Genomic DNA, 48,016 nt, shown 5'->3' with positions numbered 1-48,016 from the left:
CGACACGCCGATCGCGGTGATCAGCGGGGCGAGACGCGGCGCGCGGCGCAGCGGCCGGTACGCGACCCGCTCGATCGTGTAGCCCACGCACGCGCAGACGACCGCGGCGATGCCAAGGCCGATCGTCAGCGTCGCGACGTTGCCGAGTCCGGGAAAGTGGTTCTGCAGCACGGTGATCGCCGACAGGGCGACCATCGCGCCGATCATCAGCACGTCGCCGTGCGCGAAGTTGATGATGCCGAGAATGCCGTACACCATCGTGTAACCCAACGCGATGATGGCGTACACACTGCCGAGCACCAGCCCGTTCAGAATTTGTTGGACAAAAATGTCCATGTCACTCCCAAGAGTTGATTACTATTGGATCGGCATGCGAGAACGCCGATTACTCGTCGTTCTCGCTCGAAGTATCACTGCGTCGGACTGAGGTTATCGCCCGACACTTTGTACACGGTCACCGGCGCATCAATCCATTCACCGTTCTTGTCGAACGCGACCTTTCCGACCAGCGTCGAGAACTGGATTTGCTTGAGCATCGGAACGAACTTTTCGGGGTCCGTCGAATTCGCCGCCTTCATCGCCTGCGCGACCACCATCGTGGCCGAATAGAATGCCGGCGAGTAAACATCGTTCTTCACACCGAATTGCTTTTCATACCGCGCCGCGAATTCCGGACCACCGGGCAACGTCGCGAGCGGTGCGCCGCCTTCGGCGCAATACCCCCGCCCATTCAGCGTTCCGGCAGCCAGCTTCGGCATATCGACCGAGCAGATCCCGTCCCCGCCTAGCACCGGAACCGCAAGACCCAACTGCTTGGACTGTCGCCCGATGGCGGCTGCCTGCGCGTAGTACCCGCCGTAGAAGATCGCGTCCGGACGTTGAGCCTTGATGTGCGTCAGAATCGCGTTGAAGTCCGTTGCCTTGTCGTTGGAATATTCCCTGGCGACGACGTCGATACCGTTCTTCTTCGCCGTCGCGGCAAACACGTCAGCTACGCCTGATCCGTATGCCGTGCGATCGTCGATCACCGCCACGCGTTTTGCATGCAATACCTTTGCCGCATATTCGGCCATGCGTGCGCCCATCACATTGTCATTGGCCGCGAGCCGGAAGACATACGGAAAGCTCTGCTGCGTGATCGCAGGATTTGAAGCGGCGCCGGTAATCATCGGAACACGCGCATTGTTGTAGATGCGGGACGCTGGAATGGTCACGCCGGAGTTGTAGTGGCCGATGACCGCCTTCACACCCGAATCGACGAGCTTCTGAGCGACAGAGACGCCCGTTTTGGGATCTGCAGCATCGTCCTCGGACAGCATTTCGAACTTGATGGATTGACCGTCGACGACGATCGGCGTCCGATTCAGCTCTTCAATCGCCAGCCGCACGCCTCGCTCATCGTCCTTGCCGAAATTCGATTGGCCGCCCGTCAACGGGCCCGCGACACCGATCCTGACAGTCTGATCCGCATGCGCGGCAGAAATCAATGCGGGGCTGATTCCCCCGAGCAACAGGGTGGCGATGGTGAGTTTGTGACAGTACTTCATGTGAAACCTCCGTGGCGTGGGCAAATTGGGTAGTCGACATGGTTGCAGCGTCAGGAGCGCGGGCACGAGATGGCCGATTGCGCTTGACGTGGGATAGTCAGTCCCGCCAGTGCGGTTGTGCAGATTCCAGAAGCCGCTTGAGCGAGCGAAAATGAAGTCGTGCATATTCATCTCGATCACGGTCGAATTCACGAGAAGTCCGACGAGCCAGTTCGTCGCTCACGCGCTTAAGCGGACGCCCGCTCGACATCGCGAGGATTTGGATCTGGGCGGCTCGTTCGAGGTAGTAGAGATCGTCGAGTGCCGCGGCAATCGAAGGGCCCGTGACTATCACGCCGTGGTGCTCGAGCATCAGGACACGCCTGGAAGACAACGCGGCGGCAATCCGGTCTCCTTCCTGTTCGCTGAGTGCAAGTCCTCCGTATTCCGAATGATCACGGTCGTAGGCAATGCGATCGAAAAAGCGAAGGCTGTTCTGATGGCACATTTCGAGGCGAAAGCCGTCGAGCGTCGTCAGTGCCGTGGCATAAGGCATGTGCGTATGAAGTACGCATGCGGCATCAGGCGAGGCGCGATGAACTCGGGAATGGATGTTAAGCGCGGTTTTCTCGACTCGTCCGACTCCGTCGATTACCGAGCCGGCGGAATCGACGAGCAGCAAATCAGCCGGTCGGATCTCTTCGAAGCTGAGTCCGAACGGATTGATCAGATACGTTTCCCGACTGCCCGGGAGCAAGAGACTGAAATGGTTGCATGTGCCCTCGTGGAAGCCGAGGCGCGCGGCGATGCGAAATGCCGCGGCCAGATCGTCGCGAGCATTCGCGAGCTCATCGGTCTTCGATCCAGGAAAAAAATCGGTGGCGTGTGCCATGGGGTCGTCCAGTGCAAGTATGCGTATGCGATTCCCCTTCAATGTAGTGAATCAAACCTGCACGGATACATGTACACTTTAAAATGAGGGTGACTAACTGTATTGGGTTCGTCGCCTGTACGGTTATATGGGCCGGTATTTTTGATGTGATAGGTGCGGCGATGAAACCGATACTGACGCTCGATCCCCAGGGGGAATCGTCCCTGGTTCAACAGATCGTGGCCGGGCTGACGGCAACGGTGAACGAAAGAACCTGGCGGTCCGGGGCCAAGGTTCCGAGCATCCGCGTATTCGCCGAAGCACATGGCGTGTCGACATTTACGGTCGTCGAAGCATACGATCGCCTGGTGGCGCAAGGCGTCTTGATGGCACGGCGTGGATCCGGCTTTTATGTCGCGGATCGAAGCCGTAGCGAGATACCTCCGACCATCGAGAAACTCAACGAGGAATTCACGAATGGATGGTCGCTGCGTAACGTTCTGGAGGGAACGGAAGGCACGATTCACGCAGGCTCGGGATGGATTCCAGAGGCATGGTTCGACGCGGACGGCCTTGGGCGGGCGCTAAGACAGGTAGCGGCGCAGCCGCGATCGCTATTGGGGTACGGGCACGCAAAGGGGTATGAGCCGTTGCGTGAGCAAATCGTGCGGCAACTTGCGGAACACGAGATCGAGGCAAGTTCCACGGGCATCGTCACTACGCTGGGCGCAAACCAGGCGCTGGACCTCGCCATTCGTCACCTTACGCGCGAGGGCGATACCGTGCTGGTAGACGAGCCCTGCTACAGCGATCTGCTCGTTGCATTGCGATTGCGCAGGATCAAGGCAGTCGGGATTCCGATGACACCCACCGGTCCGGACGTCGTTTCGATGGAGCAGGCGTTCGAGACTCATCGCCCCAAAGTGTTCTTCACCAATACGCGGTTGCATAATCCGACCGGTGCGAGCTACAGCTCGGCATCGGCATTCAAGGTCCTGAAGCTTGCCGAGCGCTACGACTGCATCATCGTCGAGGACGACGTCTCTGCCGGTCTGGTGTCCGGAAATTCAGTCGCGCTCGCGTCCATGGATCAATTGAAACGAGTGGTCTATGTCGGCAGCTTTTCAAAGACCATCGGTGCCGGCCTGCGCGTGGGATTCGTGGCCGCGGAGCCCGCGCTTCTCGAGGGTTTGCTTTACCAGAAGCTGGTGTCCGGAATGTCGACGCCGACGATCACGGAGCAACTGGCACATGCAGTGCTGTCCGAAGGACACTTCAGGAAGCAGGCCGAGCAATTGCGCGATCGTCTCGCTACCGCGCAGGAACGGACCTGTCGCCGGCTTGAATCGATCGGTTTTGAAGTGTTCTGCGAACCTCGATCCGGAATGTTCGTATGGGCACGTCCCGCGGGAATCAATTGCGATTCGGCCGAACTCGCTGTACGTGCTGTCGACCACAAGATTCTTCTGGCGCCAGGCAATCTTTTCTACGCCACCAATCCAACCAGTAGTTGGCTGCGATTCAATGTTGCGCACTGCAACTTCGATCGTCTTTATGCGTTTCTGGCGCATGCCATTGCACACTGACCCGGTCTCGTCACCAAGCCGCCAGGGAATCGGCGTCGCGCAACGAACCGGTGATCTCTCGAACCCGCTCGAGTCGGTACGCGCATGAGCTAGCGTCCACGCCGTGCGCGGATTTAACTGTGCAGGCAACAAGGCCTCTACAGTTATCTAGCGATCCACCGCAGTGTGCATGTATCTGTTCAGCTCGATTGCATAAATTGACGGACAACACGTCGCCCATGATTTCGATGCGGCGGTAACTCCGATCAATTTTCAGCATGAAAAAGATACGAAATTACAAAGCACTCCTCTCGAATGGCGTCGTTTCGTCACGGCGGATCGTACTCGATATCGCGGACCGGACACTCGACAGGCTCGACAGCTACCAGCGCATTCGAAGCATCATGCGCATGGAAGGTAGCGTACTGCATATCGGAACGCGCTCGTGGGATCTTTCGCGCAAGCGAAACGTCTATCTGGTCGGCGCCGGCAAGGCTTGCAACCACATGGCAATGGCAGTCGACCATGTATTGGGTGACCACTTGACGCACGGTATTGCCATCGTGAAAATCCGGGAAGAATCGGACCGTTTCAACAAGACCGAGGTGTTCGTCGGCGGCCATCCCCTCCCGAACGAAGAAGGCCATCGGGCATCGAAGCAAATCATCGAACTCGTCGATCAGGCCGGACCAGACGACTTGTTCATCGCGGTGATCAGCGGCGGAAGTTCGGCGCTCATGTCCTGTCCGATCGAAGGCATCAGCCTGCAGGACGAGATCGATACCACGGACGTGCTGCTTAAATCCGGTGCAGGCATTTACGAGATCAATGCCGTGCGCCGGCACATCTCGGCCTTGAACGGCGGGATGTTGGCGCAGCGCATCCAGCGCACGGGTGCCGAACTGATCGGCTTCGGCATCAGCGACGCGGTCGGATCGCCTGCCACGGGCGACATTTCAGTGCCCTACGCAGCCTACAAAAGCACGCCGATCGGTCCCGACATGACGACCCTGGACGACGCTCGCGCCACGATCATCAATCGCAACGTGGCCGATCGCCTGCCCAAGAGCGTTGTCGACTATCTGATGAACGCAGGCCCCGACGCGGAGACCCCGAAGGCCTTTCCGGACAATACCTACTTCCTGCTCAACACGCTGCCCGACTCCTGCATTTACGCCAAGGCAGTCTGCGAGGAGATGGGTATCCCCGCAATGATCGTGTCGTCGTTCCTTGAAGGAGAAAGTCGCGACGCCGGCACCTTCTTCGCGTCGATGGCGCGCGAAATCCAGACGTACGGCAACCCGATCAAGCCCCCTTGCGTGCTTCTCAGCTCCGGTGAGGTGACGACGCTTATCGACGATAACAGCGTGATCAAGGGGCACGGCGGGCCTGGCCAGGAAATGGCCGCAAGTTTCGCTATCGCGGCGGCCAAAACCACGGGTGCCTGCCTGCTGTCGATCGACAGCGAAGGCACGGACGGCACGGCGACGGTGGCGGGAGGCATGACGGACTCGACCAGCTTCACCGCGGCTGCCGTAAAGGGAGTCAACCTCTATCAGGCACTGCGCGAGCACAGCTGCTTCGAAGCACTCGAGTCGATCGACTCCGCCGTTTTCACCGGCAACACCGGTACCAACCTGTGTGACTTGAACATCCTTTATGTTCCTGAACCGAACGGGAGCAAGTGACATGGAAGACAAGATCACATCCGTTCGGGCACTTCAGATCATCGATTGCAAGTGCCGGCCCGCAGTCGAAGTCGAGGTGCGCACCGAAAGCGGTGCGGTTGGTCGAGGTGCGGCACCCACCGGCACTTCCGTCGGGATGCACGAATCGTTCGTCCTGCGGGACGGCGATCCAGCGACCTACGACGGGCTCAGTGTTCATAACGCCGTCGACAACGCGGTCAATGTAATTGGTCCGGCGCTGATCGGCATGAACGTGTTTGATCAGCGAGCGATCGACGAAAATATGATCGCGCTCGATGGCACACCCAATAAGTCCCGCCTCGGCGGAAACACGATTTACTCGGTATCCATCGCGGCATTCCGCACGGCGGCGAATGCCCGATCGATTCCGCTGTACGCTCACATCGCCGGCCGCGACATCAGGACCGTGCCGGTCCCATGCTTCAACGTGATCAACGGCGGACGATACGATGGGCTCACCCAGCCGTTCAACGAGTTCCTGATCGTGCCGTACGGCACTGACAGTGTCGACTTCGCCATCGAAATGGCGGTGGCCGTGTTTCAGAAGCTTGGCCATGTACTGACCGAATATCTGGGCCACAAACCTCAAGTCGCCAGTTCCTATGGCTACGTCGCCCCTTCGGATGACCCGGAAGTCGTGTTGACGCTGATGCAAAAGGCCATCGATGCCTGTGGCTATACAGGCCGGATCGCGTTTGCGCTCGATTGCGCGTCAAGCGAGATGTACGACAAGGAAACCCGCACGTATCTGCTGAAAGGCAAACGGGTGTCCACCTCCGAACTCATTGCCTATGCCCGCTTCCTGACCGAGAAATTCAATTTGGTCTTCATCGAGGATTTGCTCGATGAAAACGACTGGGAAGGTTACAGCACGGCGGTTCGAGAAATTCGACGATCGATCATTCTGGGCGACGATCTCACGGTCACCAGTCTCCCGTTACTTGAGCGGGCTTTCGAGACTCGTGCCGTGGACGGGTTCGTGTTGAAGCCGAACCAGGTCGGAACGATCACGGAGGCGATGGACGCCTATCGATTTGCGCTGCAACACGGAATGATCGCGGTGCCCTCGGGCCGCTCCGGTGGTGTCGTGGATGACGTCGTGATGGATTTTTCGGTCGGCCTCGAAGTTCCGCTCCAGAAGAATGGCGCCCCCCGTTCCGGCGAGCGGATCGAAAAGCTCAACTTTCTGTTGCGGGCAAATGCGCGAAGCCCGGGTTGCCGCCTCTACGACATTTCACCACTTCTCCGATTCTGACCACTGAGTCGGGATCGACGCTTGACACCCAACATCTTCCTTTTTCGACGAGGTCTGCACCATGTATCCCAAAATCGACTTTCTGTACCTTTCCGAGCCGGACATGATCGCAGCTGGCGTGCTGGATGCCGCGCGCTGCGTGTCCGTATGCGAAGAGACATTCGGACTCCTCGGCAGAGGCGACTATCTGATGGGTGGCGCCAATCACAATAACCACGGAATGAACATCGTCTTCCCGAAAGAGACGAAGTTCCCGAACATGCCGGTTGCCGGTCCGGACCGCCGCTTTGCTGCAATGCCCGGTTATCTGGGCGGTCGCTTCGACGTGTGCGGCAACAAATGGTACGGATCGAATCACGCCAATGCCGAGAAAGGCCTGCCGCGCTCGATCTTGACCATGATGCTCAATGACAAGGACACAGGCGCGCCGCTGGCGCTGATGTCGGCGAACTTGTTGAGCGCGGCCCGAACCGGAGCCGTGCCGGGAGTGGCGGCAAAGTATCTAGCCAACCAAGATGCGAGAAGTATGTCTGTTATCGGTTGCGGCCCGATCAACAAGGCGTGCTTCACCGCGATCATGACCCAGCTCGGCTCGATCCAGCACGTCGTCTGTTTCGACGTCTTCCTCGACAAGGCGAACGAGTTCGCCGGTTGGGTTCAGCAAACGTACGGGATTTCCGCCACCGGTACCGATGAGGCCGAGAAAGGCTTCCGTGATGCAGATGTCATCACCGTGGCAGCGTCGCGTCTGAAGCCGCTTTATTTCAAGGACGAATGGATCAAGGAGGGCGCGACCATTCTCGTCTCGGGCCCGTTCAATACCGACGAGTCGTTCCTGACCGGCGCCAGGATCGTATACGACCATACCCCGCTGCAGGAAGCCTATGTCGAGGACGCAATCGCATCGGGCAATAAGGAAAGCTACTACAGCAGCGTCATTGGCGGCCCGTTCTTCCGTCTGATCGATGCAGGCAAGCTGCCCGCCCTGCCTGACTCGACCAGCCTCGGTCATGTCGTGAATGGCGACAAGCCGGGCCGGGAGAGCACGAAGGAGCGTGTCATCTTCATAGCATGCGGGATGGCGGTTTTCGACATCAGCTGGGGGACGGAGCTCTATAACAACGCGCGGGAAAGGAAGATCGGCACGCCCCTCAATTTGTGGGAAAAGCCGGCTCTCTGATCGGGTCGCCGTGAATCGCGCTCCCGGCAATTGAGCCGCCTGGATCCCCCTGGAAAGTGCCGAGCGCCAGTGTCGGGGCTTTCCTGAGCCTTCGGCCATAGGCCGAAGGCTCATGCCGGGCGAATGCTGGCGAGCGTCGAGGTTTGGGACCGCTTGCACCAAGTACTCTTGGCAAAGCTGCGTGCAGCGGACCGCCTCGATTGGTCACGTTGATCTGAGTAACCGTGTTGAATGACAAGCTGTGAGAGGTTGATTTTGAGCATTCAGGTGTTAGCCACCCCTCGTCATTTACATCGCTCGCGACGCACTTTTTCCACTTCGACGCAATGATAAGTTTGCGCACTTCATTGAATTTCAGAATAAAAACCTCAGGACCAGCGTGAATTCGCGAATACGACGAAAATTCCACATTGATATGAATTTTTATTCAAAGACAACTTATTGAGACTGCGGACATCTTTTTTGAGAGACAACAAACAACAAATACCCGCGCACCACCCTCCCCCCTCCCCCGTACCGGCAACCACCAGGCAAACTGTACCGGTACTGTACAGAAAACCGTCGCTACACTGACTCCATCCCAGTCCCGAACACGAATGGAGAATCCGCGATGGACTTCCTCACCCTCAGCGCATTGCCCGCCGGCATGCTGTTCGCGCTCGTCACGTCGATCACGCCCGGCCCGAACAACACGATGCTGCTCGCGTCCGGCGTCAATTTCGGTTTCCGCCGCACGATGCCGCACCTGTTCGGCATCAGCATCGGCGTCGCGATCCTGATGCTGTGCGTCGGCTTCGGTCTCGGCGAAGCATTCCGCCGCGTGCCGGTCCTGTACACGATCCTCGAAGTCGCGAGCGTCGCGTACCTGCTGTACCTCGCCTGGCGCATCGGCACGTCCGGCGAAGTGAAGGCGCAAGGCGCCAAGCCGCGGCCGATGACGTTCCTCGAAGCCGCCGCGTTCCAGTGGGTCAATCCGAAGGCGTGGATGATGGTGCTGACCGCCGCGACGACGATCCGCCTGTCCGCCGACTACGGGATGAACGCCGCGTGGATGGCCGTCGTGTTCATCCTGATCGGCTTTCCGTGCATCAGCCTGTGGGCCGCGTTCGGCCAGGGCCTGCGCCGCTTCCTGTCGAACCGCCGCGCACTGCGCATCTTCAACGTGACGATGGCCGTGCTGCTGATCCTGTCGCTGTATCCGCTCGCCGCGCATCTGCTGCCGCAGTAAGCGCTCACGAGCACAGCCGTTGAGCTTCACGCCGTGCAGGCGTACCCTTTTGGTACGGGCGCGCGCAATCGCTTCGGCGGTTGCGCCGCATCTGCATGGAGGTGGCCGATGAAGCCAATGCTGAAGACCGGCGAGCACATCGAGGGCATGCACTGGGTCGCCGAGTACCACCCGCTCACGCACGAGATTCGCGTGCTGCGCGAGAACATCGAGGTGGGTACGTACTGCGCGCCGCCCACGCTGTTCGGCGACGAGGAAGCGCTGGGCGCCGCGAACCTTGCCGATCATCGCAGCCAGGAGGCCGCGCTGCGCGCGTATCTGCGCAACTTCGTCAAGGAACACGACGCGGAGGAGTAGTGGCGCGGCGGCCGGAATAGCGACGGGCCGCCGAAGCAGCTCGGTCTGTCGTTGTGCGTGTGAGCCGTCTTGCGCCTCACCGCAGCGTCCCGAACACACGCAGGGCCGGCGCATCGCCCCGGCCCCGAATCCGCTCAATGCCCGAGCGACTCGATCTTGCCGGACGGCTGCGCGACGCCGTGCGGCCGCGCCGCCTGCTTGATCAGCAACGCGAGGCACGCGAGCAAGCCCGCGACCGCGATCGTCGCGAACACGCCCGCGAACGAGAAGTGCCGGCGCGTCAGTTCGGCGACGAGGAACGACCCGGCGATCCCGCCGAAGCGGCCGACACCCAGCATCCATGCCACGCCCGTACCGCGCCCTTCGGTCGGATAGAACGCGGCGGCAAGCGCCGGCATCGACGATTGCGCGGTGTTCATCAGCACGCCGGCGATGAACACGACCAGCACGAGCATCCCTACATTGCCTGCCGCCTGCCCGATCGCATACACGCTGATCGCGGTCAGCGCGTAACACACGGCAATCACGCGGTTCGCGTTGAAACGGTCCATCAGCACGCCGCACAACACCGCGCCGACGCCGCCGAGCGGGAACAGCGCGGAGATCAGCGTCGCGCTCTTCGGCGTCAGACCGGCATCCTTCAGCAGGATCGGCATCCAGTTGATCGACGCGTAGAAGATCACGAGGCCCATGAAATACGCGATCCACAGCATCACCGAGCCGACGATGTACGAGCGCGACACCACGACGCCGATCCCCTTGCCGCCCGTCTGCGGCGCGGCTTCGGTCATCGCGAACGAGCCGGCGTTCAGCGCGTCGCGCGAGATCCGTGCGAGCGTCGCGCGGATCCGCTCGACACCCTGACCTTGCGCGACCATGAAGCGCACCGATTCCGGCATCTTCAGCAGCAACAGCACGCCGAGCAGCAGCGGCGTCACGCCGCCGAGCATCAGCACGCTGCGCCAGCCGAAATGCGGGATCATCCACGCGGCGAGAAAACCGCCGAACGCGGCGCCGAGCGGGAAGCCGCAGAACATCAGGTTGATCACGGTCGCGCGGCGCTTGTCCGGGCAGAACTCGCCCATCATCGTGACCGCGTTCGGCATCGCGGCGCCCAACCCGACGCCAGTAATGAAACGCAGGATCGTCAGGTGTCCGATGGTGTTCGAGAACGCGGACACGAAGCACGCGACGCCGAACAGGAACACCGATCCGAGCAGCAGCGAGCGGCGCCCGAGGCGATCGGACAGCGGGCCCGACACGAGCGCGCCGCACGCGAGGCCGAACAGCGCGGCGCTCAGCACGGGTGCGAGATCGGGTTTGGTGAGGTTCCATTCGCCCAGCAGCGAAGGTGCGATGAAGCCGATCGCGGCCGTATCGAAGCCGTCGAGCAGCACGATCACGAAACACATCAGGAACACGAGCCACTGGAAGCCGCCGAACGGCTGCTCGTTGATGAAGGTCTGGACATCGACCACGGGTGCGCGATTCATCGCGTGTCTCCTATGTAAGCAACGCGGCCTGATGGCCGCGCCTTTCCTTGTACGCGCGCCGATTCGTCGCCGGCGCGTCATGCATCGTCGACACCGGCCGGCAGCGGCAGGCGTCGCGATCGGGTCACGTCCGGCGCGAGCCGGCCGTGTTGTTCAGCTGCGCCTAGGCGGCCGCATCCTGTTCCTTGAAGATCTTGTCCGCGAGATGGAACGCAGAATTCGCGGCCGGCACGCCGCAGTAGATCGCGGTCTGCAGCAGCACTTCCTTGATCTCGTCGCGCGTCACGCCGTTGTTGCGCGCGGCGCGCAGGTGCAGCGCGAGTTCCTCGCCGCGGTTCAGCGCGACCATCATCGCGATGGTCAGCAGGCTGCGCGTATGGCGCGGCAGGCCGTCTCGCGTCCAGATCTCGCCCCACGCATAGCGCGTGATCAGGTTCTGGAATTCGTCGGTCACTTCGGTGCGGTTCTCGATCGAACGGTCGACGTGCGCGTCGCCGAGCACCGCGCGACGCACCTTCATCCCTGCCTCATAACGTTGCTGGTCGTCCATCGTCGGTGCCTCACGCAGTCAGGAAGTCGAGCAGCGCGCGGTTGAAGCCGTCGGTGCACTCGATGTTCGAAATGTGCGCGGCGTCGAATTCGACGTGACGCGCGCCCGGAATTGCAGCAGCCAGCGCACGGCCCTGGTCGGGCGGCGTCGACATGTCCTTCGCACCGGTCACGACGAGCACCGGCAGCGCGATGCCCTTCACTTCCTCGCGCAGGTCGGCCGCGTTCAGCGCGTCGCAGTTCGCGGCGTAACCGTCCTTGTCGGTATGCACGAAGGTGTCGCGGATCGCGTCGAACAGGCGCGGCTCGCGTTCGACGAACGCGTCGGTGAACCAGCGCGGCAGCACGGCGTCGGCCAGCGCGGCCATCCCTTCGGCACGCGCCTTCTGCGCACGCGGCGCCCACACTTCCGGCGAGCCGATCTTCGCGGCGGTGTTCGACAGCACGGCGCGCACGATGCGCGACGGGAAGCGCGCGGCGAGCGCGGCGCCGGTCAGGCCGCCCATCGAGATCCCGCAGAAGTGCGCGCGCTCGATGCCGACGTGGTCGAGCAGGCCGATCACGTCGCCCGCGAGCTGGTCGACCGTGTACGAGCCGGCCGGTGCTTCGGAATGGCCGTGGCCGCGCGTGTCGTAGCGCAGGATGTTGAAGTGCTGCGTGAGGGGGCGGATCTGCGGCGCCCACATCTGCAGGTCGGCGCCGAGCGAGTTCGAGAAGACGAGCCACGGCGCGTCGTCGCGCGCGGCACGGTCGATCCGGTAATGCAGTTTCACGCCGTTGACAGTGGCGAAAGGCATCAGTGTTCTCCTGGTTGTGTCGTGCCCGCGTGCAGCGCGAGCACGGCGTCGACGCAGGCCTGCGCCTCGCCGACGTAATGTGCGGGATCGAGCAGCCGCGCGAGCGCGTCGCGCGACAGATGGGCCGATACGGTCGCATCGGCGGCGAGCACGTCGAACAGCGTCGCGCCGGTGCGCACGGCTTCCTTCGACGCATGCTCGACGACATGATGCGCATCGAGCCGGCCGATCCGGTCGCCCAGTGCGAGCATCACGGCTTCGCCGAGGATCAGCCCGTGCGTCAGCTCGAGGTTCGCGGCAAGGCGTTCGGTGTTCACGTCGAGGCCCGCGACGATCTGCGCGATCTGCGCAAGCGCGCCGCCGGTCAGACGCGCGAGGTCGGGCAGCGCATCCCATTCGGCCTGCCAGCCGCCGAGCGCGCGCTCGTGCTCCTGGACCATCCCCGCGAACACGGTCGCGACGAGGTTCGGCGCGCGCACCGCGGCGGTCAGCACGGCCGCGCAGCCGACCGGGTTGCGCTTGTGCGGCATCGTCGACGAGCCGCCCTTGCCGGCGGCCGCCGGTTCGCCGAGCTCGCCGACTTCGGTCTGCATTTGCAGCGACACGTCGCGCGCGATCTTGCCGAGCGTGCCGGTCAGCATCCCGAAGCAGGACGCGGCTTCCGCGATGCGGTCGCGCTGCGTATGCCACGGCACGGCCGGCAGCGCGAGCCGCAGGTCGGCCGCGAGCGCGGCGCTCACGCCGGCCGCGTGCTCGCGCAGGCTCGCCAGCGTGCCGGCGGCGCCGCCGAACTGCAGCACCAGTGCGCGCGCACGCAATTCGGCGAAGCGCGCGCGATGGCGCAGCAGCGCGTCGAGCCATTGTGCGAATTTGAGGCCGAGCGTGATCGGCAGCGCCTGCTGCAGCCACGTGCGGCCGATCATCGGCGTCGCACGATGCGTGCGCGCGAGCGTCGCGAGCGACGCGCACGCTTCGTCGAGCAGCGGCTCGAGCACGTCGAGCGTGTCGCGCAGCTGCAGCACGGTCGCGGTATCGATGATGTCCTGGCTGGTCGCGCCCCAGTGCACGAACTTCGCGGCCTCCGGGTCGTCGGCCTTCACTTGCGCGGTGAGCTGCTTGACGAGCGGGATCGCGAGATTGCCGCCGAGCGCCGCGCCGTGCGCGAGCGCGTCGGCGTCGAGCCGGCCGGCGTCGCACGCGCGTTCGATCGGCGCGACCGCGGTGGCGGGAATCACCTGCTGCGCGGCGAGCGCGCGCGCGAGCGCGGCCTCGACGTCGAGCATCCGCTGGATCGTCGCGCGGGGCGACCAGATCCGGTTGAGCGGCTCGGTGCCGCAAATGAGGGAGGTCAGGCGGGCGCTGTCTTCGAGCATGGCATCAGATTGGGGAAACGGCGTGCGCTTATTGTCTACCCAAGCGTGCCGGCGTGCGCGCGATCGCGCGCGCCGGCACGCTTGCCGGTCAGGCCGCGGCCTTGCGCGTCGCGTCGATCAGCGGCACGCCGGTCAGCTTCTGCAGTTCGTCGAACGACAGGTCGGTGAAGATCTCGCTCACCGCGAGGCCGTCGGCCGTCACGTCGAGCACCGCGAGATCGGTATAGATGCGGCTCACGCATTGCACGCCGGTGACCGGATACGAGCACTGCGCGACGATCTTGCTCTCGCCCTGCTTCGTCAGGTGCTCCATCATCACGAACACCTGTTTCGCGCCGATCGCGAGGTCCATCGCGCCGCCGACGGCCGGAATCGCATCCGGCGCGCCCGTATGCCAGTTCGCGAGATCGCCGTTCGCCGACACCTGGAACGCGCCGAGCACGCAGTAGTCGAGGTGGCCGCCGCGCATCATCGCGAACGAATCCGAGTGGTGGAAATACGCGCCGCCGGTGAGCAGCGTCACGTGCTGCTTGCCGGCGTTGATCAACTCGTCGTCTTCCTCGCCGGGCGCGGGCGCCGGGCCCATGCCGAGCAGGCCGTTCTCGCTGTGCAGGAAGATCTCCTTGCTCGGGTCGAGGTGGTTCGCCACCAGCGTCGGCACGCCGATGCCGAGGTTCACGTACGCGCCTTCGGGGATGTCCTGGGCGACGCGCTTGGCCATTTCATCGCGGGTCAGTCGTTTCATGTCGGGTCTCCTCGGTCAGGCAGCTTGCGATGCAGCGTGTTCGGCAGCCAGCTCGGCCGCATGCGCGGCCTGCGGCACTTCGACGACGCGCTGCACGAAAATGCCCGGCGTCACGATGTGTTCCGGGTTCAGCCCGCCGAGCGGCACGACTTCCGACACCTGGACGATCGCGACCTTCGCGGCGCTGGCCATGATCGGCCCGAAGTTGCGCGCGGTCTTGCGATAGACGAGGTTGCCCCAGCGATCGCCCTTGTACGCCTTGACCAGCGCGAAATCGGCGTGGATCGGCGTCTCGAACACGTACGACTTGCCGTCGATCACGCGCGTTTCCTTGCCTTCCGCGAGCTTCGTGCCGAAGCCGGTCGGCGTGAAGAAGCCGCCGATGCCGGCGCCCGCCGCGCGGATCCGCTCCGCGAGGTTGCCCTGCGGCACGAGCTCCAGCTCGATCTCGCCCGCGCGGTACAGCGCGTCGAACACTTGCGAGTCGCTCTGGCGCGGGAACGAGCAGATGATCTTGCGTACCCGCTTCGCCTTGAGCAGCGCCGCGAGGCCGGTCTCGCCGTTGCCTGCGTTGTTGTTGACGATCGTCAGGCCGCGCGCGCCCTGCTCGATCAGCGCGTCGATCAGCTCGGACGGCATGCCTGCCGTGCCGAACCCGCCGATCATGATGGTCGCGCCGTCGTGGACGTCCGCGACCGCCGATTGAAGCGATTCGAAAATCTTGTTGACCATGTCTCTTCCTGATACGAACCCGCGGCTCGATGCGCGGCCTGTCGAGGGGACACGCGCGTGTCGCGTGCCGCGTCGAAGGCCGTCGTCGACCTTCGGCATTTGTTCGCTATTCGAACCGAGATTCTATTAGCGAACGATGGGCCGATCATAGAGTCGCGCACAGCGCGTTGTCAAGGCGGGATCCCTCGGGGGGCGTCTGGTCGTCGAACGGCAGGCCGACGTAGTTTTCGGCGAGCGACTGCGCGGCGGCCCGCGAGCGCGTCACGTACTTCAGCTCGGCAAACTTCAGGCGATTGACGAACGGCGAGTCCTCCGGCGACGCATGCAGCATGTTCGTCATGAAGTACGAGAAATGCTCGGCGCGCCACACGCGTTCGAGACAGGTCGCCGAGTAGCGCTCGAGCGGCGTCGCGTCGCCGTTGCGGTAACGGGCGCCGAGCGCGCGGGACAGCGCGCGGACGTCGGCCACCGCGAGGTTCATCCCCTTCGCGCCGGTCGGCGGCACGATGTGCGCGGCGTCGCCGGCGAGGAACAGGCGGCCGTGCTGCATCGTCTCCGACACGAAGCTGCGCATCGGCGTCACGCTCTTCTGCGTGATCCGGCCCTCGGTCGGCGTCCAGCCGGTGTCGTTCGAGAAGCGCGTGTGCAGTTCGTCCCAGATCCGCGCGTCGGACCATTCGGCGAGGTCTTCGTCGGGCTTGCACTGCAGGTAGAGGCGCGTGACCGTCGGCGAGCGCATCGAGAACAGTGCGAAACCGTTGTCGTGATGCGCGTAGACGAGTTCGTCGAGCGACGGCGCCGCGTCGGCGAGGATGCCGAGCCACGCGAACGGATAGACGCGCTCGAACGTGTTCAGCCGCTCGGCCGGAATCGTCTGGCGCGCGATGCCGTGAAAGCCGTCGCAGCCGGCGATGTAGTCGCAGTCGATGCGGTCTTCGCGGCCGTCGGCATGCTTGAACGTGACGAACGGGCGCTCGCTCTCGACATCGTGCAGCGCAACGTCGCTCACTTCGAAATGCATCGCGTGGCCGTGCTCGACGCCGGCCGCGATCAGGTCGCGCACCACTTCGTGCTGGCTGTAGACGGTGATCGCGCGCCCGCCGGTGAGCGCGCTCAGGTCGATGCGATGGCGCTGGCCCGAGAACAGCAGCTCGATGCCGTGGTGTTCGAGCCCCTCGCGGCGCATCCGGTCGCCGAGGCCGGCTTCGTTCAGCGTGTCGACCGTGCCCTGCTCCAGCACGCCGGCGCGGATGCGGTTCTCGCAGTATTCGCGCGAACGCGCCTCGACGAGGATGGAATCCACGCCTTGCAGGCGCAGCAGATGGGAAAGCAAAAGGCCGGACGGACCGGCGCCGATGATGGCGACCTGGGTGCGCATTGTTCGTCTCCAGAACATTGGTTCGAGTAATGGAACCCATTTGAGCGCTTTCCCGACTATGCAGCAACGCGATTCAGGAGATATGTTGTATACGCTTTGAAGATACTGGCTCCCGTGATGGAAACGCTCGATCTGAACCTGATTCCGTACCTCGTCGCGCTGGACGACACGCGCAACGTCAGCCGCGCCGGCGACCTGCTCGGCGTGAGCCAGCCGCGCGTGAGCACCGCGCTCGGCCGCCTGCGCGAGTATTTCGGCGATCCGCTGTTCGTGCGCACGTCGCGCGGGATGGAGCCGACGCCGCGCGCGCTCGCGCTGCTGCCGGCCGCGCGCGATGCGCTCGCGCAGATCGAGCGCGGCCTCGTCGCGCCGCACGACTTCGATCCGGCGGCGAGCACGCATACGTTCTCGATCGCGCTGTCGGACGTCGGCGAGATCGTGTTCCTGCCGAAGCTGCTGCAGGCGTTCGCGACGCGCGCGCCGCACGCGAACCTGCGCTCGGTCTCGCTCGCACACGACGAAGTCGGCCGCGGCCTCGAAGCCGGCTCGATCGATCTCGCGGTCGGCTATTTCCCCGATCTCGACGGCAACAACTTCTTCCAGCAGCGTCTGTTTACACACCGGTTCGTCTGCCTGATGCGGCGCGGCCATCCGCTCGAACAGGCGCGCCCGTTCACGGCCGAGCAGTTCCTCGCATGCGGGCATGCGGTGGTGCGCGCCGAAGGGCGCAGCCAGGAGGTGCTCGAGAAATACCTCGCGAAGCAGCGCATGCAGCGCCGCGCGGTGCTCGAGACGCCGCACTTCATGAGCCTGCCGTTCATCCTGAGCCGCACCGACCTGATCGCGACGGTGCCGCACGCGATCGGCTATGCGTATGCGGCGGAGCACGCGTTCATCGTGCCGGTCGAGCCGCCGGTGCCGCTGCCGCGCTTCGACCTGAAGCAGCACTGGCATCGCAAGTTCCACAACGATCCGCGCACCGCGTGGCTGCGCGGCGTCGTCGCGTCGCTGTTCAACGACGAGCAGGACGAGTGGCCGAAGTGACGCGGGGTGTGCGGCAGGCCGCACGCACGACCCGCGAAAGCATGAAACAATGACCGGATATCCGCGCCGCCGCAGGCGGCCGCATTCGATGGAGCGACTAGATGGGTAAAAAGAACGCGCGGCCCGAGCCGGCCGCATCCCGGCCGAGCCGCGAAGAAGCGGAGGATGCCGTTCGCGTGCTGCTGCGCTGGGCCGGCGACGATCCCGCCCGCGAAGGGCTGCTCGACACGCCGGCGCGCGTCGTGCGCGCATACGAAGAGTTCTTCGCCGGCTATGCGCTGGAACCGCGCGACATCCTCGCGCGCACGTTCAGCGAAGTCGACGGCTACGACGAGATGATCGTGCTGAAGGACATCCGCTTCGAGAGCTACTGCGAGCACCACATGGTGCCGATCATCGGCCGCGCGCACGTCGCGTATCTGCCGAACCATCGCGTCGTCGGCATCTCGAAGCTCGCGCGTCTCGTCGACGCGTTTGCGAAGCGCCTGCAGATCCAGGAAAAGATGACCGTGCAGATCGCCGACACGCTGTTCGACGTGCTGCAGCCGAAGGGCGTCGGCGTGATTCTCGAAGCCGCGCACCAGTGCATCTCGACGCGCGGCATTCACAAGCCGGGCGTCGAAATGGTCACGTCGCGCATGCTCGGCACGTTCCGCACCGATCCGTCGACGCGGCGCGAATTCCTGTCGATTGTCGCGAATCCTTCTTCAGTCAACCTGACGAATACGTAATGCAGTCCACGAAGCAAGCGGCACACGCGCCGGTCGTGCTCGTGACCGGCGCCGCGCGCCGGGCCGGGCGCGCGTTCGCCGAGTATTTCGCCGCGCACGGCTATCGCACCGCGGTCCACTACGACCGCTCCGCCGATGCCGCACAGGCGGCGGCCCGCGCGATCGCCGAACGCGGGCATGATTCGGTCGCGTTGCAGGCCGACCTGTCGGACGCCGCGCAGATCACCGCGCTGATCGACCAGGTGTATGCGCGATTCGGCCGCCTCGACGTGCTGGTCAACAACGCGTCGGTGTTCTGGCAGGACCATTTCCCGAGCTTCGACCTCGCGGCATTCGACCAGGCGTGGGCCGTCAACTGCCGCGCGCCGATCCTGCTCACGCGCGCGTTCTACGAACGGGCCCGTGCGGCCGGCACGCAGGGCGTCGTCGTCAACGTGGTCGACCAGAAGATCAAGGAAAACTTCCACCGCGACCATTTCAGCTACACGGTCGCGAAGGCCGCGCTCGGCAACCTCACGCAGATGCTCGCGCTGTCGTCGTCGCCGGTGCTGCGCGTGAATGCGGTGTTCCCCGGGCTGATGCTGCCGAGCGACGACCAGACGCAGGCCGACTTCGAACACGCGAGCCGCGCGTCGACGCCGCTCGCGCGCATCGCCGGCCCCGACGACGTCGCGAGCGCGATCCTGCTGCTGACGGGCAGCGCGTACAACGGCGTGGATTTCGTCGTCGATGCGGGGCAGAACCTGATCCGCGTCGACCAGGACGTGCTCTACAAGCATCGCTCGCCGGCCGGCAAGCACTGACGAAGCGGGGGTGCGGCGGCAGCCGTGCACCCTCTTGGCACACCGGTGTGCTGGTGTTGGGTGCGCGCCTTCGCCTGCGCCGCGCGAACGACAGTTTCGCCGTTCGCGCGCCGCGTTACGGCTTCTCGCCGCTGCCGCCTTCGCGGACCTTGCCCTGCGCGACGCTCGTGCCGGGCGGCACGCTGTGCGTGAGCCACACGTTGCCGCCGATCACCGAGCCGCGCCCGATCGTCACGCGGCCGAGAATGGTCGCGCCCGCATAGATCACCACGTCGTCCTCGACGATCGGATGCCGCGCGTTGCCCTTCACCAGCGTGCCGTCCCCATCGGCCGGGAAGCTCTTCGCGCCGAGCGTGACGGCCTGGTACACGCGCACGCGCTCGCCGATGATCGCGGTTTCGCCGATCACGACACCGGTGCCATGGTCGATGAAGAAGCTCGGGCCGATCTGCGCGCCCGGGTGAATGTCGATGCCGGTGGCCGAGTGCGCGATTTCATTGATGAAACGGGCGAGCAGCGGCACACCGAGTTGGTGCAGCGCATGCGCGAGCCGATGGTGCATCATCGCGAACACGCCGGGATAGCACAGCAGGATCTCGGTGATGTGCTGCGCGGCCGGATCGCCCGCGTAGGCAGCCTGGATGTCGCTGACCAGCAGCGCGCGAACCGCCGGCAACTGCCGGCCGAACTCGCGTGCGATCTCGAACGCGCGTTCGTCGAGTTCCGCGAACGGCGTGTCCGCATGCTCAGGCAGGAACGGCAGCGCGCGGCGAATCTGTTCGGACAGGATCCGCAGCGTGCTTTCGAGCGTGTGGCCGACGTAGTAGTCGACGCTTTCGTCGGTCAGATCCGGCGCGCCGTAGTGCGTCGGGAACATCGACGCACGCAGGCCGGTGACGATCTTGCAGATCGCGTCGCGCGACGGCAGCTCGCGGATGCCACGCGGATGACGCGTGCGGTGAAGTTCCTCGCGCGATTCGCGCAAGCCGGCAACGATTTCTTCGAGGCCCCACTGACGGGCGGGTGATGTCGACATATGCCAATGCAGGCAGCCGCGCGCGATCGCACGGCCGCTAATAAAGTGACGGGTTCCGCAAGATTACCGCGTTTTTGCCGGGCAGCGGCACGCCGGGGGATCGGCCGGACGGCCGCCGCTGCCGCCGCGCGACGGCGTCAGATCGTGACGCTGCTCGCGTCGATCCAGCGCACGGCCCAGTCGCGCGCATGCGCGATCGCGTCGCCTTCGTCGTTGAACTGGAGCTCGCTCGGGAAAAAACGGTTCGCGACGAGTTCCCCGTCACTCGATCGGGAGATCACGACGTAGGGCTTGAACGACCCGTCAGTGGCGCGCGCGGGCGCGCAATTCAACAGATAACCGCGGTGCGTGAAGGCAGTAGTCGCTTGCATGAATCCGCCACCTCTAGTCCCTTTGCTTGTTGTTCGCTACCCGTCTCTAAGGGTGCTGCGGCGCCCGGTGCGGGCAGAGTCGGCGCGTACTGCATCCCCTGTCGCCGCTTCGCAGGAAAAGAATCATACTCTGTAGAAAACGGGTGTTCTAGCTGAAATAAATCATGACAAATCAGTGCGCGCCACGCGACTACGGCGATCGCCCGCGCACCATTTTCCCGTCTTGCCCGGAACGGGATTTGCTTCGATCCGGAGCGCTACGCCGCCAGGAGAGCCGTGATGGAAACGTCAGCTCAAGCGCACGCCGCGCATCCGCGCAGCATCGAACTCGACAACGACGACACGCACGACAGCACCGTCGACACCGACGGCAAGAATCGCGAAGCGGCGCGTCTCGCGAGCGGCGCCCCCTTCCCGCCCGACCAGATCACGGGCAGCAACGCGTCGCTCGTCAACGCGATGCCCGAGGCTGGTGACGGCCTCGCCGGCTTCGACAGCCGGCCGGGCGGCAATCATCCGGCGTTCGCGCTGCGGGCCGGCTACATGGTGATCGAGAAGGGGTTCGACGCGCCGTCGCACGCGGGCGACGCGCCGTACGGCCCGGTTCACCGGATGTACGGCAGCGCGCACTGGCCCGGCCACGGACGCCGGCCGGAACGGGTGATCGAAATCACCGCGGTGCCGCGGTAACGCACGCGGCGTTTGAATCGATCGTTCGTTCGGCGGGTTGAAGGGCGCCGACGCCCGATGGCGGCGGACCGGCGTGCGCGTTAGCGCGCCGGTCGATCGTTCGGTGCGCAGGCGGTGCGATCTTCCGAAGCGGCGCTGGAATCGATATCAGCGCCCGATTCGTGTTCGGCACGCGGGATTTCACGACGTCGATGCATCGGTGTTGATCGAAGTCACGTCATCGCGATACGGATGCGCTTCAATGCCCATTCGCGACCGCCGGCACGTCGCTGCAAAGTCCCTGCCGTTGGTTTACCCTGCCTCGCAGCGACGCACGGCCGCCCCGGCCGTTCGGCCGACTTCCGTTCAATCCGCCACTCGGAGACACTATGTACAAGCGCATTCTGGTTGCCATCGACGGCAGCGACACCGCACGCCACGCGTTCGACGCCGCCCTCGCGCTCGCAAAGGAGCACGGTGCCGAACTGCAGCCGTTCTACGTCGTCGAAAACGCCGCGATCTACTACAACGTGCCGGGCTACGACCCGTCCGTGCTGCGCGATCAGCTCATCGCGCAAGGCAATGCGCTCGCGGCGGATTTCAGGAAGCTGATGCAGGCGGCCGGCGTGAAGGGCGAGACGCTGACGAGCGAGGCGTCGTCGCTCAACGACGTGTCGACGCTGATCCTCGACGGTGCGAAAGCATTCGGCGCCGACCTCCTCGTGCTCGGCACGCACGGCCGCCGCGGGTTCCGTCGCCTCGTGCTCGGCAGCATCGCCGAACAGTGCGTGCGGCATGCGACGCTGCCCGTGCTGCTGATCCCGGCCGCCGCGCATACGGACGATCAGGAAGGCTGAGCGGTGTCGGCATCGGCGTGCGCGGCGCGCCACGCACGCGCAGCGGCATGCCTGCACGCAGGCCGCTGCGATGCCCGCGGCAGGTGCGCGGCATGTGCGCGCGGTCGCGACGTTTTGTCGCCCGACAGCGGCAACTTGCGGTGGGACAATGATTCCGTCGATTCAATGCCGGAGTAAACGATCATGTTGACGCCCGTCGCCACACGCCCCGCCGTTCCGTCCCATGCAGGCACCTGGGCGCCCCGCCAGGCCCCGCACTGCTCGTCGTGCGCAATGCGGCACCTGTGCATGCCGCAGGGCCTCGCACCCGACGCGCTCAGCCGCCTCGAATCGGTCATCTGCGCGGCGCGCCCGGTCAAGCGCGGCGAAGCGCTGTTCCGCGAAGGCGACACCTTCGACAACCTGTACGCCGTGCGCTCGGGTTCGCTGAAAACCGTCGCCACGCGCCACGACGGCCGCGAGCAGGTCACCGGCCTGCACCTCGCGGGCGAGGCGCTCGGTCTCGACGGTATCTGCGACGACACGCACCCGCGCACCGCGGTCGCGCTGGAAGACAGCTCGGTCTGCGTGATTCCGTACAGCGCGCTCAAGTCGCTGTGCTCGGAAGCCGGCACGATGCAGCTGCGCATGCACAAGCTGATGAGCGAGCAGATCGTGCGCGAAACGTCGCAGACCATGCTGCTCGGTTCGCTGAACGCCGAAGAGCGCGTCGCCGCATTCCTGCTCGACGTGTCGGCGCGCTACCTGAAGCGCGGTTACTCGCCGTCGGAATTCAACCTGCGGATGACGCGCGAGGACATCGGCAGCTACCTCGGCATGACGCTCGAAACGGTCAGCCGCACGCTGTCGAAGTTCCAGAAGCGCGGCCTGATCGAAATGCACGGCCGCCTCGTGCAGATCGTCGACTTCGACGGCCTGCACCACGTCTGACCCCGCGCGGCGCGTGACCTGGGCGCCGCCGCCCGCCACGATCCGCCGCGCCCGCCGCGCCCGCCTCGATCAGTCGAGAAACAGCGCGGCGCGCGCCTTCAGTGCCGCGCTGAAGTCGTCGAGCCAGCCGATCGACAGGCGCCAGCTCTGCCAGTACAGATCGATATCGACGGTCCGCCCGCGCGACATGTCGACCAGTTCGCCCGCCGCCAGCTGGCGATCGACCATCCGGTCCGGGCACATCCCCCATCCCAGCCCCGTTTCGCAAGCGCGCAGGTAGCCCGCGACGTGCGGGATCCAGTGTTGCGGCGGATCGAGATCCGCGCGCGTCACGCGCCGGATGAAGCGCGCCTGCAAGCCGTCCTTCGAATTGAACATCACGCACGGCGCGCGGCGCAGCGCATCGCGCGTGATGCCCGCACCAAAATAGCGCGCGTAAAACGCCGGCGAACACACCGCGCGATAGCGGATACGCCCGAGCCGCGTCGACCGGCATCCCTGGATCGGCTCGGCCTGCGCGGTCACCGCGCCCTGCACGCTGCCGTCGCGAATCCGCGCGGCCGTATGGTCCTGGTCGTCGATCACGAGGTCGAGCAAGGTCTCGCGCTCGGTGCAGAACGGCCCGACCGCATCGATGAACCAGGTCGCGACGCTGTCGTCGTTGACGGCGACACGCAACGTCGGCCATGCGCTCGCGATCTGGCCCGGCAAGGCGGGCATCCGGCCGCCCAGTTCGGCCTCGAGCAATTGCACGCGCTCGGTATGCCGGCACAGCAACGCGCCCGACGTCGTCGCGACGCACGGCTGCCCGCGCTTGACGAGCACGCTGCCGACGCGCTCCTCCAGCAGTTTCACGCGCTGCGATACCGCCGACGGCGTGACGTTCAGCTCCTTGGCCGCCCGCTCGAACGAACCGTGCCGGATCACCGCCGCGAGGGCATCGAGCAATGCGTAGTCGAGCATTAGATTTCCTTAATCTGCATTAGGTGAATTAGCTTCTCTTATGTTCCAGCTCATCGCAGACTAGCGCCAACCGATTCACCCGTCTACTGCGTCACCGCTCCCCATCATGAACTGGATCGCTTTTTCCCACGGCGCCGCCCTGTGCGGGTCGCTCATCGTCACCATCGGCGCGCAGAACGCATTCGTGCTCCGGCAAGGCATCATGCGCTCGCATGTCGGCAAGATCGTGCTGCTGTGCGCGCTGTCCGACATGATCCTGATCGGCGCGGGCGTCGGCGGCGCGTCGGTCCTCGTCGAACGCTATCCGACCTTCGTCCACGCGGTGCTGTACGTCGGCCTCGCGTATCTCGCATGGTTCGGCTTCAACGCGCTGCGTCGCGCGTTCAAGCCGGGACACGCAACGCTCGACGTGCGCGGCGACGCCGTCGCGCCGCCGCCGCAGAGCGCGGTCGCGATCGTGCTGATGACGCTCGCGTTCACGTGGCTCAACCCGCACGTGTATCTCGATACGTTCCTGCTGATCGGCACGGCCGGTGCGCGGGAGCCGGAGGGCACGCGGCTGGCGTTCGCGATCGGCGCGATGTCGGTCAGCGTCGTTTGGTTCCTCGGGCTCGGATACGGTGCGCGACTGCTCGCGCCGTGGTTCCGCAAGGCCGTCGCGTGGCGCGTGCTGGACGGCGCGATCGGCAGCATGGTGCTGTTCCTGGCGGCCGTGCAGTTGCGATAACGGCCTCGGTGAATGATCGATCGCGGGCGGCAACTTGCCGCCCGTTTTTCGTTCCGCCGCGGCGAAGCGGCCGGCTCCGCCCGTCTCTCCCGCTGCCACGCCCGGCCGCAACAAAATTCGGTTCCCGATCGAACGCGGCGGCACGAATGACCCACGCAGCAGACGATGCGTCCGCCGTCCGCTGCAATTCCTCCGTCTTCACGGCCGCGCGCCCGCTGCACGAATCCGGTCGATCGGCGAGAATGTTCCAGCGTCCCGCGACAACGGCGAACGTGCTTCACCCGACCGCCGTCCCGTCGCATTCATCGCGGCCAATCCCGTCGTTCCAACCCGTCACCCTTCAGATTCCGGAGAGCAACATGGCACTACGCACCCTCGGCACCTCGGACATCCAGGTTTCCCCGCTCGCCTTCGGCGGCAACGTCTTCGGCTGGACCGTCGACGAAAACGCATCGTTTGCGCTGCTCGACGCGCTCGCCGACACCGGCATCAACTTCATCGACACGGCCGACGTCTATTCGGCCTGGGTGCCCGGCAACCGCGGCGGCGAATCGGAAACGATCATCGGCAAGTGGCTGAAGCGTTCCGGCAAGCGCGACCAGGTCGTGATCGCGACCAAGGTCGGCCTGCTCGACGCGCGTGCGGGCCTCACGAAAGACAACATCCTGAAGGCCGCCGACGATTCGCTGCGCCGCCTGCAGACCGACTACATCGACCTGTATTTTTCGCACCGCGATCTGGCCGATACGGCCCCGCTCGAAGAAACGCTTGCCGCATACCAGGCGCTGATCGACGCGGGCAAGGTGCGCATCATCGGCGCGTCGAACTACAGCGGCGCGCGCCTGCGCGAAGCCGCCGACATCAGCAAGCGCGACGGCCTGCCCGCGTACCAGGTGATCCAGCCGGAATACAACCTGATCAACCGCGCCGACTACGAGCGCGATCTCGAACCGGTCGTGCGCGACCTGCAGCTCGGCGTCGTCAACTACTACGCGCTCGCGAGCGGCTTCCTGTCGGGCAAGTACCGCAGCGAGGCCGACCTGAAGAAGAGCGTGCGCGGCGATCGCGTCGCCCGCTATCTCGATGCGCGCGGCCTGCGCATTCTCGCGGCGCTCGACGACGTGTCGGCGAAGCACGGCACGCAGCCGGCCGCGATCGCGCTCGCATGGCAGATCGCGCGGCCGACGATCACCGCGCCGATCGCGAGCGCGACGTCGCTCGAACAGCTCGCGCTGCTCGGCGAAGCGATTCGCGTGCGGCTCGACGATGAGGACATTCGGAAGATCGACGCGGCCAGCGCGGTCTGACGTCGCGTACAAGCAGATGACGGCTTGAATCGCGGCGTTTCGCGCTTCAAGCCGCCGGTGCGACGCGCGGGTGACGCGAACAGGGATGTCGGCATCGCTCACGCCGCGCGCGCGGGAAGAGCGCCGCGAATCACTCGACCGGCGCGCGGTTTCGGCAATGCGATCCGACAACACGCGCTTCTGCTCCAACACAACGAAAAAAATCCACGACACACCGCTGCCCCAGGTCTTCGGCGGCACGCAAACATGCATACCGCCATCGCTTCGCCAGCGCGCGAGATGCGAGCTCGATGAATCACGCGAGCACCGCGCAGCTTCAACGACACGATCGGGCGGCACGCGACTTTTATTCCGTATAACGAAGCAGCTGTGCGTCTCACCGTTCGAACCGAACCGAACCGAACCGAACCGAACAACGTACCCCGAACACGCCCGCACGTTTTGCCTTTCCCGGCCATATTCGTTGACTCACACGGACATCCGGCCGCAACGCACCGCCGCGAGCGCATCCCGGGCCCGCCCCGGGTCTTTCACCGATTGACCGCGCCCGCCGGCGTATCCGAGACTGCGCCGCTCGGGCGGTCATTGGGAGAACGTCATGCCGGACATCAGCACGGGAATCGTGTCGATCTCGACGCGCGCCGTACGCGGCGACGAACGCGTCGACTTCTGGGTCGACCATGTCGCCCGCTCGCTCGTGCGCATCGAATGCAGCGGTAAATCGTCCGAAGGCATCGACGCGTCGCTGCGCAAGCGCGACCTCGGGCTGCTGGGCGTGTGCGACATCGTCGCGAACCGGCATGCGGTCGTGCGCACGCCGCACAACATCCACGCGGACCCGCGCGACGCCGTGTTCGTGTGCCTGATGCACGAAGGGCAGGGCTATACGTTCCAGGACGTCGAGTGCATCCGGCATGCGCCCGGCGACATCGTGCTGTACGACACGTCGATGCCGTACGGCCACGGTTTTCCGGCGAACATGGCGATGACCGTGCTCGACGTGCCGCGCGACGTGTTCGAAGCGCACGTCGGCCCGTGGCGCCATCGCAGCGTCGTCAAGATCGACCGCGACGACGGCGTCACGTCGTGGGCCGCGCGGCAGCTCTACGCGCTGCTCGCCGAACCGCATCAATCGATGCCCGACGCGCGCGAACGGCGCGCCGCCGCGATGCTCGACCTGATGCAGTCGATGCTGCGGCTGCGCGACGGCGACGCGTCGCCGACCAAGTCGACCGTCCACACGCTGTCGCGCGCGAAGGCATTCATCGACAGCCATCTCGCCGACGACGATCTCGACACCCGGTCGGTCAGCCGCGCGATCAACCTGTCGCCGCGCCAGCTCGCGCGCATCTTCGAAATCGAAGGGATGCCGCTCACGCGCTACATCCTCGCGCGCCGTCTCGAACGCTGCCGCGCCGATCTGCGCGACCGGTCGCTTAAGCACCTGACGGTCAGCGAAATCGCGTTCCGCTGGGGCTTCAACAACAGCGCGCACTTCAGCCGCAGCTATCGCGCGCGCTTCGGCGAGACGCCGAGCGACACGCGCGCGCCGGACAACCCGCGCTAGCCGCTCGTCGCCGGGTTCTCCCGCTGCGCAATCCACGGCCAACCGTCAGCGCAACGAGATCGCTGCATGAGCCGCCGCGGCGCCCCGCCGTGTCCGCGCGAAGCAAGCCCGGCGTCCGCCCCGGTCAAACGGGGACACGCGCCCGTCGCTAAGCTGGCTTCCTGCGCGGCGGTGCTCGTTCCGCCGCCTGACAGCGAGGAGACAAAGCGGGATGGAGACGTACGACCATATCGTCGTCGGCGGCGGTTCGGCCGGCTGCACGGTGGCACATCGACTGGTAAAGGCCGGCAGGCGCGTGCTGCTGCTCGAGGACGGCCCGAAGGACGACAACCTGTTCATCCGGATTCCGGCGACGTTCATCCGCGTGCTCGGCACACAGCGCACGGTCACGTTCGAAAGCGAGCCGCAGGCCGGCGCGGCGGGACGCAGGACCTACGTGCCGCAGGGCCGCACGCTCGGCGGCGGCAGTTCGGTCAACGCGATGCTGTACGTGCGCGGCACGCGCGCCGACTACGACGAATGGGCCGCGCTCGGCTGCACGGGCTGGCGCTGGAGCGACGTGCTGCCGGTGTTCAAGCGCGCCGAGTCGCACCTGCGGCTGTCCGAGCCGTTCCATGGCACCGACGGGCCGCTGAAGGTCGGCGACACGCGCTTCCGGCATCCGCTGAGCCTCGCGTTCGTGAAGGCCGCTCAGGAAACCGGCATCGCGTACAACGACGATTTCAACGGCGCCGCGCAGCACGGCGCCGGCTTCTACCACACGACGATTTTCGACGGGCAGCGCGGCAGCACCGCGGCAACCTATCTCGCCGACGCGCTCGGGCACCCGAACCTGCGCGTGCTGACCGGCTGCCGCGTGACCCGCGTGCGCTTCGACGGCCGGCGCGCGACCGGCGTCGAATGGCGGATGGAGAACGGCGCGACCGGCTCGGCCACCGCGCGCGGCGACGTGGTACTCGCCGCCGGCGCGCTCAGTACGCCGAAGCTGCTGATGCTGTCGGGCATCGGGCCCGGCGCGCACCTGCGCGCATACGGCATCGACGTGCTGCACGACAGCCCGGAAGTCGGCGCGAATTTCCAGGACCATCTCGAAGTCTCGATCTACGGCTACAGCCACGCGCCGATCAGCCTGTTCGGCGAGGATCGCGGGCTGAAGGCGCTGCGGCACGGGCTGCAATGGATGCTGACCCGCACGGGCCTGCTGACGTCGAACGTCGTCGAATCCGGCGCGTTCGTCGATACGACCGGCAGCGGCCGCCCGGACATCCAGTTCCACGTGCTGCCGACGCTCGTCGGCGACGTAGATCGCGAACCGCTGCCGGGCCACGGCCTGTCGATCAATCCGTGCCTGTTGCGGCCGCGTTCGCGCGGCTCGGTGCAACTGCGCGGCAACGATCCGGCCGCGCCGATCCGGTTCGACAGCGGCGCACTGTCGGATCCGGCGGACGTCGACGGCCTCGTGCGCGGCGTCGCGCTCGCGCGGAAGATCATCCGCGCGCCGTCGCTCGCCCGCATCGTCCGCGAAGCCGAAGCGCTGACCGACGACGCGCTGGCCGACTACGTCCGGCACCGCGCGAAAACCGTCTATCACCCGGCCGGCACCTGCCGGATGGGGAGCGACGAAACCGCGGTCGTGACGCCTCGTCTCGCGGTGCAAGGGATCGACGGATTGCGGATCTGCGACGCGTCGGTGATGCCGCGCATCGTATCGGGCAACACGAACGCGCCGACGATCATGATCGCGGAACGCTGTGCCGAGTTCATGCTCGCGGAGTGACGCGGCGACTCACGCCGCGACCGGCATGCAATGAAAACGAAAGCGGCGCGTGAGCCACGCGCCGCACTGGCATCGGTTTCGCTGCCGCAGCGTCAAGCGTTGCGCAGCGTCATCGGCGACGCACCGTAGCGCTCGCGAATCGCACGGCTGAAGTGCGCCTGGCTCGAGAACCCCCACCGAAACGCGATCTCGCCGATGCTCGTCTTGCGCAGGCGCGCGTCGGTCAGCTCGCGATGCGCATGCGTCAGCCGCTCGGACCAGATGTGCTGCGTGATCGACTCGCCTTCGGCCGCGAAGAGCCGGCCCAGGTGCCGCAACGACAGCCCGACCGCATCGGCGACCGCCTGCGGCCCGAGCTCCGGATCGCCGAGACGGGTCGCGATGTACTGCTTCGCGGTCAGCAGGTACGACAGCGACGCGCGCGATGCGCCTGCGCCGTTCACTTCCGCGTCGATGAGTTCCGCGACCAGCATGCGCGTGTGTTCGACGAAGCGCGCGGCGTCGTCTTCGACCGGCGCCTTCATGAAGCGCTCGACGCTCGCGCGCAGTGTCGCGCCGAGCATCGCGCCCGCGCCCGGTTTCGGCGCGATCCGCAACGGCAGCGCCGCCAGCTCCGCGTCGAATCGATCGTCGAACGTGGCAATCGGGATATCGATCAGCAATTGCCGCATCGGCGTCAGGAATCCGAACAGATAGGGCACGCGCGTGTCGTACACGACGACGTCGCCGGCTTCCGCGAGCAGGCAGCGCTCGCGCTGGATGAAATACGCGCGACCGCTCAGGATCTGGCACGCAAACAGCGACTCCTTCGGCAACTGGCGCACCAGCGCGGGGCTGCGCTCGATCACGTGGTCGCGGCCGCTGATGTCGGCCACGCCGAGCCCCGGCAGCGCGAGATCGGTCTTCTCGACCTCGAGCCCGGCCGGCGACAGCGACGAGCAGCGCAGGCCGACCAGCGTCGTGGCGTTGAACGCATCCCAGTAGTCCATGCGGTCGCGCACCGGCACGTCGGCCGTCGAGCCGCGCGTGCATGAAAGAACGGTCGGATTCGTCACGTCGCCTCCTGCGGGCGCCTGTCGTGCGGAGCGGCACGGATTGGGGAATGGTTCTTGTGATTACAGGTGCGGCGCGATGTCCGGCCCGATCAAGCAATTCGTCCAGCCCAGTCAAGAGCGGCGCGCACCGGCTGGCTAAAGTCGACCCCACGACACCTAACCACAAGGAGACGAACCGTGGTCGACCAAGCCGTATCCGAATTCTGGCAAAACATCGCGCCGATTGCCAATCCGTTCAAGCCCGATGCGCTGCCGGAAGCGTACATCCCGAACGCGGCCACCGAGGACGCGCGCTATTACGTTCCGTTCACCGAAACGGTTTCGTCGCGGCCGCTGTGGATCTCGCCGTCGCAGAACAAATGGTGCGACATCCTGATGGCGAAGGAAGCCGGGCTCGTGAACCGGCACTACCACCCGCACGAGGTGTTCGCTTACACGCTGTCCGGCAAGTGGGGCTACCTGGAGCACGAATGGACCGCGACGCGCGGCGATTTCGTGTATGAAACGCCCGGCGAAGGCCACACGCTCGTCGCGTTCGATCATCCGGAACCGATGCGCGCGTTCTTCATCGTCAAGGGCCCGCTGATCTGGCTCGACGACGAAGGCAACCCCGACGGCTACTTCGACGTGCATTCGTACATCGCGATGTGCAAGGCGCATTACGAGAAGGTCGGCCTCGGCGCGCACGCGATCGAGAAGCTGTTCCGCTGACGCGCGACGAGGCCGCCCATGACATCCCGCCCTTCCCCCAAACTCGCATGGACGTACGAGAACAGGCTGCTGCTGATCCTGTTCATGACGTTCGGTTTCGTGTTCTTCGACCGCCTCGCGCTGTCGTTCCTGTTCCCGTTCATGTCGGCCGAGCTGCACCTGTCGAACACGCAGCTCGGCATGGTGTCGTCCGCGCTCGCGCTCACGTGGGCGCTGTCGGGCGCCGCGACCGGCGCGTGGTCCGATGCGCGCGGCACGCGCAAGCCGCTGTTGATCGCGGCCGTGCTCGGCTTTTCCGTATGCTCGGCGCTGTCGGGGCTCGTCGGCGGCTTCGCGAGCCTGATCGCGTTCCGCGCGCTGATGGGCATCGCCGAAGGCCCCGTGCTGCCGCTGTCGCAATCGCTGATGGTCGAGAGCTCGACGCCGAGCCGCCGCGGGCTGAACATGGGCCTGCTGCAGGGCTCGGCCGCCGGCCTGCTCGGCGCGATGATCGGCCCGCCCGTCGTGATCGGCATCGCGACCGCCTACGGCTGGCGCGAGGCGTTCTACGTGTCGTGCATTCCGGGCTTCCTGATCGCGTTCTGCATCTGGCGCTGGGTGCGCGAGGTGCCGCCCGGCGGCGTACGGCACGCCCAGGCCGAAGGCGCGGCCACGCACGGTACGCAGACGGTCGGCGGCACTGCGATCGACCGCTGGGCGCTGCTGAAGGAGCGCAACATCCTGCTCTGCGTGCTGATCAGCTGCTTCTTCCTCACGTGGTTCATCGTGATCATCTCGTTCGCGCCGGTCTTCCTCGTCGAGAGCCGCCACCTGTCCCCGGCCGACATGGGCGTCGTGATGACGTGCCTCGGCGCCGCGTGGGTGTTCTGGGGCTTCGCGGTGCCGGCGATCTCCGACCGGATCGGCCGCAAGCCGACGATGATCGCGTTCGCGCTGATCGCCGCCGCCTGCCCGGTCGTGATGATCCACGTCGATTCGCTCTGGGCGCTCGGCGCGCTCGTGTTCGTCACGTACACCGGCCTCGGCTGCTTCACGCTGTTCATGGCGACGATCCCGGCCGAAACCGTGCCGCCCCGCGCGATCGCCAGCGCGCTCGGCCTGATCATGGGCGCGGGCGAGCTGATCGGCGGCTTCGTCGCGCCGACCGTCGCGGGCTTCGCCGCCGACAAGTACGGCCTGCAGTTCGCGATGTGGACGTCGGCCGCCGGCGCGATCCTCGCGTGCGTGCTGTCGTTCGGCCTCGTCGAAACCGCGCCCGCGGTGCTGCGCAAGCGCGCGCCCGCCGATGCCGCGCCCCGTCTCGATACGCAAAACCTCGGAGGACGCTGACATGCGCGCACTTCAATGGCACGGCCCGCGCGACATCCGCCTGGTCGATCTCGACACGCCGCGCGCCGGGCCCGGCGAGGTTCGCATCGCGGTCGCGTATTGCGGCATCTGCGGCAGCGACCTGCACGAATACGCGGACGGCCCGCATGCGATTCCCGTCCACGCACCGCATCCGCTGTCCGGCCGCACCGCGCCGCTGACGCTCGGTCATGAGTTCTGCGGCACCGTCGTCGAAGTCGGCGCGGGCGTCACGACGCTGGTCGCCGGCGACCGCGTGGCGGTCGAGCCCGAGTATCACTGCCACCAGTGCGCGTATTGCCGCGCGGGGTCGTACAACCTGTGCGTGTCGATGGGCTTCGCCGGCCTGATGGGCGACGGCGGGATGGCCGATTTCGCGGTCGTGCCGGCCTACATGCTGCACCGCCTGCCCGACGACGTCAGTCTCGAACAGGCCGCGGTGATGGAACCGGCGGCCGTCGCGCTGCACGCGCTGCGGTGCGGCGAGCTGCGGCTCGGCGACACCTGCGCGGTGTTCGGGCTCGGGCCGATCGGCCTGCTGCTGATCATGCTCGCGAAACTGCAGGGCGCGACGACCATCGTCGCGGTCGACGTGTCGCCCGAGCGGCTCGCGGCGGCCGCGCGCTTCGGCGCGACGCACGCGTTCGACGCGCGCTCGCTCGACGCCCCGGTGCTGCGCGACGCGATCCGCGAAGCGGCGGGCGGGCTCGGCGTCGACGTGAGCTTCGAGGCGGCCGGCCTGCCGGCCACGTTCGAGGCGGCGATGCAGGGGCTGCGCAAGGGCGGCCGCCTCGTGATGGTCGGCCTGATGCCGCACGCGAGCTTCGATGCGTTCCGCGCGGTCAACGACGAGCTGAGCTTCACGGCGAGCGTCGGCTACCGGCACGTGTACGAAGATCTGCTGCGGCTGATCGGGTCGGGCGCGCTCGATCTCACGTCGATCGTCACGCGCACCGTCTCGCTCGAGGACGCCGTCGCCGACGGCTTCGACGCGCTGCTCGCCGATCGCGCACAGATCAAGATCCTGGTTGCGCCATCGCGCCGGCATGCGCGCCTTGTTCACACCGTCGGGAGCATCGAACATGAGCCGCCCCTGGTCGTTTGACGGCAAGACCGTCGTTGTCACGGGCGGCACGTCGGGCATCGGCGCGCGCACCGCGTGGCGTTTCGCGGAAGCGGGCGCGTCGGTCGTCGCGCTCGGGCTCGATGCCGCCGGCCCGCATGCGCCGGTGCATCCCGGCATCGGCTGCGTGGCGCTCGACGTGACCGACGACGCAGCATTGACACGGCTGATCCGCTCGCTGCCGCGCGTCGACGTGCTCGTCAACGGCGTCGGCATCAGCCGGCACGCCGACGAATACCGGATGGACCAGTTCGAACTTGTGCTGAACGTGAACCTGACGTCGGTGATGCGGGCGTCCGACGCCGCGCTGCCGGCACTCTCGGCGAACGGCGGCAGCATCGTCAACGTCGCGTCGATGTACACGTACTTCGGCAGCAAGGATCGCCCGGCATACAGCGCGAGCAAGGGCGGCATCGCGCAACTGACGCGCTCGCTCGCGCAGGCGTGGGCCGAGCGCGGCATCCGCGTGAACGCCGTGGCGCCCGGCTGGATCGACACGCCGCTCAGCAGCGGGCTGATGGCCGACGCGCAGGCGTCGCGGCGGATTCTCGATCGCACGCCGCTCGCGCGCTGGGGCACGGCCGACGAGGTCGCGGACGTGATCCTGTTCCTGTGCTCGCCCGGCGCATCGTTCGTCACCGGTGCGATCGTGCCGGTGGACGGCGGGTATTCGACGGTCTAGCGACGGGCGCGCGCGGGCATCGGCGCAGGAGGTGTGCGCCGGTGTCCGCGTGCCGGAATGCCGGCGTGGCGCCTCCGGCTCCTGTTTCCAGGTCCTGTTTCCTGGCGCGACCCGATCGACCGTTGCACGCTTCACTATCTTCATATCAATCAGTTGTCCCATCAAAAATATTCCGGCGTGACCGGACATGTGAGGAGCACCTTGGAGATGACGAAAAAGACCTTGCTGGCCCTCGCGGCCTGCACGATTCCGGCCGCCTCGTTCGCGCAGAGCAGCGTGACGATGTTCGGGCTGCTGGACGCCGGCCTCAGCTACGTGAGCAACGAAGGCGGCCACGGCAACGCGAAATTCGACGACAACATCTTCTTCCCGAACCTGCTTGGTTTCGAGGGCAAGGAGGACCTCGGCGCCGGCACGCGCGCGATCTTCCGGCTCGTCAATCAGTTCTCGCTCGCGAACGGATCGATGATCGGCGGCGGCCTGTTCGCGCGCACGGCCTATGTCGGGCTGCAGAACGACCGCTACGGCACGCTGACGCTCGGCAACCAGTACGAGTTCATGGTCGACGCGCTGGCCGCGAGCGGCAACGAGATCGCGCAGGATCTCGTCGGGCTGTACGGCTTTCGCAACGGCCCGTTCGACAAGCTCGCGCTGCCGAACAACCCGACCGGCGCGTTCGACTGGGATCGCGTCGCGGGCAGCAACCGCGTCGGGAATTCCGTGAAGTACACGAGCGCGTCGATCTCAGGCCTGACCTTCGGCGCGCTGTACGGCTTCGGCAACGTCGCGGGATCGGTCGGCGCGAACAATACGGTCAGCGTCGGCGCGAGCTACGACAACGGCCCGTTCGGCGCGGGCGCGGCCTATACGAACCAGAAGTACGGCGCGGCGGGCGGGCTGCCGGCCACCACCGTGCGCAACTGGGGCGCGGGTGCCCACTACACGCTCGGCACGGTCACGGCGAAGGCGCTCTTCACGACCGTGCACAACGCGTGGAACGGCGCGGGCGCGTGGTCGGCGGAAGCCGGCGCCGCGTGGCATCCGTCGCCGGTCTGGGTGATCGGGGCAAGCTACACGTACATGAAGGGCAACGACACGCTCGACAACGCGCATGCGCACCAGCTCCTGGCCGCCGTCCAGTACTGGCTGTCGAAACGCACAATGGTGTATGTCGCGGGCGTGCATCAGCGTGCAAGCCACGGCAGCAACGCGCAGATCAACGGCGTGATGGATGCGAACGGCGCGTCGAGCGGCGCGCTGCAGTCGGTCGCGCGGATCGGGTTCAGTACGCGGTTCTGATCGACGTCGGCGTTGAACGGAAAACGCCCGCCCGGTCGATGCCGGGCGGGTTTCCGTTGGCGGGTCATGTCGTCAGAAGCGAATGGTCACCGATTTCGGCTCGGTATAAGCGTCGATGAACGACGAGCCATACTCGCGTCCGATACCGGAGCCCTTCGCGCCGCCGAACGGCACGGCCGGGTCGACCAGCGTGTGCATGTTCACCCACACGGTGCCGGCTTCGATCCGCGGCACGTAGCGCAGCGCCTTCGACAGGTCGTTCGTCCACAGGCTCGCGGTCAGCCCGAACGGCGTGTCGTTCATCATCGCGATCAGTTCTTCCTCGTCGTCGAACGGCACGAACGCGCCGACCGGCCCGAAGATCTCCTTGCGATACGAAGCCGATTCCAGCGAGCGCGGCAGCACGATCGTCGGCTTCACGTAGAAGCCGTCACGCGCATACGCGCCGCCGCCGGTGACGATCGTATCGCCCTCCGTGCGCGCGAGTTCGAACGCGTCAAGACACTTGCGGAACTGCGGCTCGTTGCAGACGGGGCCGATCATCCCGGCGTCGTCCATCGGGTCGGCCGGCTGGAAGCTGTCCAGGCGCGCCTTCATCTTCTCGACCACCTCGTCGAACTTCGCGCGATGCACGAAGAAGCGTTCCGCCGACGCGCACACCTGCCCGCTATGCAGGAACCCGGCTTCGACGATGCCGTCGAGGATCTTGTCGACCGGCGTATCCGGCAGGAACGCCGCCGCGTTCTTGCCGCCCAGTTCGAGCGTGAAACGCGTGAAGTTCGCGTTGACAGCCTCCGCGCCGATGATGCGGCCGGTCGGCACCGACCCCGTGAACGACACCTTCGCCACGCGCGGATCGCGGATCACCTTCGCGCCGACCTGGCCCGTGCCGTTGATCACGTTGAGCGTGCCTGGCGGCAGGCCGGCTTCCGTCGCCAGTTCGGCGATGCGCAGCATCGTGAGCGGCGTGAACTCCGAAGACTTGATGAGCACCGTGTTGCCGGTCGCGAGCGCCGCGCCGAATTTCCATACCGGGATCATCACCGGGAAATTCCACGGAATGATCCCGAACACGACGCCCAGCGGTTCGCGCAGCGTGAACGACGTGTAGCGCTCGCCGTTCATGCTCGGGAACGACGGGGCGAGCGTTTCGCCCGCGATCTTCGTCGCCCAGCCCGCGTAATAGCGCAGCCAGCGGGCCGACCAGCCGACTTCGATCACGCGCGACAGCCCGATCAGCTTGCCCGACTGCGCGGTTTCGATCTGCGCGATCTCTTCGCCGTGTGCGTCGATCAGGTCGGCGAAACGCAGCAGGATGCGCTCGCGATCGGCCGGCGTCAGGTTGGCCCACTCGCCGCGGAACGCACGATGCGACGACGCGACCGCGGCCTCGACGTCGTCGTCGGTCGCCTGCGCGACGGAGCCGATCACCGCGCGCGTCGACGGATCGCGCACGTCGATCCGCTCGCCGCGGCCGGCTACAGCGTGGCCGTCGATGTAGTGACCGTGTTCGCGCGCGAGAAACGCGCCGACTTCGTCCAGCATCCGTACCCGTGCCATCTGTGTCCCTCCGGAATTCGAATTGAGTGAAAGGCCCGACTTGCCGGCCGCTCTTCGATTCTAGGGACGCGTCGCGCACGCGGATCGGCGTTGCGTGCACACTTTTGGCTTCAGCGTGCAGATCGGTGCGACGCAACGGTTTCCCTGTGGAAACCACCATTGACGCTGAAAGTCGCCGCTGCCGACGATGATTGCGTTTCGCCCCCGCGTCCGCGCCGAATGCATTAAGCTCGACGCATTCCCCGGCCCTCTCCCTCTTCCGGCAATGGCACACGAACTCGTCGTCGACGCCAGCAACAGCAACGCGAATCTGCGCGACCTGATCGCGGACAGCTTCCTGCCGCTGGTCTTTCACAACACCGGCCCGCAGTTCCGGATGTCGGTGCGGGTTGCCACGGTCGGCGGCCTGCGGATGGCCGAGGTCGACACCACCGCGATCCGCGTCGATCGCGACCGCTCGCTCGCGTCGCGCGCCGACAGCGACTGCTACAAGATCCTGTTCCAGATCGCCGGACAAAGCCGCGTCACGCAGCGCAACGCGGCGTCGACGGTCAATCCCGGCGAGTGGGTGATCTACGATGCGACGCAGCCGTACATGATCGAATCGGCGAACGCGTCGCGCTTCGTCGCGGCATTGACGCCGCCGAGAAGCGGCACGATGTGGCGCTGGTTCGTGGAGCGCGCGGGCGTGCAGGTCCGTCGAACCGTCGGCAATGCGCAATTGGCACTTCAATCGATCCATTACCTGATGGACGGGCAGGTGCCGAACGATCCGGAAAGCCTGTTCGGCTTCGAGCAGTCGACGCTGATGCTGCTCGATTCGGTGATCCGCCGCGAGGCGAGCGATTCGCTGAGCGGCGCCGATGCGCGCAGCGCGACGCTGCGGATGAATGCGGAAATCCATCTGTCGCATCACTACAGCGATCCCGACCTGTCGCCGGACAAGCTCGCGAGTGCGCTGAACGTGTCGCGGCGCACGTTGTACAGCGCGCTGGCCGCGACCGGGCGCACGCCGCAGAGCCTGATCCAGGAATACCGGCTGCAGGCGAGCAAGCGCGCGCTGGAGGATCCGGCGGATCCCAACCGCAACCTGCAAGAGCTGGCGATCGCGTGCGGCTTCTCGGACATCACGCATTTCGGGCGCGCGTTCAAGGCACGGTTTGGATGCAGCCCGGGCGCGTATCGCGTCGCGTGTCGCGGTATTTCGGAGGCGTGAAGCGGGATCACCGCGAACTGCAGCGATTTCGATGAACGATCCCGGGGTCGACGCTCGCGTGCTCCGGGGAAATATGCATCATCAGCAGCCTCGCATCGCCGCCCGGTGTCGACCACACGTGCATTCGTGTCATCCCGGCACGGTTCGACGACGTCGGCCGACGCACATGCGATCGTCCACTTGCGATTCCGGCGTGTCGGCTCGACGGTCCGTTACTGCAAAAAATCGGCGATACCACGCGTATCGCCCCGTCCGGCCTCCGCACAAGTCATTCAACATGATCAGCATTCAATGCGACGCTTGAAGCCGGCACTATGTGCAACACGCGCCACAATCAGGCCCAACTTCCACCCGACGAGCTCCGCATCTTCACCTGATTCCATCACTCGAAAATAATATGCACTACTACGGTGCCAATCCATAGTGCTGACTACCCATTGATGCATCATTTGATGTCTGACATTCTGGAAGCGTGTCAGCGATGCATGGAATGTAACAAACATGAATGGATTTCGTCTTGAAAATGAAATTTCTTGCGCATGCAACGTAGACGGCCCGGACCTTGCGCCCCCCACACGTTCGAAGACGGAATCTCCTGTTGTTTCGCCCGACGAAACAGCCCCCGCACGCCCCGACTGTCTCAGGATTGCCCGCCTGATCGATGTCCTTCGGACACCGGCATGCCATTTCGACGAGAACGGGCGGGTCGTGAGCATCAACGATGCATGGCTTGCCTACGCGGATCGCTCCGCCGAGGCCACGTATCGACTCCAATGGACGGAGTTGATCCATCCGGAGCACCGCTGCACCGCCGAGTCGACACTTCAAGCGGCGCAACCCGGCTCGGTACACGAAACGCTGGAGTGCCGGCTGGCGGGTTCCCACGGCATCGACCAGTGGTTCACCGTCGACCTTCACCGTGTCGACGACGGATGGCTCTGCACCTGCACGAATATCCATGACCTGAAGGCCAAGGAAATCGAACTGAAGAGTCACACGTCGATACAGACGGACATGCTGAATATCAGCATCGACTGCATCAAACTGATTTCGCCGACAGGCAACGTGCTGCACATGAACCGCGCCGGATGCCAGGCGCTGGGCGTCGACGAAGACTCGGGATTCGGTATGCCGTGGCTGCCGCTCCTGCCCGAAGACGTGTGGCCCGACGGAAATGTCGCGCTCGAATCCGCCAGGAACGGTGTGTTCGGCAGGTTTCCCGGGCGCAGCGAGCGTCCGGGGCGCGACGTTCAATACTGGGACAACATGCTGACGCCGATCTTGGACGCCGATGGAAAAACGACCGCCATTCTGTGTGTTTCGAGAGACGTGACGCGCGAGCGCGTGGCGCTCGATCTGCTTCGGCGAAGCGAAGAAAGGCTGGCCATTGCGGCCCGCGTCGGCGGACTGGGAATCTGGGACTACGACATCGCATCGGACACACTGCACTGCGACGAGAACTGGCATCGAATCATGGGCCACGCTCCCGGGAAGGCGATTACCTCGATCGACCAGTTTCGCGCGTTGATTCATCCGGACGACGTCGACAAGGCCATGAAGGTCACTCGGACCGCGGAGGAATTCAATTCGTTCGGCAGGGATTATCGCGTCGAGTATCGCGTCGTTCAGCCCAACGGCGAGATTCGATGGGTTCAGTCCACCGCCTATCCGCAGCATGAAGACGGCGTGACCCAGCGAACGATCGGGTTCGTGCTCGACGTGACGAAGATTCGCCTGGCGGAGCGGCGCCGGGAGGCATGGCTGCACTTCATTTCCCACGACATGCGCTCGCCTCAGGCATCGATTCTCGCGTTGATCGATCTTCAGCGAGCCGCTGAACCGGCCCCGCCCGCCAAGGACCTGCTCGATCGAATTGCCGCGTACGCGCGCCGTACGCTGGCACTGGCCGACGACTTCGTTCTGCTGGCGCGCGCCGAAGCACCGACCTGGTCACTGGTGGAAACGGATATCGGCAGCGTGGTACTCGATGCGATCGACGAACTGTGGGCACTCGCTCAAGCGCGCGGCATCCGGCTCGACGTGAACGTCGGGGACGAGATCTGCATCGCACGCGTGGAACCCTTCCTGCTGATGCGCGCGGTCGTCAATCTCGTGAGCAATGCCATCAAGTTCAGTCCTGGCAATGCGACGGTAACCGTGCGCCTGACCGGCGTCGAACATGGCTACGCCATTTCCGTTGCCGACCACGGGCCCGGCATATCGGCCGAAGCCCAACAACGTCTGTTCGAGCCATTTCAACGGCTGCAAGTCGAACCGCCTCGTTACCCTTCGGGCGCCGGTCTCGGGCTGGCTTTCGTGAAGACGATCGCCAAGCGCTACGGCGGCAACATCGATTTGCATACCCGCCCGGGCGAAGGCTGCACGTTCATCCTGACGTTGCCGGGTGTCTCGTCGACAAATGTTGCCACCTGATGCACGGCCACCACGAAACCTTGCCTCGCGAGAAGCGGAGCAGATTGAAAATCAGGTTTGCTAAATGATCAGTTCACGGTCGGCGCCGACCGTTTTCTCTCGAAGCGCATCGAAGAAGCACCGCATTCACTCGCGCGGTTCAGCCGTCAACTGCCGCAACTGTTCGAGCAGCTTGACCGCAGGACTCGGCAACAAACCGTGCCGACGCCGAAATGCGGTCAACGTGCGCCGCCCGACTACCCCTGGCAATTCGAGCGTATCGAACACCCCCGCCTTGCTCTCCGTCACGTACATCGGTTCGGCCATCCAGCTCAGAAAACCGGATCGGGCGACGAGACTCTTCAGCACGGTGATCGACCGGGTTTCGACCACGACGTTCGGCAAGCCGAGCCCGTTTGCGACGAACACCTGCTGCATGTGCTCGAACGGCGCGGTGCCGCGCGGCGGGATCGCCCACTGCTGATCCAGCGTATCGGCCAGCGTGATCCCGGGCTTTGCCCGCAGCGGGTGATCGAGCGCCGCCACCACGTAGCTGTTGTCCTCCCAGCGACAGTCCTCGATCGCGACGATCTCCTCGGTGTCGGGCATCACCATGCTGAGTGCGAGATCGATTTCGCGCTGCACCAGCGCCTCGGCAAGACGATCCCAGACGCCTTCGATGACGTGAACGCGCAAATTGGGCCACTTCTGCAACACGCCGCTCACGGCGAGCGGCAGCACGAGGCTCGCGATGCTGCCTACCGCTCCGCAGCGAATCGTCCCGCGTGCGAGCCCACGCATCGCGTCGATCTCTTCACGCGCCTGCTCCGCCTCGCGCTGCAACAGAATCGCGTGCGGCAGCAGCGCCTCCCCCACCGCCGTCAGGTGCATGCCGCGCGTATGGCGCTCGAATAAAGGGGCGCCAACCTCGTCTTCGAGCCGGCGGATCGCGCGGCTCAAGGCCGGTTGAGTGACGTGCAAGGTCTCGGCCGCGCGCCCGAGACTACCGGCCGAGGCGATCGTGACGAATGCGTGCAGCTGCTGGAGATTGAAAGTCATGCCTGAAGGTAATGCCTTTTTGTGAAATCGGCAATTTCGGATTCTTCCTGATGTTTCGATAATGCGTTCACCAGAACCGTACTGAACGACAGGAGACTTCAATGGAGCTCAGCCTCCCGCCGCTATGCGCCCCGGCAGTTTCCGCCGCGCGCGCTTGCGCCCGGTCCGGGTGAGAGCGCATGTCGGTCGCCTTCGCGCTGCACGCGCCGAGTGAAGCCCGTCTCGCCGAGGACATCGGCGTCGAAGAAATCCAGGAGACAAACGATGAAGACAGTGTCGATGCTCATCGACCGTGAGGTAGCGTCGCGCGCGCCCGCCGACGACGGCGTCGAGGATGCCGAGGCAGCGGTGGATGCCACGGCCCGCGCATTCCCGATCTGGTCGGGATTCGGCCCGCTCAAGCGGGGCAGCGGCTTCCGGTGCTTCGGCGGCCGCGCGGGTGTCGCGGAATTCACCGACTTGCGGGGGATTACCCTGCAGAGCACTCTCCACCACGATCCGTCCTGAGGAGCACGCCATGCAGATCGCCATTCTGGGTGCCGGTGCGATGGGTTCGTTCTTTGGCGGCCGCCTCGCGCTTGCGGGGCATTCGGTCATCCTGCTCGATATCGACGACGCTCATCTCGCATCGATTCGCAGCCACGGCCTGCGGCTTTCGACCGATTCCGGCGAGCAAATCGTGCGCGATCTCGTCGCACTGAGGCCGGAGGAGGCCGGCAAGCCCGTCGACCTCGTCATCGTCTTCACGAAGACGATGCATACGACCGCCGCACTCGCTGCCGCAAGCGCCGTACTCGGCCCCGACACCGTCATCCTGTCGTTGCAGAACGGCCTGGGGAACGCAGAACGGCTCGCCCGTTCCGTCTCGCCCGACCGGGTCATGGTCGGCGTCACCACGTGGCCCGCCGACAAGTCGGAGCCTGGCGCCGTCAGCTCGCATGGCCAGGGCACGATCCGGCTGATGAACGCGAACGGCACGCATACGAGCGCGCTCGAACAGACCGTGCATGCGTTGAATGACGCAGGCCTCTCGTGCCATGTCGATCCCGACGTCTGGGCCGCGATTTGGGAGAAGGTTGCATTCAACGCCGCCCTCAACAGTCTGTGTGCCGTGACGCAATGCATGGTCGGCGAGTTGACGAATACTCCCGACGGAGAAGAGCTGGCGCTGAAGATCGTCTCGGAGGTGATGGCCGTCGCACGTGCGCTCGGCATTTCGGCAAATGAAGCGCACGTGGCGTCGAATGTGCGCGACGCGCTCACCCATCATCGTACGCATCGGCCATCGATGCTGCAGGACGTGCTGGCCGGCCGGCGTACCGAGATCGAAGCGATCAATGGCGCGGTGGTCGAGGCCGCTCGCAAGGCCGGGGTGGAGGTGCCGTATACGAACAGCCTGGCCTGCCTCGTCAGGCTCGTCGACGCGCGTACACGTCAGTCGGACGGCGCGACGGCTCGACACTGAAGCGCGTGGCGGTTGCCGCCGGGCGCTTCTTCGAAGCGTCCGTCCGTCGACCCATCCACGCAGCTGGCCGCGGTGCGGAGCGTCACGCAAATCGGCGCATCGGCGACGATCACCCGTTCCTCTCGACCTCGTTCCGACCGCACCCTGAACTTCTCGAGGAACGACTCATGCGTCGAGACATGCGCACAGCGCTTGGGCGATCGCATCGAGCGGTGTGCCGGGCCCGAACGTCGCCGCGACGCCCTTCGCCTTCAGATGGCGAATATCCGCGGCCGGAAAGATGCCACCCAACACCACCGGAATCCGGGCGCGATGCAATGCCAGTTCGTCGAGCAGCCCTTCGACGAGCTCGAGGTGGGCGCCGGACAACGACGAAATGCCCACGATATCGGCGCCATGCGCCTGCGCGGCTGCCGCCACGGACGCCGGCTGCTGAAACAGCGGCAGGCGCAGGACGTCGAATCCGGCGTCCTCGAGCGCGGCTGCGTGTTCATGCCGCCGCTAGGCATCGCGGCGACCCGGTGCGGCACGTCCATCGGAATGTTGGCGGCCCGCGCGCCCTCGATGAACAAGCCCGACATCGGGGCGAGCGCGATGCGCATGCCGCCCGACGCCGAACCGGTGATGCCGGCGAGCGAGCTGACCGACACCTGCATCGGCCTCCTCCTCAACATCCGCCCCCCAATAATCCTCCTTGACACCCTATCTTTCGATATATATCTTTAGATATGTTTTACGACATATAGGACACGATCATGCGACACAACTCCTCCCGCGGCCATGCCCGATGCGACGGTCATGGTGCGCATGCGGGCCCTGACTGGTACACCAGTGTCTGGCAACTGATCGGCCGCCATCGGCGCGGCCACGATCCGTTCGGCGGCGGCCCGTTCGGTGGCCGTGGCGGACGCGGCGGCTTTGGCGATTTCGGCGACGACGGCATGCCGCGCGGCCGCCAATTCAGCTCCGACGATCTCCAGCTGCTGCTGCTCGCGCTGGTCGCCGAGCAACCGAGCCACGGTTACGAACTGATCAAGGCGCTCGATACGCGCTCGAACGGCTTCTACAGCCCGAGCCCCGGCATGGTGTATCCGGCGCTCACGTATCTCGACGAAGTCGGCTTCGTCGCGTCGCAGGCGGAAGGCAACCGCAAGCGCTATGCGCTGACCGACGCCGGCCGCGCGCATCTCGACGCACAGCGCGAACGCGTCGACACCTTGTTCGCGCGCCTCACGCACCTCGCACGCAAGATGGAATTCATGCGTCGCGCGTTCGCCGGCGAAGCGGCGGGCAGCGAGGCGCAGGACGACACGCAGCCCGGCTGGCTGCCGGAGTTCGTCGAGGCCCGCCTCGCACTGAAGCGGGCGCTGCTCCACAAGAGCGCGGCCGATGCCGACGAACAGCGGCGCATCGCGGCAATCATGCGCCGCGCGACGGCCGAAATCGAAGGTGGCACCGGCGCGTAACCCGCGCCGTCCCGTCAAAACCCAAGGAGTACGGATTGATGCAGAACCCCTCCGAACGCGCCGTCACGCGCGTGCGCCATACCCTCAAGTTCCGCCTGCTGCAGGTCGTGCGCGTGCACGCTGTGACGCCGCACCTGCTGCGCGTCACCCTCGGCGGCCCCGACCTCGCGGATTTCGAATCGTCGTCGTTCGACGATCACGTGAAGGTGTTCTTCCCGCCGCCCGGCGCCGAACGCCCCGCGATGCCGACGCTCGGCGCGAACGGCCCCGAGTTTCCCCAAGGCGAACCGAAGCCGGTCGCGCGCGATTTCACGCCGCGCCGTTTCGACCGCGCCGCCTGCGAACTCGATCTGGAATTCGTGCTGAACCATCCGGGCCCCGCATCGCAGTGGGCGGCACAGGCACGCGTCGGCCAATGGCTCGGCATCGGCGGCCCGCGCGGATCGTTCGTGGTCCCGATCGATTTCGACTGGCATCTGCTGATCGGCGACGATACGGCGCTGCCGGCGATCGCGCGGCGTCTCGAGCAATTGCCGGCCGGCGCGCGCACGGCAGTCGTGCTGGAAGTCGCGGATCGCACCGCGCAGATCGCGTTCGATACGCGTGCCGACGTGCATGAAATCTGGCGCTTTCGCGCCGAAGCCGACGCCGCGGACGGCGACCTGCTGCTGAACGCGGTGCGCGAGCTGCCGCTGCCGTCCTCCGGCGACGGTTACGTGTGGGCGGCAGGCGAAGCGCAATCGATGCGCGCGGTGCGTCAGCACCTGACCGGCGAGCGCGGCGTCGACAAGTCGCGCATCCGCGCGGCGGCCTACTGGAAGCGCGGCGCGACGGCCGTGCACGAAACGCTGGAAGACTGACGCGGACGGGTGCCCGCGCACGGGCGGGCTTGGCATCGGCGGGGCGGCTGGTATATATCTGTGTCTGCGACGCCGCTGTCGGGCGACAGCCGCCGCAGCCCGCCCAGGAGCGCCCGGTCATGACAAAAGAAAGCCACGCTTCGCCTTTCCTTCGCAACCTGAAGATCGCCGGCTATTGCGGCCTGGCGGTCGTCGTGCTCGCGCTGTTCGTCGCGATGTGCGCGATCCTGAAGGAAAGCGCGCTCGAACGTGACGCCGCGCAGCATCCGGGCGAGACGCCCGAACTGCATGAAGCGGGCGGCGGCCCGTCCGCTTCGGCGGAAGCGGCCAAGACGCCTGGTTGACGGCGTCCGGCCCGGACTTCTCCCGCGTAGTCCTGCCGCTCAGGGCGTGCGCTCGCGCCCCATCAGCACCGCGTGCACGACGTCGCCGATCCGTTCGAGCAGCTCGACCACGCGTTGTCCGTACAGGTGCGCGGCCAGCGCGCCGGCCGTGCCGACCAGCACGCCGCCGGCCATGTCGAACGGCCAGTGCACGCCCGCATACACACGCCCCCATGCAATCGCGACGGCCATCGCGGCCATCACGACGCCGGTCAGCCGCGTGCTGCCGGCGAGCATCATGCCGACCGCGAGACTCCAGGCAAACGTCATGTGATCGCTTGGAAACGAGCTGTCCGGCGCATGCGGAATCAGTTGCGTGCCGATTCCGGCCATGAACGGCCGCGGCGAAAACCAGAAATGCCCGATCACCTGCGCGAGCGCCAGCGCCACACACGTGCCGACGCCGGCCTCGATCGCCTGGCGGCGCGTCGGGCGTTCGCCGAAGATCCAGGTCAGCAGCAGCATCGCGGGCAGCGCATAGACGAGCCAGTCGGCGGCGAAGATCGCGAGGTGGGCAACGCCGGGGTGCGGCGCGGCGCCGGCATTGAAGGCGGAAAACAGGGTGAGATTGAGGTTCTGCATGAATCCGGTTGCGTGGGATGTCGTGACGGGACCGGCGGTGCCGGTCGGATGCGAACGATGCTAGTGCTCACTCGCTTAAGCAGTGCTTAATGCGCCGGGCGACCGGTGACCAGGACCGAGGCCCGCGCGCGAACGCACTTAGAGCCTGTACTGCAACACAAGTTCACACAATTGTCACATTCACGCGCGACTGTCTCCCGTAAAAGCTCACTGACCATCCCGTAAAAGCTCACCTTTTTCACATCGTGGCGTCACCGACCCGTGCGAGTATCGGACCGCTCACGCGCGCCATGCCGTTTGCACCGTTCGTCTCAATATTTGCGTCGCAAATCATTCGAAATCGGCAACAATTAATTCCATATGCGGCATCGCACAACGGCAACGCACAGGCATAGGATTACGAGCTTACGAGCACTCATCCACGAAGCGATCAACAACAAGGAGTCCGCATGAAACCCAGCGATGTCCGATCGAAAGCGTTTGCGATGCCGTTGACCAGCCCGGCCTTTCCGATGGGCCCGTACCGTTTCGTCGATCGTGAGTTTCTGATCATCACGTACCGCACCGATCCGGACCGTCTGCGTGAAATCGTGCCCGAGCCGTTGCAGGTCAAAGAGCCGCTCGTCCATTACGAATTCATTCGCATGGCCGATTCGACGGGCTTCGGCGACTACACGGAAAGCGGCCAGGTGATCCCCGTCGAGTACAACGGCCAGGCCGGCGGCTACACGCTCGCGATGTACCTCGACGATCACCCGCCGATCGCCGGCGGCCGCGAGCTGTGGGGTTTCCCGAAAAAACTCGCGTCGCCCACGCTGCACGTGAACACCGACCACCTGCTGGGCACGCTCGACTACGGCAAGGTGCGCGTCGCGACCGGCACGATGGGCTACAAGCACAAGGAACTCGACATCGACGAGCAGACGAAGCGCCTCGCGGGCCCGAACTTCCTGCTGAAGATCATTCCGCACGTCGACGGCACCGCACGCGTGTGCGAACTGGTGCGCTACTACATGCAGGACATCAGGATGAAGGGCGCGTGGACGGGCCCCGCGTCGCTCGAACTGGCACCGCACGCGCTCGCGCCGGTGGCCGACCTGCCGGTGCTCGAGATCGTCGAAGCGCGCCACCTCGTCGCGGATTTGACACTCGGCCTCGGCGAAGTCGTCTACGATTACCTGGCTCAGTAACACGTCCGCAGTCCTTTCTCCCTGTCAACCCTTTCACCACGGGAATTCGAAATGAGCAACCTGAAT

General features: G+C 65.4%; 48 protein-coding genes and 1 pseudogene. 29 read left to right on the top strand and 20 right to left on the bottom strand.

Annotated elements, in window-relative coordinates:
- From U4Z64_RS34765 to U4Z64_RS34755, 3 genes are all read right to left on the bottom strand, one after another.
- Positions 1–336 (bottom strand): branched-chain amino acid ABC transporter permease (locus U4Z64_RS34765; RefSeq protein ID WP_415750575.1); only part of this gene is annotated, 336 nt, incomplete at its 3' end.
- Between the two features lie 74 nt (positions 337–410).
- Positions 411–1,547, bottom strand: a complete 1,137-nt coding sequence (locus U4Z64_RS34760; protein WP_059620791.1) for a branched-chain amino acid ABC transporter substrate-binding protein — start codon at positions 1,545–1,547, stop codon at positions 411–413.
- A gap of 97 nt (positions 1,548–1,644) precedes the next feature.
- Entirely contained in the window at positions 1,645–2,418 is a 774-nt protein-coding gene (locus tag U4Z64_RS34755; protein ID WP_321822400.1) for an aldolase, read from the bottom strand.
- Positions 2,419–2,579: 161 nt separating this feature from the next.
- On the opposite strand from U4Z64_RS34755, the gene U4Z64_RS34750 reads away from it, so the two are divergent.
- From U4Z64_RS34750 to U4Z64_RS34725, 6 genes are all read left to right on the top strand, one after another.
- The gene (locus U4Z64_RS34750; protein WP_042972937.1) at positions 2,580–3,983 is read left to right on the top strand and encodes a PLP-dependent aminotransferase family protein; all 1,404 of its coding nucleotides are present in this window, start codon (positions 2,580–2,582) and stop codon (positions 3,981–3,983) included.
- A gap of 257 nt (positions 3,984–4,240) precedes the next feature.
- Entirely contained in the window at positions 4,241–5,650 is a 1,410-nt protein-coding gene (locus U4Z64_RS34745) for a glycerate kinase (protein ID WP_321822399.1), read from the top strand.
- A gap of 1 nt (position 5,651) precedes the next feature.
- Positions 5,652–6,926 carry a phosphopyruvate hydratase gene (eno, locus tag U4Z64_RS34740; RefSeq protein ID WP_321822398.1) on the top strand — a complete coding sequence of 425 codons (1,275 nt, stop codon included), beginning with the start codon at positions 5,652–5,654 and terminating at the stop codon, positions 6,924–6,926.
- 61 nt (positions 6,927–6,987) lie between these two features.
- Positions 6,988–8,106: a tyramine oxidase subunit B gene (locus U4Z64_RS34735; RefSeq protein WP_321822397.1), complete on the top strand. Its 1,119-nt coding sequence runs from the start codon at positions 6,988–6,990 to the stop codon at positions 8,104–8,106.
- A 610-nt stretch (positions 8,107–8,716) separates the two neighbouring features.
- The gene (locus U4Z64_RS34730) at positions 8,717–9,334 is read left to right on the top strand and encodes a LysE family translocator (RefSeq protein ID WP_321822396.1); all 618 of its coding nucleotides are present in this window, start codon (positions 8,717–8,719) and stop codon (positions 9,332–9,334) included.
- A 108-nt stretch (positions 9,335–9,442) separates the two neighbouring features.
- Positions 9,443–9,691, top strand: a complete 249-nt coding sequence (locus U4Z64_RS34725) for a hypothetical protein (protein ID WP_124524124.1) — start codon at positions 9,443–9,445, stop codon at positions 9,689–9,691.
- Between the two features lie 134 nt (positions 9,692–9,825).
- Here U4Z64_RS34725 and U4Z64_RS34720 read toward each other — a convergent pair whose 3' ends face one another.
- The 7 genes from U4Z64_RS34720 to pobA form a co-directional block, all read right to left on the bottom strand.
- Entirely contained in the window at positions 9,826–11,184 is a 1,359-nt protein-coding gene (locus tag U4Z64_RS34720) for an MFS transporter (RefSeq protein ID WP_124668112.1), read from the bottom strand.
- Between the two features lie 163 nt (positions 11,185–11,347).
- Positions 11,348–11,734: a 4-carboxymuconolactone decarboxylase gene (pcaC, locus tag U4Z64_RS34715; protein WP_044846455.1), complete on the bottom strand. Its 387-nt coding sequence runs from the start codon at positions 11,732–11,734 to the stop codon at positions 11,348–11,350.
- 10 nt (positions 11,735–11,744) lie between these two features.
- Positions 11,745–12,530, bottom strand: a complete 786-nt coding sequence (pcaD, locus tag U4Z64_RS34710; protein ID WP_124489020.1) for a 3-oxoadipate enol-lactonase — start codon at positions 12,528–12,530, stop codon at positions 11,745–11,747.
- On the bottom strand, positions 12,530–13,903 hold the full coding sequence (locus tag U4Z64_RS34705) for a 3-carboxy-cis,cis-muconate cycloisomerase (RefSeq protein ID WP_321803722.1): 1,374 nt from the start codon (positions 13,901–13,903) through the stop codon (positions 12,530–12,532). The genes pcaD and U4Z64_RS34705 overlap by 1 nt, the downstream gene beginning before the upstream one ends.
- Before the next feature lie 88 nt (positions 13,904–13,991).
- Complete coding sequence (locus U4Z64_RS34700) at positions 13,992–14,648, bottom strand: CoA transferase subunit B (RefSeq protein WP_012365076.1); 657 nt, start codon at positions 14,646–14,648, stop codon at positions 13,992–13,994.
- Between the two features lie 15 nt (positions 14,649–14,663).
- Positions 14,664–15,380, bottom strand: coding sequence for a 3-oxoacid CoA-transferase subunit A (locus tag U4Z64_RS34695; protein WP_124489018.1), 717 nt, complete (start codon positions 15,378–15,380; stop codon positions 14,664–14,666).
- Between the two features lie 145 nt (positions 15,381–15,525).
- The gene (gene pobA, locus U4Z64_RS34690) at positions 15,526–16,758 is read right to left on the bottom strand and encodes a 4-hydroxybenzoate 3-monooxygenase (RefSeq protein WP_044846459.1); all 1,233 of its coding nucleotides are present in this window, start codon (positions 16,756–16,758) and stop codon (positions 15,526–15,528) included.
- Positions 16,759–16,875: 117 nt separating this feature from the next.
- On the opposite strand from pobA, the gene U4Z64_RS34685 reads away from it, so the two are divergent.
- The 3 genes from U4Z64_RS34685 (at position 16,876) to U4Z64_RS34675 (ending at position 19,336) form a co-directional block, all read left to right on the top strand.
- Positions 16,876–17,802, top strand: coding sequence for a LysR family transcriptional regulator (locus U4Z64_RS34685; RefSeq protein ID WP_124489016.1), 927 nt, complete (start codon positions 16,876–16,878; stop codon positions 17,800–17,802).
- A 101-nt stretch (positions 17,803–17,903) separates the two neighbouring features.
- The gene (gene folE / locus U4Z64_RS34680) at positions 17,904–18,533 is read left to right on the top strand and encodes a GTP cyclohydrolase I FolE (RefSeq protein WP_044846461.1); all 630 of its coding nucleotides are present in this window, start codon (positions 17,904–17,906) and stop codon (positions 18,531–18,533) included.
- The gene (locus tag U4Z64_RS34675; RefSeq protein ID WP_044846462.1) at positions 18,533–19,336 is read left to right on the top strand and encodes an SDR family oxidoreductase; all 804 of its coding nucleotides are present in this window, start codon (positions 18,533–18,535) and stop codon (positions 19,334–19,336) included. The genes folE and U4Z64_RS34675 overlap by 1 nt, the downstream gene beginning before the upstream one ends.
- A gap of 115 nt (positions 19,337–19,451) precedes the next feature.
- Here U4Z64_RS34675 and epsC read toward each other — a convergent pair whose 3' ends face one another.
- Positions 19,452–20,372: a serine O-acetyltransferase EpsC gene (gene epsC, locus U4Z64_RS34670; protein WP_124524118.1), complete on the bottom strand. Its 921-nt coding sequence runs from the start codon at positions 20,370–20,372 to the stop codon at positions 19,452–19,454.
- Positions 20,373–20,509: 137 nt separating this feature from the next.
- On the bottom strand, positions 20,510–20,743 hold the full coding sequence (locus tag U4Z64_RS34665) for a hypothetical protein (RefSeq protein ID WP_044846464.1): 234 nt from the start codon (positions 20,741–20,743) through the stop codon (positions 20,510–20,512).
- Positions 20,744–21,022: 279 nt separating this feature from the next.
- Here U4Z64_RS34665 and U4Z64_RS34660 point away from each other — a divergent pair, with 279 nt between their 5' ends.
- The 3 genes from U4Z64_RS34660 (at position 21,023) to fnr (ending at position 23,199) form a co-directional block, all read left to right on the top strand.
- On the top strand, positions 21,023–21,433 hold the full coding sequence (locus U4Z64_RS34660; protein WP_321822395.1) for a DUF3005 domain-containing protein: 411 nt from the start codon (positions 21,023–21,025) through the stop codon (positions 21,431–21,433).
- A gap of 368 nt (positions 21,434–21,801) precedes the next feature.
- Complete coding sequence (locus tag U4Z64_RS34655; protein WP_124489012.1) at positions 21,802–22,269, top strand: universal stress protein; 468 nt, start codon at positions 21,802–21,804, stop codon at positions 22,267–22,269.
- 183 nt (positions 22,270–22,452) lie between these two features.
- On the top strand, positions 22,453–23,199 hold the full coding sequence (fnr, locus tag U4Z64_RS34650) for a fumarate/nitrate reduction transcriptional regulator Fnr (protein ID WP_044846467.1): 747 nt from the start codon (positions 22,453–22,455) through the stop codon (positions 23,197–23,199).
- Between the two features lie 69 nt (positions 23,200–23,268).
- Here fnr and U4Z64_RS34645 read toward each other — a convergent pair whose 3' ends face one another.
- Positions 23,269–24,162 (bottom strand): LysR family transcriptional regulator ArgP, encoded by an 894-nt coding sequence (locus tag U4Z64_RS34645; protein ID WP_124663577.1) that lies wholly within the window; start codon positions 24,160–24,162, stop codon positions 23,269–23,271.
- Positions 24,163–24,268: 106 nt separating this feature from the next.
- On the opposite strand from U4Z64_RS34645, the gene U4Z64_RS34640 reads away from it, so the two are divergent.
- The 4 genes from U4Z64_RS34640 to U4Z64_RS34625 all read left to right on the top strand — a co-directional run bounded on the left by U4Z64_RS34640 (position 24,269) and on the right by U4Z64_RS34625 (position 29,540).
- Positions 24,269–24,889, top strand: a complete 621-nt coding sequence (locus tag U4Z64_RS34640; protein ID WP_044846469.1) for a LysE/ArgO family amino acid transporter — start codon at positions 24,269–24,271, stop codon at positions 24,887–24,889.
- Positions 24,890–25,248: 359 nt separating this feature from the next.
- Entirely contained in the window at positions 25,249–26,196 is a 948-nt protein-coding gene (locus U4Z64_RS34635; protein WP_321822394.1) for an aldo/keto reductase, read from the top strand.
- A 598-nt stretch (positions 26,197–26,794) separates the two neighbouring features.
- The gene (locus tag U4Z64_RS34630) at positions 26,795–27,763 is read left to right on the top strand and encodes a helix-turn-helix domain-containing protein (protein WP_321822393.1); all 969 of its coding nucleotides are present in this window, start codon (positions 26,795–26,797) and stop codon (positions 27,761–27,763) included.
- Positions 27,764–27,950: 187 nt separating this feature from the next.
- Positions 27,951–29,540 carry a GMC family oxidoreductase gene (locus tag U4Z64_RS34625; protein ID WP_415750623.1) on the top strand — a complete coding sequence of 530 codons (1,590 nt, stop codon included), beginning with the start codon at positions 27,951–27,953 and terminating at the stop codon, positions 29,538–29,540.
- 92 nt (positions 29,541–29,632) lie between these two features.
- Here the strand turns inward: U4Z64_RS34625 and U4Z64_RS34620 are convergent, their stop codons facing one another.
- Positions 29,633–30,595, bottom strand: coding sequence for a helix-turn-helix domain-containing protein (locus U4Z64_RS34620; RefSeq protein WP_321822391.1), 963 nt, complete (start codon positions 30,593–30,595; stop codon positions 29,633–29,635).
- Between the two features lie 177 nt (positions 30,596–30,772).
- Between U4Z64_RS34620 and U4Z64_RS34615 the strand changes: the two genes are divergently transcribed.
- The 5 genes from U4Z64_RS34615 to U4Z64_RS34595 all read left to right on the top strand — a co-directional run bounded on the left by U4Z64_RS34615 (position 30,773) and on the right by U4Z64_RS34595 (position 35,757).
- The gene (locus tag U4Z64_RS34615) at positions 30,773–31,306 is read left to right on the top strand and encodes a 2,4'-dihydroxyacetophenone dioxygenase family protein (protein WP_044846474.1); all 534 of its coding nucleotides are present in this window, start codon (positions 30,773–30,775) and stop codon (positions 31,304–31,306) included.
- An 18-nt stretch (positions 31,307–31,324) separates the two neighbouring features.
- Positions 31,325–32,635, top strand: a complete 1,311-nt coding sequence (locus U4Z64_RS34610; RefSeq protein WP_321822390.1) for an MFS transporter — start codon at positions 31,325–31,327, stop codon at positions 32,633–32,635.
- Position 32,636: 1 nt separating this feature from the next.
- The gene (locus U4Z64_RS34605; protein WP_321822389.1) at positions 32,637–33,758 is read left to right on the top strand and encodes a 2,3-butanediol dehydrogenase; all 1,122 of its coding nucleotides are present in this window, start codon (positions 32,637–32,639) and stop codon (positions 33,756–33,758) included.
- A complete protein-coding gene (locus U4Z64_RS34600; RefSeq protein WP_321822388.1) occupies positions 33,736–34,458 on the top strand; it encodes an SDR family NAD(P)-dependent oxidoreductase in 723 nt (240 codons plus the stop codon). The genes U4Z64_RS34605 and U4Z64_RS34600 overlap by 23 nt, the downstream gene beginning before the upstream one ends.
- A gap of 207 nt (positions 34,459–34,665) precedes the next feature.
- Positions 34,666–35,757, top strand: a complete 1,092-nt coding sequence (locus tag U4Z64_RS34595; RefSeq protein ID WP_321822387.1) for a porin — start codon at positions 34,666–34,668, stop codon at positions 35,755–35,757.
- A 72-nt stretch (positions 35,758–35,829) separates the two neighbouring features.
- Here the strand turns inward: U4Z64_RS34595 and U4Z64_RS34590 are convergent, their stop codons facing one another.
- A complete protein-coding gene (locus tag U4Z64_RS34590) occupies positions 35,830–37,317 on the bottom strand; it encodes an NAD-dependent phenylacetaldehyde dehydrogenase (protein ID WP_321822386.1) in 1,488 nt (495 codons plus the stop codon).
- Between the two features lie 265 nt (positions 37,318–37,582).
- Here U4Z64_RS34590 and U4Z64_RS34585 point away from each other — a divergent pair, with 265 nt between their 5' ends.
- Positions 37,583–38,533 carry a helix-turn-helix domain-containing protein gene (locus U4Z64_RS34585; protein ID WP_321822385.1) on the top strand — a complete coding sequence of 317 codons (951 nt, stop codon included), beginning with the start codon at positions 37,583–37,585 and terminating at the stop codon, positions 38,531–38,533.
- Positions 38,534–38,814: 281 nt separating this feature from the next.
- On the opposite strand, the gene U4Z64_RS34580 is transcribed toward U4Z64_RS34585, so the two are convergent.
- Entirely contained in the window at positions 38,815–39,036 is a 222-nt protein-coding gene (locus U4Z64_RS34580) for a hypothetical protein (protein ID WP_135800937.1), read from the bottom strand.
- Between the two features lie 205 nt (positions 39,037–39,241).
- Between U4Z64_RS34580 and U4Z64_RS34575 the strand changes: the two genes are divergently transcribed.
- On the top strand, positions 39,242–40,966 hold the full coding sequence (locus U4Z64_RS34575) for an ATP-binding protein (protein WP_321822384.1): 1,725 nt from the start codon (positions 39,242–39,244) through the stop codon (positions 40,964–40,966).
- A 126-nt stretch (positions 40,967–41,092) separates the two neighbouring features.
- Here the strand turns inward: U4Z64_RS34575 and U4Z64_RS34570 are convergent, their stop codons facing one another.
- Positions 41,093–42,004, bottom strand: a complete 912-nt coding sequence (locus U4Z64_RS34570; RefSeq protein WP_321822403.1) for a LysR family transcriptional regulator — start codon at positions 42,002–42,004, stop codon at positions 41,093–41,095.
- 264 nt (positions 42,005–42,268) lie between these two features.
- Between U4Z64_RS34570 and U4Z64_RS37700 the strand changes: the two genes are divergently transcribed.
- Positions 42,269–42,511 carry a hypothetical protein gene (locus U4Z64_RS37700; protein WP_415750622.1) on the top strand — a complete coding sequence of 81 codons (243 nt, stop codon included), beginning with the start codon at positions 42,269–42,271 and terminating at the stop codon, positions 42,509–42,511.
- 10 nt (positions 42,512–42,521) lie between these two features.
- Positions 42,522–43,469, top strand: coding sequence for a 2-dehydropantoate 2-reductase (locus tag U4Z64_RS34560; RefSeq protein ID WP_321822402.1), 948 nt, complete (start codon positions 42,522–42,524; stop codon positions 43,467–43,469).
- Positions 43,470–43,634: 165 nt separating this feature from the next.
- On the opposite strand, the gene U4Z64_RS34555 is transcribed toward U4Z64_RS34560, so the two are convergent.
- Both U4Z64_RS34555 and U4Z64_RS34550 read right to left on the bottom strand, forming a co-directional pair.
- Positions 43,635–43,910 carry a cobalamin-dependent protein gene (locus U4Z64_RS34555; RefSeq protein WP_321822401.1) on the bottom strand — a complete coding sequence of 92 codons (276 nt, stop codon included), beginning with the start codon at positions 43,908–43,910 and terminating at the stop codon, positions 43,635–43,637.
- Positions 43,911–43,942: 32 nt separating this feature from the next.
- Positions 43,943–44,119: pseudogene (locus U4Z64_RS34550) on the bottom strand (GntP family permease); the annotation flags it as partial.
- A 105-nt stretch (positions 44,120–44,224) separates the two neighbouring features.
- On the opposite strand from U4Z64_RS34550, the gene U4Z64_RS34545 reads away from it, so the two are divergent.
- The 3 genes from U4Z64_RS34545 (at position 44,225) to U4Z64_RS34535 (ending at position 46,139) form a co-directional block, all read left to right on the top strand.
- Complete coding sequence (locus tag U4Z64_RS34545; protein ID WP_044846504.1) at positions 44,225–44,935, top strand: PadR family transcriptional regulator; 711 nt, start codon at positions 44,225–44,227, stop codon at positions 44,933–44,935.
- A gap of 38 nt (positions 44,936–44,973) precedes the next feature.
- Positions 44,974–45,795, top strand: coding sequence for a siderophore-interacting protein (locus tag U4Z64_RS34540; protein WP_321822383.1), 822 nt, complete (start codon positions 44,974–44,976; stop codon positions 45,793–45,795).
- A gap of 119 nt (positions 45,796–45,914) precedes the next feature.
- The gene (locus U4Z64_RS34535; RefSeq protein WP_321822382.1) at positions 45,915–46,139 is read left to right on the top strand and encodes a hypothetical protein; all 225 of its coding nucleotides are present in this window, start codon (positions 45,915–45,917) and stop codon (positions 46,137–46,139) included.
- Between the two features lie 39 nt (positions 46,140–46,178).
- On the opposite strand, the gene U4Z64_RS34530 is transcribed toward U4Z64_RS34535, so the two are convergent.
- Positions 46,179–46,760 (bottom strand): undecaprenyl-diphosphatase, encoded by a 582-nt coding sequence (locus U4Z64_RS34530; RefSeq protein WP_124921568.1) that lies wholly within the window; start codon positions 46,758–46,760, stop codon positions 46,179–46,181.
- Positions 46,761–47,209: 449 nt separating this feature from the next.
- On the opposite strand from U4Z64_RS34530, the gene U4Z64_RS34525 reads away from it, so the two are divergent.
- Positions 47,210–47,950 carry an acetoacetate decarboxylase gene (locus U4Z64_RS34525; RefSeq protein ID WP_044846508.1) on the top strand — a complete coding sequence of 247 codons (741 nt, stop codon included), beginning with the start codon at positions 47,210–47,212 and terminating at the stop codon, positions 47,948–47,950.
- The last annotated feature ends 66 nt before the right edge of the window (positions 47,951–48,016 follow it).

The organism is Burkholderia sp. BCC1996 (genome assembly GCF_905339955.1).
Classification (GTDB): Bacteria; Pseudomonadota; Gammaproteobacteria; order Burkholderiales; family Burkholderiaceae; genus Burkholderia.
The sequence above is the reverse complement of the archived record's forward strand: the minus strand, read 5'-3'. Positions and strand labels throughout refer to the sequence as shown.

What these genes read in the sequence shown, in the direction of transcription:
- U4Z64_RS34700 (WP_012365076.1), bottom strand. Translation starts at nt 14,648, where the DNA reads ATGAAACGACTGACCCGCGATGAAATGGCCAAGCGCGTCGCCCAGGAC.
- U4Z64_RS34730 (WP_321822396.1), top strand. Translation starts at nt 8,717, where the DNA reads ATGGACTTCCTCACCCTCAGCGCATTGCCCGCCGGCATGCTGTTCGCG.
- pcaC (WP_044846455.1), bottom strand. Translation starts at nt 11,734, where the DNA reads ATGGACGACCAGCAACGTTATGAGGCAGGGATGAAGGTGCGTCGCGCG.
- U4Z64_RS34645 (WP_124663577.1), bottom strand. Translation starts at nt 24,162, where the DNA reads ATGCTCGACTACGCATTGCTCGATGCCCTCGCGGCGGTGATCCGGCAC.
- U4Z64_RS34570 (WP_321822403.1), bottom strand. Translation starts at nt 42,004, where the DNA reads ATGACTTTCAATCTCCAGCAGCTGCACGCATTCGTCACGATCGCCTCG.
- U4Z64_RS34755 (WP_321822400.1), bottom strand. Translation starts at nt 2,418, where the DNA reads ATGGCACACGCCACCGATTTTTTTCCTGGATCGAAGACCGATGAGCTC.
- U4Z64_RS34675 (WP_044846462.1), top strand. Translation starts at nt 18,533, where the DNA reads ATGCAGTCCACGAAGCAAGCGGCACACGCGCCGGTCGTGCTCGTGACC.
- U4Z64_RS34640 (WP_044846469.1), top strand. Translation starts at nt 24,269, where the DNA reads ATGAACTGGATCGCTTTTTCCCACGGCGCCGCCCTGTGCGGGTCGCTC.
- U4Z64_RS34660 (WP_321822395.1), top strand. Translation starts at nt 21,023, where the DNA reads ATGGAAACGTCAGCTCAAGCGCACGCCGCGCATCCGCGCAGCATCGAA.
- U4Z64_RS34725 (WP_124524124.1), top strand. Translation starts at nt 9,443, where the DNA reads ATGAAGCCAATGCTGAAGACCGGCGAGCACATCGAGGGCATGCACTGG.
- U4Z64_RS34655 (WP_124489012.1), top strand. Translation starts at nt 21,802, where the DNA reads ATGTACAAGCGCATTCTGGTTGCCATCGACGGCAGCGACACCGCACGC.
- U4Z64_RS34760 (WP_059620791.1), bottom strand. Translation starts at nt 1,547, where the DNA reads ATGAAGTACTGTCACAAACTCACCATCGCCACCCTGTTGCTCGGGGGA.
- U4Z64_RS34525 (WP_044846508.1), top strand. Translation starts at nt 47,210, where the DNA reads ATGAAACCCAGCGATGTCCGATCGAAAGCGTTTGCGATGCCGTTGACC.
- U4Z64_RS34595 (WP_321822387.1), top strand. Translation starts at nt 34,666, where the DNA reads ATGACGAAAAAGACCTTGCTGGCCCTCGCGGCCTGCACGATTCCGGCC.
- U4Z64_RS34695 (WP_124489018.1), bottom strand. Translation starts at nt 15,380, where the DNA reads ATGGTCAACAAGATTTTCGAATCGCTTCAATCGGCGGTCGCGGACGTC.
- U4Z64_RS34720 (WP_124668112.1), bottom strand. Translation starts at nt 11,184, where the DNA reads ATGAATCGCGCACCCGTGGTCGATGTCCAGACCTTCATCAACGAGCAG.
- U4Z64_RS34540 (WP_321822383.1), top strand. Translation starts at nt 44,974, where the DNA reads ATGCAGAACCCCTCCGAACGCGCCGTCACGCGCGTGCGCCATACCCTC.
- pobA (WP_044846459.1), bottom strand. Translation starts at nt 16,758, where the DNA reads ATGCGCACCCAGGTCGCCATCATCGGCGCCGGTCCGTCCGGCCTTTTG.
- U4Z64_RS34530 (WP_124921568.1), bottom strand. Translation starts at nt 46,760, where the DNA reads ATGCAGAACCTCAATCTCACCCTGTTTTCCGCCTTCAATGCCGGCGCC.
- U4Z64_RS34665 (WP_044846464.1), bottom strand. Translation starts at nt 20,743, where the DNA reads ATGCAAGCGACTACTGCCTTCACGCACCGCGGTTATCTGTTGAATTGC.
- U4Z64_RS34590 (WP_321822386.1), bottom strand. Translation starts at nt 37,317, where the DNA reads ATGGCACGGGTACGGATGCTGGACGAAGTCGGCGCGTTTCTCGCGCGC.
- folE (WP_044846461.1), top strand. Translation starts at nt 17,904, where the DNA reads ATGGGTAAAAAGAACGCGCGGCCCGAGCCGGCCGCATCCCGGCCGAGC.
- pcaD (WP_124489020.1), bottom strand. Translation starts at nt 12,530, where the DNA reads ATGCCTTTCGCCACTGTCAACGGCGTGAAACTGCATTACCGGATCGAC.
- U4Z64_RS34745 (WP_321822399.1), top strand. Translation starts at nt 4,241, where the DNA reads ATGAAAAAGATACGAAATTACAAAGCACTCCTCTCGAATGGCGTCGTT.
- epsC (WP_124524118.1), bottom strand. Translation starts at nt 20,372, where the DNA reads ATGTCGACATCACCCGCCCGTCAGTGGGGCCTCGAAGAAATCGTTGCC.
- U4Z64_RS34545 (WP_044846504.1), top strand. Translation starts at nt 44,225, where the DNA reads ATGCGACACAACTCCTCCCGCGGCCATGCCCGATGCGACGGTCATGGT.
- U4Z64_RS34750 (WP_042972937.1), top strand. Translation starts at nt 2,580, where the DNA reads ATGAAACCGATACTGACGCTCGATCCCCAGGGGGAATCGTCCCTGGTT.
- U4Z64_RS34685 (WP_124489016.1), top strand. Translation starts at nt 16,876, where the DNA reads ATGGAAACGCTCGATCTGAACCTGATTCCGTACCTCGTCGCGCTGGAC.
- U4Z64_RS34585 (WP_321822385.1), top strand. Translation starts at nt 37,583, where the DNA reads ATGGCACACGAACTCGTCGTCGACGCCAGCAACAGCAACGCGAATCTG.
- eno (WP_321822398.1), top strand. Translation starts at nt 5,652, where the DNA reads ATGGAAGACAAGATCACATCCGTTCGGGCACTTCAGATCATCGATTGC.
- U4Z64_RS34560 (WP_321822402.1), top strand. Translation starts at nt 42,522, where the DNA reads ATGCAGATCGCCATTCTGGGTGCCGGTGCGATGGGTTCGTTCTTTGGC.
- U4Z64_RS34735 (WP_321822397.1), top strand. Translation starts at nt 6,988, where the DNA reads ATGTATCCCAAAATCGACTTTCTGTACCTTTCCGAGCCGGACATGATC.
- U4Z64_RS34610 (WP_321822390.1), top strand. Translation starts at nt 31,325, where the DNA reads ATGACATCCCGCCCTTCCCCCAAACTCGCATGGACGTACGAGAACAGG.
- U4Z64_RS34705 (WP_321803722.1), bottom strand. Translation starts at nt 13,903, where the DNA reads ATGCTCGAAGACAGCGCCCGCCTGACCTCCCTCATTTGCGGCACCGAG.
- U4Z64_RS34600 (WP_321822388.1), top strand. Translation starts at nt 33,736, where the DNA reads ATGAGCCGCCCCTGGTCGTTTGACGGCAAGACCGTCGTTGTCACGGGC.
- fnr (WP_044846467.1), top strand. Translation starts at nt 22,453, where the DNA reads ATGTTGACGCCCGTCGCCACACGCCCCGCCGTTCCGTCCCATGCAGGC.
- U4Z64_RS34580 (WP_135800937.1), bottom strand. Translation starts at nt 39,036, where the DNA reads ATGTTTGTTACATTCCATGCATCGCTGACACGCTTCCAGAATGTCAGA.
- U4Z64_RS37700 (WP_415750622.1), top strand. Translation starts at nt 42,269, where the DNA reads ATGAAGACAGTGTCGATGCTCATCGACCGTGAGGTAGCGTCGCGCGCG.
- U4Z64_RS34635 (WP_321822394.1), top strand. Translation starts at nt 25,249, where the DNA reads ATGGCACTACGCACCCTCGGCACCTCGGACATCCAGGTTTCCCCGCTC.
- U4Z64_RS34605 (WP_321822389.1), top strand. Translation starts at nt 32,637, where the DNA reads ATGCGCGCACTTCAATGGCACGGCCCGCGCGACATCCGCCTGGTCGAT.
- U4Z64_RS34630 (WP_321822393.1), top strand. Translation starts at nt 26,795, where the DNA reads ATGCCGGACATCAGCACGGGAATCGTGTCGATCTCGACGCGCGCCGTA.
- U4Z64_RS34535 (WP_321822382.1), top strand. Translation starts at nt 45,915, where the DNA reads ATGACAAAAGAAAGCCACGCTTCGCCTTTCCTTCGCAACCTGAAGATC.